At 49.8% G+C, this 57,671-nt stretch carries 57 protein-coding genes and 1 other RNA gene (1 of these 58 running past the window's edge); 31 read left to right on the top strand and 27 right to left on the bottom strand.

The features are described 5' to 3' along the window. The first annotated feature begins 59 nt into the window (after nt 1-59). Both dsbC and recJ read left to right on the top strand, forming a co-directional pair. Nucleotides 60-782 (top strand): bifunctional protein-disulfide isomerase/oxidoreductase DsbC, encoded by a 723-nt coding sequence (gene dsbC / locus CDA54_RS03245; RefSeq protein WP_099033560.1) that lies wholly within the window; start codon nt 60-62, stop codon nt 780-782. 46 nt (nt 783-828) lie between these two features. Continuing rightward, nucleotides 829-2,556, top strand: coding sequence for a single-stranded-DNA-specific exonuclease RecJ (gene recJ / locus CDA54_RS03240; protein WP_099033559.1), 1,728 nt, complete (start codon nt 829-831; stop codon nt 2,554-2,556). Nucleotides 2,557-3,076: 520 nt separating this feature from the next. Here recJ and CDA54_RS03235 read toward each other — a convergent pair. Next, on the bottom strand, nt 3,077-3,595 hold the full coding sequence (locus CDA54_RS03235) for a hypothetical protein (RefSeq protein ID WP_143452250.1): 519 nt from the start codon (nt 3,593-3,595) through the stop codon (nt 3,077-3,079). Nucleotides 3,596-3,685: 90 nt separating this feature from the next. Between CDA54_RS03235 and CDA54_RS03230 the strand changes: the two genes are divergently transcribed. The 8 genes from CDA54_RS03230 to mazG all read left to right on the top strand — a co-directional run bounded on the left by CDA54_RS03230 (nt 3,686) and on the right by mazG (nt 10,937). Further along, on the top strand, nt 3,686-3,967 hold the full coding sequence (locus CDA54_RS03230; protein WP_099033557.1) for a hypothetical protein: 282 nt from the start codon (nt 3,686-3,688) through the stop codon (nt 3,965-3,967). 62 nt (nt 3,968-4,029) lie between these two features. After that, complete coding sequence (gene recO / locus CDA54_RS03225; RefSeq protein ID WP_099033620.1) at nt 4,030-4,746, top strand: DNA repair protein RecO; 717 nt, start codon at nt 4,030-4,032, stop codon at nt 4,744-4,746. After that, a complete protein-coding gene (gene pdxJ, locus CDA54_RS03220; RefSeq protein ID WP_099033556.1) occupies nt 4,743-5,474 on the top strand; it encodes a pyridoxine 5'-phosphate synthase in 732 nt (243 codons plus the stop codon). The genes recO and pdxJ overlap by 4 nt, the downstream gene beginning before the upstream one ends. A gap of 226 nt (nt 5,475-5,700) precedes the next feature. After that, the gene (acpS, locus tag CDA54_RS03210; protein ID WP_099033554.1) at nt 5,701-6,078 is read left to right on the top strand and encodes a holo-ACP synthase; all 378 of its coding nucleotides are present in this window, start codon (nt 5,701-5,703) and stop codon (nt 6,076-6,078) included. Between the two features lie 12 nt (nt 6,079-6,090). Then, on the top strand, nt 6,091-7,431 hold the full coding sequence (gene rlmD, locus CDA54_RS03205) for a 23S rRNA (uracil(1939)-C(5))-methyltransferase RlmD (protein ID WP_099033553.1): 1,341 nt from the start codon (nt 6,091-6,093) through the stop codon (nt 7,429-7,431). A 72-nt stretch (nt 7,432-7,503) separates the two neighbouring features. Beyond that, nucleotides 7,504-9,657 (top strand): GTP diphosphokinase, encoded by a 2,154-nt coding sequence (gene relA, locus CDA54_RS03200; protein ID WP_099033552.1) that lies wholly within the window; start codon nt 7,504-7,506, stop codon nt 9,655-9,657. Between the two features lie 35 nt (nt 9,658-9,692). Beyond that, nucleotides 9,693-10,067 (top strand): GxxExxY protein, encoded by a 375-nt coding sequence (locus CDA54_RS03195; RefSeq protein ID WP_099033551.1) that lies wholly within the window; start codon nt 9,693-9,695, stop codon nt 10,065-10,067. 45 nt (nt 10,068-10,112) lie between these two features. Further along, a complete protein-coding gene (gene mazG / locus CDA54_RS03190) occupies nt 10,113-10,937 on the top strand; it encodes a nucleoside triphosphate pyrophosphohydrolase (protein ID WP_099033550.1) in 825 nt (274 codons plus the stop codon). Between the two features lie 101 nt (nt 10,938-11,038). Here mazG and CDA54_RS03185 read toward each other — a convergent pair whose 3' ends face one another. Continuing rightward, the gene (locus tag CDA54_RS03185; RefSeq protein ID WP_180237100.1) at nt 11,039-11,839 is read right to left on the bottom strand and encodes an NF038132 family protein; all 801 of its coding nucleotides are present in this window, start codon (nt 11,837-11,839) and stop codon (nt 11,039-11,041) included. 265 nt (nt 11,840-12,104) lie between these two features. Here CDA54_RS03185 and CDA54_RS03180 point away from each other — a divergent pair, with 265 nt between their 5' ends. Next, a complete protein-coding gene (locus CDA54_RS03180) occupies nt 12,105-12,533 on the top strand; it encodes a hypothetical protein (protein WP_099033549.1) in 429 nt (142 codons plus the stop codon). Nucleotides 12,534-12,545: 12 nt separating this feature from the next. Here the strand turns inward: CDA54_RS03180 and rpoS are convergent, their stop codons facing one another. From rpoS to CDA54_RS03115, 13 genes are all read right to left on the bottom strand, one after another. Then, on the bottom strand, nt 12,546-13,520 hold the full coding sequence (gene rpoS, locus CDA54_RS03175) for an RNA polymerase sigma factor RpoS (RefSeq protein ID WP_099033548.1): 975 nt from the start codon (nt 13,518-13,520) through the stop codon (nt 12,546-12,548). 70 nt (nt 13,521-13,590) lie between these two features. Beyond that, complete coding sequence (locus CDA54_RS03170; protein WP_099033547.1) at nt 13,591-14,379, bottom strand: peptidoglycan DD-metalloendopeptidase family protein; 789 nt, start codon at nt 14,377-14,379, stop codon at nt 13,591-13,593. A 2-nt stretch (nt 14,380-14,381) separates the two neighbouring features. Further along, the gene (locus tag CDA54_RS03165) at nt 14,382-14,960 is read right to left on the bottom strand and encodes a YqaA family protein (protein ID WP_099033546.1); all 579 of its coding nucleotides are present in this window, start codon (nt 14,958-14,960) and stop codon (nt 14,382-14,384) included. Further along, the gene (locus CDA54_RS03160; protein WP_099033545.1) at nt 14,957-15,607 is read right to left on the bottom strand and encodes a protein-L-isoaspartate(D-aspartate) O-methyltransferase; all 651 of its coding nucleotides are present in this window, start codon (nt 15,605-15,607) and stop codon (nt 14,957-14,959) included. The genes CDA54_RS03165 and CDA54_RS03160 overlap by 4 nt, the downstream gene beginning before the upstream one ends. Before the next feature lie 22 nt (nt 15,608-15,629). Beyond that, the gene (gene surE / locus CDA54_RS03155) at nt 15,630-16,376 is read right to left on the bottom strand and encodes a 5'/3'-nucleotidase SurE (RefSeq protein WP_099033544.1); all 747 of its coding nucleotides are present in this window, start codon (nt 16,374-16,376) and stop codon (nt 15,630-15,632) included. Next, complete coding sequence (truD, locus tag CDA54_RS03150) at nt 16,354-17,412, bottom strand: tRNA pseudouridine(13) synthase TruD (protein WP_229748024.1); 1,059 nt, start codon at nt 17,410-17,412, stop codon at nt 16,354-16,356. Before truD ends, surE begins: the two co-directional genes overlap by 23 nt. Further along, the gene (gene ispF, locus CDA54_RS03145) at nt 17,413-17,895 is read right to left on the bottom strand and encodes a 2-C-methyl-D-erythritol 2,4-cyclodiphosphate synthase (protein ID WP_099033543.1); all 483 of its coding nucleotides are present in this window, start codon (nt 17,893-17,895) and stop codon (nt 17,413-17,415) included. Further along, nucleotides 17,892-18,602: a 2-C-methyl-D-erythritol 4-phosphate cytidylyltransferase gene (gene ispD / locus CDA54_RS03140; RefSeq protein WP_099033542.1), complete on the bottom strand. Its 711-nt coding sequence runs from the start codon at nt 18,600-18,602 to the stop codon at nt 17,892-17,894. The genes ispF and ispD overlap by 4 nt, the downstream gene beginning before the upstream one ends. Nucleotides 18,603-18,608: 6 nt before the next feature. After that, a complete protein-coding gene (gene ftsB, locus CDA54_RS03135) occupies nt 18,609-18,893 on the bottom strand; it encodes a cell division protein FtsB (protein ID WP_099033541.1) in 285 nt (94 codons plus the stop codon). A 66-nt stretch (nt 18,894-18,959) separates the two neighbouring features. Next, nucleotides 18,960-19,913, bottom strand: a complete 954-nt coding sequence (gene corA, locus CDA54_RS03130) for a magnesium/cobalt transporter CorA (protein ID WP_099033540.1) — start codon at nt 19,911-19,913, stop codon at nt 18,960-18,962. Nucleotides 19,914-19,924: 11 nt separating this feature from the next. Beyond that, complete coding sequence (locus CDA54_RS03125) at nt 19,925-20,902, bottom strand: calcium/sodium antiporter (RefSeq protein ID WP_099033539.1); 978 nt, start codon at nt 20,900-20,902, stop codon at nt 19,925-19,927. Between the two features lie 148 nt (nt 20,903-21,050). After that, a complete protein-coding gene (gene putA, locus CDA54_RS03120; protein ID WP_099033538.1) occupies nt 21,051-24,215 on the bottom strand; it encodes a bifunctional proline dehydrogenase/L-glutamate gamma-semialdehyde dehydrogenase PutA in 3,165 nt (1,054 codons plus the stop codon). 325 nt (nt 24,216-24,540) lie between these two features. After that, entirely contained in the window at nt 24,541-25,155 is a 615-nt protein-coding gene (locus tag CDA54_RS03115; protein ID WP_180237099.1) for a TIGR04211 family SH3 domain-containing protein, read from the bottom strand. 157 nt (nt 25,156-25,312) lie between these two features. Between CDA54_RS03115 and CDA54_RS03110 the strand changes: the two genes are divergently transcribed. Both CDA54_RS03110 and CDA54_RS03105 read left to right on the top strand, forming a co-directional pair. Beyond that, a complete protein-coding gene (locus CDA54_RS03110; RefSeq protein ID WP_099033536.1) occupies nt 25,313-26,812 on the top strand; it encodes a CYTH domain-containing protein in 1,500 nt (499 codons plus the stop codon). A 57-nt stretch (nt 26,813-26,869) separates the two neighbouring features. Beyond that, entirely contained in the window at nt 26,870-27,982 is a 1,113-nt protein-coding gene (locus tag CDA54_RS03105; protein ID WP_099033535.1) for a helix-turn-helix transcriptional regulator, read from the top strand. Nucleotides 27,983-28,016: 34 nt separating this feature from the next. Here the strand turns inward: CDA54_RS03105 and ssrS are convergent. After that, nucleotides 28,017-28,200, bottom strand: a non-coding RNA gene (gene ssrS / locus CDA54_RS03100) — 6S RNA. Nucleotides 28,201-28,502: 302 nt separating this feature from the next. On the opposite strand from ssrS, the gene CDA54_RS03095 reads away from it, so the two are divergent. The 12 genes from CDA54_RS03095 (at nt 28,503) to CDA54_RS03040 (ending at nt 42,237) form a co-directional block, all read left to right on the top strand. After that, a complete protein-coding gene (locus CDA54_RS03095) occupies nt 28,503-29,087 on the top strand; it encodes a UPF0149 family protein (RefSeq protein WP_099033534.1) in 585 nt (194 codons plus the stop codon). 4 nt (nt 29,088-29,091) lie between these two features. After that, entirely contained in the window at nt 29,092-30,405 is a 1,314-nt protein-coding gene (gene pepP, locus CDA54_RS03090; RefSeq protein ID WP_099033533.1) for a Xaa-Pro aminopeptidase, read from the top strand. Between the two features lie 27 nt (nt 30,406-30,432). Next, nucleotides 30,433-31,650, top strand: a complete 1,218-nt coding sequence (ubiH, locus tag CDA54_RS03085) for a 2-octaprenyl-6-methoxyphenyl hydroxylase (protein WP_099033532.1) — start codon at nt 30,433-30,435, stop codon at nt 31,648-31,650. Next, a complete protein-coding gene (locus CDA54_RS03080; RefSeq protein ID WP_099033531.1) occupies nt 31,637-32,812 on the top strand; it encodes an FAD-dependent monooxygenase in 1,176 nt (391 codons plus the stop codon). Before ubiH ends, CDA54_RS03080 begins: the two co-directional genes overlap by 14 nt. Nucleotides 32,813-32,938: 126 nt before the next feature. Next, a complete protein-coding gene (locus CDA54_RS03075; RefSeq protein ID WP_099033530.1) occupies nt 32,939-34,249 on the top strand; it encodes a Na+/H+ antiporter NhaC family protein in 1,311 nt (436 codons plus the stop codon). A gap of 60 nt (nt 34,250-34,309) precedes the next feature. After that, a complete protein-coding gene (locus CDA54_RS03070; protein WP_099033529.1) occupies nt 34,310-35,206 on the top strand; it encodes an aldo/keto reductase in 897 nt (298 codons plus the stop codon). Between the two features lie 127 nt (nt 35,207-35,333). Further along, nucleotides 35,334-38,219, top strand: a complete 2,886-nt coding sequence (locus tag CDA54_RS03065; protein ID WP_099033528.1) for a bifunctional diguanylate cyclase/phosphodiesterase — start codon at nt 35,334-35,336, stop codon at nt 38,217-38,219. Nucleotides 38,220-38,360: 141 nt separating this feature from the next. After that, the gene (locus tag CDA54_RS03060) at nt 38,361-39,890 is read left to right on the top strand and encodes a putative bifunctional diguanylate cyclase/phosphodiesterase (protein WP_099033527.1); all 1,530 of its coding nucleotides are present in this window, start codon (nt 38,361-38,363) and stop codon (nt 39,888-39,890) included. Then, the gene (locus tag CDA54_RS03055) at nt 39,887-40,540 is read left to right on the top strand and encodes an NAD-dependent epimerase/dehydratase family protein (RefSeq protein ID WP_099033526.1); all 654 of its coding nucleotides are present in this window, start codon (nt 39,887-39,889) and stop codon (nt 40,538-40,540) included. The genes CDA54_RS03060 and CDA54_RS03055 overlap by 4 nt, the downstream gene beginning before the upstream one ends. Next, a complete protein-coding gene (locus tag CDA54_RS03050) occupies nt 40,533-41,264 on the top strand; it encodes a tRNA1(Val) (adenine(37)-N6)-methyltransferase (RefSeq protein WP_099033525.1) in 732 nt (243 codons plus the stop codon). Before CDA54_RS03055 ends, CDA54_RS03050 begins: the two co-directional genes overlap by 8 nt. A gap of 70 nt (nt 41,265-41,334) precedes the next feature. Beyond that, nucleotides 41,335-41,712 carry a hypothetical protein gene (locus CDA54_RS03045; protein WP_099033524.1) on the top strand — a complete coding sequence of 126 codons (378 nt, stop codon included), beginning with the start codon at nt 41,335-41,337 and terminating at the stop codon, nt 41,710-41,712. A gap of 21 nt (nt 41,713-41,733) precedes the next feature. Continuing rightward, nucleotides 41,734-42,237, top strand: a complete 504-nt coding sequence (locus CDA54_RS03040) for a YgjV family protein (protein ID WP_308427840.1) — start codon at nt 41,734-41,736, stop codon at nt 42,235-42,237. Nucleotides 42,238-42,271: 34 nt separating this feature from the next. Here CDA54_RS03040 and CDA54_RS19535 read toward each other — a convergent pair whose 3' ends face one another. From CDA54_RS19535 to rpsU, 10 genes are all read right to left on the bottom strand, one after another. Next, a complete protein-coding gene (locus CDA54_RS19535) occupies nt 42,272-42,430 on the bottom strand; it encodes a hypothetical protein (protein ID WP_180237098.1) in 159 nt (52 codons plus the stop codon). Then, the gene (locus CDA54_RS03030; protein ID WP_229748023.1) at nt 42,427-44,811 is read right to left on the bottom strand and encodes a bifunctional diguanylate cyclase/phosphodiesterase; all 2,385 of its coding nucleotides are present in this window, start codon (nt 44,809-44,811) and stop codon (nt 42,427-42,429) included. The genes CDA54_RS19535 and CDA54_RS03030 overlap by 4 nt, the downstream gene beginning before the upstream one ends. Before the next feature lie 30 nt (nt 44,812-44,841). Beyond that, a complete protein-coding gene (locus CDA54_RS03025; RefSeq protein ID WP_229748022.1) occupies nt 44,842-45,486 on the bottom strand; it encodes a methylamine utilization protein in 645 nt (214 codons plus the stop codon). Nucleotides 45,487-45,566: 80 nt separating this feature from the next. Beyond that, the gene (gene serA / locus CDA54_RS03020; RefSeq protein WP_099033520.1) at nt 45,567-46,796 is read right to left on the bottom strand and encodes a phosphoglycerate dehydrogenase; all 1,230 of its coding nucleotides are present in this window, start codon (nt 46,794-46,796) and stop codon (nt 45,567-45,569) included. 251 nt (nt 46,797-47,047) lie between these two features. Further along, the gene (rpiA, locus tag CDA54_RS03015) at nt 47,048-47,704 is read right to left on the bottom strand and encodes a ribose-5-phosphate isomerase RpiA (protein ID WP_099033519.1); all 657 of its coding nucleotides are present in this window, start codon (nt 47,702-47,704) and stop codon (nt 47,048-47,050) included. Next, nucleotides 47,685-48,329: a 5-formyltetrahydrofolate cyclo-ligase gene (locus tag CDA54_RS03010; protein ID WP_099033616.1), complete on the bottom strand. Its 645-nt coding sequence runs from the start codon at nt 48,327-48,329 to the stop codon at nt 47,685-47,687. The genes rpiA and CDA54_RS03010 overlap by 20 nt, the downstream gene beginning before the upstream one ends. A 58-nt stretch (nt 48,330-48,387) precedes the next feature. Next, entirely contained in the window at nt 48,388-50,220 is a 1,833-nt protein-coding gene (rpoD, locus tag CDA54_RS03005) for an RNA polymerase sigma factor RpoD (RefSeq protein WP_099033518.1), read from the bottom strand. A 141-nt stretch (nt 50,221-50,361) separates the two neighbouring features. Further along, complete coding sequence (dnaG, locus tag CDA54_RS03000) at nt 50,362-52,128, bottom strand: DNA primase (protein ID WP_099033517.1); 1,767 nt, start codon at nt 52,126-52,128, stop codon at nt 50,362-50,364. Between the two features lie 98 nt (nt 52,129-52,226). Beyond that, nucleotides 52,227-52,670: a GatB/YqeY domain-containing protein gene (locus CDA54_RS02995; RefSeq protein ID WP_099033516.1), complete on the bottom strand. Its 444-nt coding sequence runs from the start codon at nt 52,668-52,670 to the stop codon at nt 52,227-52,229. A 122-nt stretch (nt 52,671-52,792) separates the two neighbouring features. After that, entirely contained in the window at nt 52,793-53,008 is a 216-nt protein-coding gene (rpsU, locus tag CDA54_RS02990; RefSeq protein ID WP_062481949.1) for a 30S ribosomal protein S21, read from the bottom strand. Between the two features lie 215 nt (nt 53,009-53,223). On the opposite strand from rpsU, the gene tsaD reads away from it, so the two are divergent. Then, a complete protein-coding gene (gene tsaD / locus CDA54_RS02985; protein ID WP_099033515.1) occupies nt 53,224-54,237 on the top strand; it encodes a tRNA (adenosine(37)-N6)-threonylcarbamoyltransferase complex transferase subunit TsaD in 1,014 nt (337 codons plus the stop codon). Between the two features lie 112 nt (nt 54,238-54,349). On the opposite strand, the gene plsY is transcribed toward tsaD, so the two are convergent. Continuing rightward, the gene (gene plsY / locus CDA54_RS02980) at nt 54,350-54,952 is read right to left on the bottom strand and encodes a glycerol-3-phosphate 1-O-acyltransferase PlsY (protein ID WP_099033514.1); all 603 of its coding nucleotides are present in this window, start codon (nt 54,950-54,952) and stop codon (nt 54,350-54,352) included. Nucleotides 54,953-55,157: 205 nt separating this feature from the next. On the opposite strand from plsY, the gene folB reads away from it, so the two are divergent. From folB to yaaA, 5 genes are all read left to right on the top strand, one after another. Beyond that, complete coding sequence (gene folB, locus CDA54_RS02975) at nt 55,158-55,511, top strand: dihydroneopterin aldolase (RefSeq protein WP_099033513.1); 354 nt, start codon at nt 55,158-55,160, stop codon at nt 55,509-55,511. Then, nucleotides 55,511-56,005: a 2-amino-4-hydroxy-6-hydroxymethyldihydropteridine diphosphokinase gene (gene folK / locus CDA54_RS02970; RefSeq protein WP_099033512.1), complete on the top strand. Its 495-nt coding sequence runs from the start codon at nt 55,511-55,513 to the stop codon at nt 56,003-56,005. The genes folB and folK overlap by 1 nt, the downstream gene beginning before the upstream one ends. After that, on the top strand, nt 56,002-56,802 hold the full coding sequence (locus CDA54_RS02965; RefSeq protein WP_099033511.1) for an undecaprenyl-diphosphate phosphatase: 801 nt from the start codon (nt 56,002-56,004) through the stop codon (nt 56,800-56,802). Before folK ends, CDA54_RS02965 begins: the two co-directional genes overlap by 4 nt. Before the next feature lie 40 nt (nt 56,803-56,842). Then, nucleotides 56,843-57,208 (top strand): histidine triad nucleotide-binding protein, encoded by a 366-nt coding sequence (locus CDA54_RS02960; protein WP_099033510.1) that lies wholly within the window; start codon nt 56,843-56,845, stop codon nt 57,206-57,208. A gap of 300 nt (nt 57,209-57,508) precedes the next feature. Further along, on the top strand, nt 57,509-57,671 hold the start of the coding sequence (yaaA, locus tag CDA54_RS02955; protein WP_099033509.1) for a peroxide stress protein YaaA. Its footprint extends 611 nt past the window's final position; 163 of the gene's 774 nt are visible here — the first part of the coding sequence; its start codon is at nt 57,509-57,511; the stop codon falls past the right edge of the window.

Here is a 57,671-nt window from a genome sequence, read left to right as displayed (position 1 = left end):
GAAAGAATCTCCTGCTTTGTCAGGTCTGATAATTAATCCACCGCTGTTTCGGATATTTTATGATTAGAACCTTCTCTTTTATTGCCATTTCCGGTCTGCTTGCAGTCTTGTCTTTCACTGCTCAGGCGCAACAGGAGTATGCAGATCTGCGAGCTAAGATCACCGACAGTATCGGGCTGTCTGTTGACAGTATAAAACCGTCACCGGTGCCCGGCTTACTCCAGGCTATGACCAACAGAGGGCTGTTTTACATCAGTGAAGACGGTACCTATCTGTTACATGGCAAAGTCTTTAATCTGGATAAAGGCCTGCAGAATGAAACAGAAGAAGCCTTGTCTGTGGTGCGCTTGCAGGGTTTAGAGCGGTTTTCAGATTCGGTGATTGAATTTAAGGCCCAGAATGAGAAATATGAAGTCACCGTTTTTACCGATACCACCTGTGGCTATTGTCGTAAGCTGCATTCGCAAATTGATAGCTACAACGCGAAGGGGATTACTGTGCGCTATCTGGCATTTCCCCGCGGCGGCGTGAGCAGCGATGGCTTTAAATCCCTGGTTTCAGTCTGGTGTGCTGAGAATCCTCAGCAAGCGATGACTGATGCCAAAGCCGGTCAGGATATCAGCAATAAGAGCTGTAAAAATCAGGTGAGTGCCCATTATAACTTTGGCCAGCAGGTTGGGGTGCAGGGTACACCCGCCATTATTCTGGGTAATGGTAATATGATCCCGGGCTATCAGCCGCCTGCTGAACTGATTAAGATTCTTGACGATATTAATTCCTGAGCCAGTCTTCCCTCCCTGTTTGGGAGGGCATATCAATGATTCTTCTATGACAATTAAGCTTACTCAACGGCCTGCTGGTCAGTGGCGAGATAAACACAGTACATTGCATCCCAGGCTTCAGCATATCTATGCCAGCCGCGGCATCGTCAGTGAATCTGAGTTGCAGCGCCAGACCGCCAATCTTGCCCATTACCGGCAACTCAAAGGCATTGATACTGCCGTTTCCTCTCTGACGCGGGCTTTAGAAAACCAGACCCGGGTAATGATTATCGGAGATTTTGATGCCGATGGGGCTACCAGTACGGCGCTCTGTGTGCTGGCATTAAAAGCGATGGGATTCAGTCAGGTGGATTATCTGGTGCCTAATCGCTTCGATTTTGGTTATGGGCTGAGCCCCGAAATTGTCGAGGTCGCTCATCAGCAAGGGGCGCAACTGTTGCTGACTGTAGATAATGGTATCGCCTGTTTAAACGGCGCAAAACGCGCGCGTGAGCTGGGCATGCAACTGGTGATTACCGATCACCACCTGCCAGCGGAGCAATTGCCTGAAGCCGATGCGATCGTTAATCCCAATCTTTCAGACTGTGGCTTTCCTTCCAAGAACCTGGCGGGCGTGGGGGTGGCTTTCTATCTGATGCTGGCGCTGTGCCGGGAGTTACAACAACAGGGCTGGTTTGAAAAAAGAGGGGAAAAAGCCCCCAATCCCGCCGATTTTCTCGATCTGGTGGCACTGGGAACGGTAGCCGATGTGGTCAAACTGGATGCCAACAACCGAATTCTGGTGTATCAGGGATTGCAGCGGATTCGCAGTGGTCGCTGTCGGCCGGGAATTTCTGCGATGCTCGAAGTGGCAGGGCGAGAACCGGCCCGGATCCAGGCCAGCGATCTCGGTTTTGTTGTTGGGCCCCGATTAAACGCCGCCGGCAGACTGGACGATATGGCCACGGGCATTGAATGTCTGCTGACAGAGGAACAAGGTATCGCGAGGCAGATGGCAGTGCAACTGGATAGCCTGAATCGGGAGCGGCGTGAAATTGAAGCCAGTATGCAGAGTGAGGCTCTCAAAGCCCTTGAGCAGCTGAGTTTTAATCAGCAGCAATTGCCCTTTGGCCTGGTTTTGTACCAGAGTGACTGGCATCAGGGTGTAATTGGCATTCTGGCAGGTCGTATCAAGGAACAATATTTCCGGCCGACGATTGCTTTTGCGCATCAGGATGATGAGATTGTCAAAGGATCTGCCCGCTCGATTCCCGGATTGCATATTCGGGATCTGCTGGAGGAAATCAACAGTCGCTATCCGGGGATTATCGACAAGTTTGGTGGCCATGCCATGGCCGCCGGGCTCTCTCTGAAAGTGGAAAATCTCAAGGCCTTTGAAGCCGTATTCAGTCAGACTGCCGAAGAGTGGTTGCAGGGCCATCCGCTGGAAGGCCAAATCATCAGCGACGGGCGATTGGGCAGTACAGAACTGAATCTGGATTTCGCGCAACAACTCAAAGACGGTGGCCCCTGGGGCCAGGGCTTTGAAGAGCCGTTGTTTGATGGTGAGTTTGAACTTGTTGATCAGCGCCTGGTGGGCAGCAAGCATCTTAAGATGATGGTGCGTGAGCCTGGTGGCAAGCTGATTGATGCGATCGCTTTTAACGTGGATCTGAAGCGATGGCCAAACCCGCAATCCAAAACCGTACAACTGGCTTACCGGCTGGATATTAATTATTTCCGCGGCAAAGTATCGCTGCAACTGATGGTAGAAGCACTGGCCGCCATCGGCTGATGTCTTTATCACGAACCACACGAAAGGCACGAAAAAGAAACTTCACCACAGAGACACAGAGGACACAGAGAGGTAAAAAGGACTAAACCGTTAATACCTCTCTGCACCTATGCATCCGGCTAACAGCAGCTTTCTTCGTGCTCTTCGTGCGCTTCGTGGTCCAAAGGGCTTCAGCCACGAAGGACTCGAAGACGGTAACTGTAGGGTCCAATTTATTGGACTAACTAACAAGTTTTCAGTGATCAGCTGTCAGTTGTCAGAAAAAGTGCGGTAATCTGCCGTCAATCTGGGGGTTGTGTTTTAGTGACTGAAAGCTGATGGCTGCAGACTTATAACTAATTACTCCTCTGCGTCTCAGCGCCTCTGCCAGAGGTCATTACAGGTCCGTGAGTTTAGTGTTTTTTAATCCATCGAGCTTTTGCTGAAAAATCGCAGCATGGTTTCTGTCTTGTAGTATTTTTACCATTTCATCCGTAGCCCGCATGCCAAGCTGAACGACATCTGAGTAGGTTTGTGGCTGCTATTCATGCAGGATTTCTATTACTGTATAGATGTCTTTAAGGCAGCATTTGTAGACCTCTTCGTTGTAAAGCCTCGACAGGCGCCTGATGGACTCGTCTCCCGACACGTTACCTACACCAGATTCAGCGTTACGAATTTTCTGGACTTTTTTACGCAAAACCAGGGTACGGTCCATCAGTTCCCGCATCAGATCCAGTGCATATTCAGCCAGTCGCGGGTTAAATGTAGCCAGTTTATCTTCGAAATCAGAAAAGGACTCAGGTGCCAGTCCAAAAACGTCGGCTTTACGGTATACTTGTCGGGCTTCTATAAAAAGGTGATGAGCCTGAAAGATTTTCTGCAGTTGTTGGCCGGGGGTATCGAGCACTTCGAAGGTGACGGCACGCTGAGCCATTATCAGGTGTTCTTTTGCTTGTTGGTGCACCGAGGCTAGTCGGCGCTGCGATTCCGATTGCTGAGAGGGTTCTGTACAGCCACTCAACAGCCAAAGCATGATAGTGATAAGTAGAATGTGCACGTTGATACCGCTTCCCTGTCTTGATCCGGTCTGTCAGACTAAGCAGAGCAGGGGGCAAAAGCAAGCCACTAAAAGATTCAGGGTAAAAGCATGGCAAAAAAAGACAAAACCAAGCAATTGCTGGAACAGCATCCGGACCTCACACATTCTGAACAGATGAAAGTGGTGTCGCATGTTCAGCGTGAGGACGATGAGTGGCTGATGAATACCCTGATGCTGGAAGGCCATGATGTGCCTTTTCGATTCAAACGCAAGAAACGCTATCGCAGCTTACAGGGTGCACAGGTGAATATCACTTATTATCCGGAAACAGAAATCGTAGCAGGCATGGAATTCGAGTATATGAAAATCGTCAGGATCCGCCAGTCCTGACAGGCTCTGTACCAGATTAACTGATATGATCATTAATATGATTGATTGCCGATGCTGACCCCTTGAACTCAGATTTTCTCTCTGCATATGTATTACATCGCCGCGCATACCGGGAAACCAGTTTTCTGGTGGATATATTTACTCAGGAGCATGGCAGGCAGCGGGTTGTCGCAAAAGGAGTGAGGAATAATAAGCAGGCTAAAAGTAGCCTTTTGCAACCCTTTCTGCCGTTACAAATAGGCGTTACAGGGCGCCATGAACTGAAGAATTTACGCCACGTAGAAGCAATGGGGGCGTCCTTTAAGCTGGATGCAAACTATCTTTATTCGGCCATGTATCTGAATGAGTTGCTGTTACGCCTGTTACCAGCAGATATCCCATCTGATATTCTCTACCGGGCCTATGCAATGAGTTTGCAGGGGCTTGCGGCAAAGGATGCTATTGAGCCCATACTGCGTGAATTTGAACTACTGATACTGCAGCAGTTGGGTTATGGGGTTGAACTGACTCATACCGGTGAATATGGTGAGCCTGTTGAGCCTGACGCTCTGTATCAGTTTTCGCCACAACAGGGAGTGATGGAACAGCGTGGTAGCTATGTGCCTGGAAAAAGCTATAGCGGAAATGTTTTGCTGGATATTTCCCGGGCAGAGTGGCACAGCGAGTCTTTAAAAGCAGCAAAACGTTTGACCCGTCAGGCCCTCAGGCCATTGCTGGGTAATAAACCTCTTAAGAGTCGGGAATTATTTTTACAACCAGTTCAGGAGTCCAGTCGGTGAAAGATATTTTGCTAGGTGTCAATATTGATCATATCGCTACGTTACGTAATGCCAGGGGTACGGCTTACCCGGACCCCGTGCATGGGGCTGAGATAGCAGAGCGGGCGGGTGCCGATGGGATCACGGTGCATCTGCGGGAAGATCGCCGTCATATTAAAGACCGTGATGTGGAACTGTTGAGCCAGACACTGCAAACCAGAATGAACCTGGAGATGGCGGTAACCGATGAAATGCTCGCCATAGCTGAGCGCATCAAACCGCAGTTTTGCTGTCTGGTGCCGGAAAAGCGTGAAGAGCTGACCACCGAGGGCGGCTTGGATGTGGCTGGTGGTATCAACAAAATTAAACCCGCCTGCGAAAGACTTATGGCGGCCGGAGTTGAAGTATCGTTGTTTATCGATGCAGAACACCGGCAAATTGAAGCCAGTGCAGCAACCGGTGCAGCGTATGTGGAAATTCATACCGGGGCTTATGCTGATGCTCAAACGGATGCAGTCCGGGAACAGGAACTGGCCCGAATCGCTAAAGGTGTTAGCTATGCCCACCAACTTGGACTAAAAGTGAATGCCGGCCACGGTCTGAACTATCACAACGTAAAGCCGATTGCCGCTTTAGCGGAAATTATCGAACTGAACATCGGCCATGCGATTATCGGCCGGGCCGCCTTTGATGGGCTGGCCAAAGCCGTGCAGGATATGAAACGCCTGATGCTGGAGGCCAGGCTGTGATGATGTTCACCACAGAGCCACAGAGGGCACAGAGGGCACAGAGAAAAAGACTCTTAACGCTGGCAAGTGGCCGTGCAAATGGCCTAATTTTTTTGCTCACTATTGTGAAAATTCTGAACTCCACTGCATACAGAGTGATAAAACCTGAGGATGGAAGCGCTTCTAGTCCTAACAACTTTAGCTTTTTTAACCTCTGTGTCCTCCGTGCCTCTGTGGTGAATTAACAATGGCTATTATCGGAATTGGCACGGATATCGTTGAAATAGCCCGTATTGAGCGTCAGTTGCAAAAATCCTCGCGACTGGCACAGCGGGTGCTGACCGACACAGAGTTGGCTGAATGGTCAGCCCACCCATTCCCGAATCGTTTTCTGGCCAAGCGCTTTGCCGCCAAAGAGGCTACAGTCAAAGCATTCGGTACAGGTATCGGTCATGGTGTGAGTTTTAAGCAGATGGAAATACGTCACTACGACAGTGGTCAGCCCTATCTGTATTTGTCTGGCTATTTACGCCAACTGACAGAAGAGCGATCAATAACAGGCAGCCATATCAGTATTGCTGATGAAAAGCATTACGCTGTGGCAACGGTGGTATTGGAAAAATAAGGAAGCTGGCAGATGGTTCAGTTATATAAGTCTGCGCGCAAAAAAGCCGCTCCTGCCAAACCGGTCAGCTTGCGCATTGATACTCTTGATCACAGCGGTATCGGTGTATGCCGCAGCCATCAGCCCGTCGTTTTCGTAGAAGGTGCGTTGCCCGGCGAAGAGGTAAAGGCCAGAGTACGGGAGAAAAAAAAGCGGGTCTGGCTGGCGGAAGTGGAAGAAGTGCTCAGGCCCAGTCCTGAACGTATTGAACCTTTTTGTCCTCACTTTAATGAATGTGGTGGCTGTCAACATCAGCATATTGGTCAAAAGCCAATGCTGAATTACAAACAACAGGCCGTTAATCAGCTGCTTCGGAAAATTGCCGGTGTTGAATCACTGAATTGGCAACCACCTCTGGTCGGAGGTTATCAGGGGTACCGGCGTAAGGTGAGACTGGCATTAGATGCTCGCACCGGTAAGGGCAAATCCTCTATGTCTTTGGGGTTTCGTGCCCGAGGCTCAGAAAAGGTGGTGGATATCACGGAGTGTAAGGTGCTGACCCCGCCATTGCAGCACGCTCTGCCTGAGATACGGGCGCTGGTCAAAGGGCTTCAGTCCGTCAGGCATATCGGTCATGTCAGCATGCTGGATGCAGACAACCAGTTACAAATATGTCTGCGCCTTACCAAACCTCTGCCAGAGCATGACAAACAGGCATTGCAGGCATTCGCGCAACGCCATCAATGCACCTTGTTGTTACAAACACAAAAGATGACCTTTGAGCAGCTGGCCGGTGACCATAGTAATGCTCTTTATCAGCCTGTCAGTGAACTCAGTCTCGAATTCAGCCCCACAGATTTTATTCAGGTTAATAAGGAGATTAACCGTGCCATGGTGCTACAGGCCATCAGTTGGATGGACATCCGCGCTGATGACAAGGTGCTGGACCTGTTTTGTGGCGTGGGTAACTTCGCCTTACCCATGGCACAAAAGGGTGCACAGATTACAGGTGTTGAAGGCATTCAGGCGATGGTGTCGCAGGCAGAAACTAATGCGTCGAGAAACGGTTTGCAGGCAGCGTTTCTGCAAACTGATCTTGGCGATGAAGGTAGTCTGGCACAACTGTTCCGTCAGCTTGGACAGGTAGACAAAGTGTTATTGGATCCGGCCCGCGCAGGCGCCGCTGCGGTCATACCATGGCTGAATAAGTTGAATCCGGCGCAAATCTTGTATGTTTCCTGTAATCCCGCCACCTTTGCCAGAGATATGGAGCAATTGGTTGAGAATGGATGGAGGGTGAATAAAATAGGGCTGATGGATATGTTTCCCAACACTGCCCATACTGAATTGATGGCACTGTTCACCCGGAAGTAGTTCAGCGACGATTCTGTTCACACTTGTCCGTGTTCGGATGCAAGTTAACTGGCAACGATATATTGAGATGACATGGTTTCCATTCGAAAGGTACATAAACAGGTAGCAACGCCCTTTCCCGAGTGGCTGCGTTCCATGCAGTTACCCGTTGCTACAGCGGGTAAACTGGGTGAGCTGGCAAATAAATTTGATGTTTCCTTAGCCGGGCGGGAAATGGTTGAGATCCTCCATGAGTTGCATATGGATGATGAAACCTTACAGACCGCTCTGTTACTGCCGATTCTCGAACAACAATGCTGGGACGAAGAGAAAATTACCGATGTTTTCGGGCCTTCTATCTGGTTGCTGGTGCAGGGGGTTCGGCGAATGGATGCCATCCGGGCTCTGCACAACAATAAACAGGCACGCACCGATGAGGTGCAGATTGATAACCTTCGGCGCATGTTGCTGGCCATGGTTGAGGATGTCAGAGCTGTAGTGATTAAACTGGCTGAGCGGATTTGTACCTTAAGAGAGGTCAAAGATACTGACGAAGAGACCAGAGTGCTGGTGGCCAAAGAATGCGCCGGAATTTATGCTCCATTAGCCAACCGTCTTGGCATTGGTCAACTGAAGTGGGAACTGGAAGATCTTTCCTTTCGCTATTTACATCCTAAAACCTATCGCCAGATAGCCGGGCTTCTGGATGAGAAGCGCGAGGATCGTGAACACTATATTGAGGACTTTGTCGCAAACCTGCAGGGACAATTGAATGAGCAGCAGATCCGCGCTCAGGTATACGGCCGCCCAAAACATATCTACAGTATCTGGAAAAAGATGCAGAAAAAACACCTGGGCTTCGAAGAGCTTTTTGATATCCGCGCTGTGCGCATTATCGCTGACCGGCTGCAGGACTGTTACGGCGCCCTGGGGATCGTGCATGCCAACTGGAAGCACATTCCCCGGGAATTTGATGACTATATCGCCACCCCCAAACCCAATGGTTATCAGTCTATTCATACTGTAGTGGTTGGTCCACAAGGCAAGGCGGTGGAGATACAGATCCGTACACAGCAGATGCATCAGGACGCGGAATTGGGTGTGGCAGCACACTGGAAATACAAAGAAGGTAGCCCGGGTGGGCGCAGTGGCTATGAAGACAAGATTAACTGGCTGCGCAAGATCCTGTTGTGGCAGGAAGAAATGGCTGAATCTGGTGATCTGGTGGAAGAACTGCGCAGCCAGGTGTTTGATGACAGGGTCTACGTCTTTACCCCTAAAGGGGATGTGGTGGATCTTCCGCTGGGCTCAACACCGCTGGATTTTGCTTACTACATTCACAGTAATGTGGGCCACCGTTGTATTGGTGCCAAAGTGTTTGGCCGTATTGTGCCTTTTACTTACCAGTTACAGACCGGCGATCAGGTTGAGGTTTTAACCGGGAAACGGCTTAATCCCAGCCGGGACTGGATGAATCCGCAACTGGGTTATGTGCATTCCAGCCGCGCCCGGGCCAAGATCCATACGTGGTTCAAGAAACAGGACAGAGATAAAAACCTGCAGGCCGGTAAGGAAACGCTGGAGAAAGAACTGCAACGCAGCCATATTCCCATTAAAGAGGCGGCACAGGCCTGTGAGAAATTTAATCTCACCAGTCTGGATGACCTCTATGCCGCTATTGGCGGCGGCGATGTGCGTTTGTATCAGGTGGTGCATTACCTGCAACAGCTACATGCACCCGCACCAGACCTGGATCCACGAATTAAAAAGCGCAGTAAGAGTGCCAAAGCCGCCAAAGATGCTGTGGTAGTGGAAGGCGTGGGAAACCTGATGAGCCAGTTGGCGAAATGCTGTCAGCCGTTGCCAGGTGATGCCATTCAGGGTTTTATTACCCAGGGCCGTGGTGTCAGTGTACACCGTGAAGATTGTGAGCAATTACTTCACCTGATGGAAACGCATCCGGAGCGGGCCATAGAGGTTCACTGGGCCAGTGAGCGAAACGGTGCCTTCGAGTCCGAACTGGAAGTACGTTGTGCCGACAGAGATGGTATTTTGCGGGATATCACTACTGTACTGGCCAATGACAAAGTCGGCTTGCTCGGTGTCAACAGCCTCAGCAATAACAAAGATCATACCGCCCGCATTGGTCTTAAACTGGAAGTGCGGGATCTGAACAGTCTTTCAAAAGTGGTCAGCCGCTTAAAACAGGTTAATGGTGTTACCGAAGTGCGTCGCACGGAGTACTAAGTATTCACCACAGAGTCACGGAGGTCACAGAGGATATGGATAATGATTACCTAACAGGGCAGGTGATACACGCGGCAATAAATGTTCATCGGGAACTTGGTCCGGGATTAATGGAATCGGCTTACGAAGTTTGCCTTTGCCACGAACTGAGTTTGTTGGGATTGGAATGTCAACGACAGATTGAATTGCCAATAATCTATAAAGGACGGAGTTTGAATGCTGAATACCGACTGGATCTGCTGGTTGAAAGCAGTGTTATTGTGGAGCTAAAAGCAGTTGAGTCGATTCTGCCAATTCATAAAGCCCAGCTGTTGACCTATCTTAAGCTGAGGAAACTAAGATACGGGCTTTTACTAAATTTTAATGTGACGCAGCTAAGGCATGGGATATGCCGGATGCTGAACGGATAGCAATTAAGATTCTCTGTGTCCTCTGTGACTCTGTGGTGCAAATTTATGACAATTATTAATGATCAGAACTACCCCAATCTCGATAAACTGTTATGGGTGATGGATAAACTTCGTGACCCCGATGGTGGTTGTCCATGGGATTTAAAGCAGAGCTTTAAAACTATCGTGCCTTTTACTCTGGAGGAAGCCTATGAAGTCGCCGATGCTATTGAAACAGGCAGTCCCGAGGAGATTCGCGAAGAACTTGGCGATCTGTTATTTCAGGTGGTGTTCTATGCAAAGCTGGGTAAGGAACAGGCGCTGTTTGATTTTGAAGATATTGCCGGCACGATGGCGGAAAAGTTGATCCGTCGTCATCCCCATGTATTTGGTGAGAAAACCTTTACTGAGCAGGAAGTCAAAGCCAACTGGGAATCTGAAAAGGCCAAAGAAAGAGCGGAGAAATCCACAGGTAAAAGCAGTGTGCTGGATAATATTCCCCAGGCGTTACCGGCTCTGACCCGCGCCGCCAAGATCCAGAAACGCTGCGCCAATGTGGGTTTTGACTGGCCCGATACTCAGGGTGTTTTCGCCAAAATTCAGGAAGAAATACTGGAAGTACAGGAGGAGCTGAATCAACCAACTATCAATCAGCAGGCGCTGGAAGAGGAAATCGGTGATCTGCTGTTTGCCACCGTCAATCTGGCCAGAAAACTGAAAAAAGACCCCGAAACCCTGCTGCGAGCTGCCAATAATAAATTTGAGGGCCGCTTCCGTGCCGTGGAGCAGCATTTCGATGATTCTAAAACACCACTGGAACAGGCCAGTCTGGAGCAGATGGAAGCGGTATGGCAGAAGGTTAAGCAGTCGGGCAAAGCAGGAGGGCAGTAATATGTTCGACATCGCCGGAGAATGTTCCTTACAACTCCGGCACTGGACATAAAAAAGCGCTCTTCCTGAGCGCTTTTTTAATTGGAGAATATAAGGTTGCTTTAGCGGGCGTTACGGCGTGACAGCCACAGGCTGATCAGGCCGAGTCCCAGCAGAGCCAGCGGAGCAGGGGCGGGAACTTCTGTGGGTTCACCAATCACCTGACCGCCAATGGTGGCACCGTCAAAAGCCATGCCGCTGTCGTAGTCGCTGTCAGTCCAGTTTACAACGCCCATTTCCAGACGATAGTTACCGGCAGCACCAATATTATAAGCAGCCTGGATCCAACCCGTATAACCACAACCTGTAGACCAACAACTACCGGAGTCGCTTCCCAGAGCGGACCAGTCCGGACCACCTTCATCATCAGTTATGATGGGGGTACTGCCGGGGGTCAGGCTGGCCACAGGAGCAGGCATACCAAAGCCGGGTACGGTGTCGCCTCCGTCATCACGGGTTCTGGCGGTAAACAGCAGGGCGATTTCATTAGAATCGGCATCCAGCAGTCGTGCCCAGGCATAGTCAGCAAAACCGGCACCGTCTGAGGTTACATAGTTAAAGTAAAACTCCAGAGCATCGCCTGCTTCCGCAGCAAAGATTGGTGAGGTAATTACTGAGCCATCTGTGGCGCTACCTGTGCCACCTACTCCTGGCAAACCCACACCATTAACGCCACCAGCGGTGGTCACATAGCCGTACTGGCTATCACCGAATGGTGACAAGGTCACATCGCCATCGGCGCCTAAGGTTCCTGAGTTACCGACTCCGGTCCAGCCGGTAAGAAGGATGGCTGAGGCCGGTGCGGCTGCCAACATGCTCGCCATGGCGAAAGCCGCGATTTTCAATGTATTTCTTAGTTTCATAAAGATTATTCCCTGAATTCTATGAGGTTGTATGTGGCCTTGAGAATGCTTAAACTGTGCCATAATAAAAAATACAATAAAAACAATAATATAAGTTAAAGATGGAACAAAATGTAAACAGTTTTGTAAATTTTTCCGACAGTGTGAGATGGCAAATTTTATACTCAGGGCATAAAACGTTGGTTTTTTAGTCGTTGTGCAATAGGCTTACAGAATCACTGATATACAAATGTGTATCAGTGGCTTATCGACATAAGGATGCTTTGTGATAGCCCATCGCCATTTTGCCAGCCTCAGGTTGCGTCAGTTTCTGGCTCCGGAATCGGTGGAGGAGTTTGACAGTTGGTTGTTTATGGGGCGTGAATGGTTAGGGGAAGCGTTTGGGGCCACAGAATTTCTGCGTTCAAAATCAGTGCCTGATGATACCCGTCTGATTAGTCTGGATTTGCTTAATCTGCCGCCGCAAAAAGCAGAAATGATCCTTAGCAGCTTAGATATGCCGGTACGCACGGGGATGTCAGAGCAGGAGATTGTGACGTTATTTGGTGAGCCGGCTAAAGTGCATAACTTTCTACCGGACAGAAAAACACTTGATTATCAGCTATTCCAACCAGACCCCTATCAGCTTACCCTGACCCTGTTCAAAGAACAGGGGATAGGTAAGGTGCTGATATTGGTTGAAGATGTAATATAAACTTACGGTCACCTAAAATTCTTTACTGAATACGGACTCCAGATTTAATCCCTGGTGGCCGAGCATATCACGCAGGCGTCGCAATGCTTCCACCTGGATCTGCCGCACCCGCTCTCTGGTGAGACCAATTTCTGCACCCACATCTTCCAGCGTTGAAGGCTCATAACCCATCAGACCAAAGCGTCTGGCCAACACTTCCCGTTGCTTAGGATTGAGTTCATGCAGCCAGTGAATGATACTGCTTTTCATGTCCTTATCCTGCAGCTCTGCTTCAGGCCCGTGGCCTTTCTCATCGGCAATAATATCCAGCAGTGCTTTGTCGTTGTCACTGCCGATTGGAGTATCAACAGAGCTGATACGTTCGTTCAGGCGCAGCATCTTGGTAATGTCTTCCACTGGCCGTTCCAGTGCGTCGGCAATTTCTTCTGCTGTAGGCTCATGGTCCAGTTTTTGTGCCAGTTCTCTGGCTGCACGCAGGTAAACATTCAGTTCTTTTACCACATGGATGGGCAAACGTATGGTGCGGGTCTGATTCATAATCGCCCGTTCAATAGTTTGTCGGATCCACCAGGTTGCATAGGTAGAGAAACGAAAGCCCCGTTCCGGGTCAAACTTTTCTACTGCTCTAATCAGGCCAAGATTACCTTCTTCTATCAGATCCAGCAGGGCCAGACCCCGGTTATTATAGCGACGAGCAATTTTAACGACTAAACGCAGGTTGCTGACTATCATTCGTTTTCTGGAGGCTTCGTCGCCTTTCAGAGCCCGGCGGGCAAAGTAAACTTCTTCTTCGGCACTAAGTAATGGAGAAAAACCGATTTCTCCGAGGTAAAGTTGGGTAGCATCGAGGTTTCTGGGGGTGTCTTCGTGATTAGCGAGAATCTCTTCCATAGGATCGGCATCTTTATCGGCTTTCTCCATTTCAGATTCAATAACGTCTTCAATTTCTTCAGTCAGGTCGACATCTTTCAGTTTTTTTTGACCCATGACATCATCTCCAGCAAGTTGTAGGTTGGTTTATTGCTCTCCTTTCATTTTTTATTATTGTTTATTGTTATTATCTGTCGGGGAGAAACCGCAGTGGATCAACAGATTTGCCTTTATAGCGTACTTCAAAGTGAAGCATAACCTGCGATGAGCCACTGTCTCCCATTGTTGCTATTTTCTGGCCAGCCTCAATCCAGTCCTGTTCGTTAACCAGAATATCCTGATTGTGGGCATAAGCCGTGAGGTAGGCATCTGTGTGTTTAATAATGACCAGATTGCCAAATCCTCTCAGTGCACCGCCAGTGTAGACAACTTTACCTGCTGCTGACGCCAAAACCGGCGTACCACGTACATTGGCAATATCTATTCCCTTGTTCCCAAGTTCTCCCAGGGAAAAGCGTCCTACCAGCTTTCCTGCTGCTGGCCACAACCATCGACTTACCTGTGCACGGAATGTCTGATTGCTGTTCTTTTGAGCACTCTCAGATTCACCATACGCCTGCTTTTTCGGACGGTCAACTGTCTGATTTGCATTTATTTTTGAGGTCTGACCAGTTGGTTGTCCTATCGGTTCAGGCGATTTTTTATCGATTTGTGTGAGATGTAATTGCTGTCCTGGATAGATTCTGTAAGGGGCGCTGAGGTTGTTGAAGCGGGCCAGATCCCGGTAATCATTTCCGGAGTACCAGGCAATGGAAAACAGGGTATCGCCGCGCTGTACGGTATAGACTTTATTGTTGTCAAACTGCCGGAAAGATTTCGGCTGGCTGAGTTCCATCACAGGCGCCGGTGCTGTGCGTGAGCCGCAGGCGCTCAACAGCATCAGTATTAGCAATAATCCGACAGCCCTGCTGTGCATGGCTACCTCAAAAACAGATACAGCATTACAGCCAGTATCACCGTCGCCCAGCCAATAGCCTCTACGTATTGACGTAATTTAGCCTCCATTGGCGCGCCACCCCAGCGCATAAGGGCTGCCACCAGATAAAACCGCATAGCTCTGCCTACAGTGGATGCGACAACAAAAGGCAAAAACGCCATTTGTAAAAATCCGGCGCTGAGGGTAAATACTTTGTAGGGTATCGGGGAAAAGCCGGCAAGAAAGACCACCCAGACGCCATAAAGCTCAAACCATTCCACAGCATGTTCCACTTTATCTGCATAACCCATTTGCTCGATTAAAGGTTGCAGTAAGGAATCGTAAGCCAGCCAACCAAGCAGATAGCCAACAATACCGCCGGCTACCGAAGCCAGGGTAGTGATCAATGCATAAAACCAGGCTTTTTCAGGCCTGGCCAGTGCCATAGGAGCCAGCATCACATCGGGCGGAATTGGAAAAAAAACGGACTCGGCGAATGTCATGCCGCTAAGGTAGGCAGGCGCATGACGGTGTCTGGCCCACAGCATGGCTTTGTCGTAGCAGTATCCGAAAATTTTCACAGGATATTCCCCGGCACCAGAGGTACAAAACGCACGGCCTCGACCTGCTGCTGTTCAAAATCACCACCATGGCGGGTGATGATATAAAGTTGTTGGGTATTGTCACCCACGGGGATAACCAGTCTGCCACCATCAGCGAGCTGTTCCAGCAGCATTTGGGGTACATAGCTGGCTGCGGCGGTGACGATGATAGCGTCAAAAGGCCCTTTACTGGCCCAGCCCTGCCAGCCGTCACCATGTTTCATGGCGATATTATGCAGGTCCAGCGACTGTAAACGCCTTTTGGCCTGATACTGCAAAGCTTTGATACGTTCTACGCTGAACACTTTGCCAAATAACTGGGCCAGAATGGCCGTCTGATACCCTGATCCTGTACCAATTTCGAGGATAGAGTTTGCCTGATTCGGTGCATCCAGCAACAATTCTGTCATTCTGGCGACGATATAAGGTTGTGAGATAGTTTGTCCCTGGCCAATAGGCAAAGCAGTATTCTGATAAGCCTTGTGTTTAAGGGCATCGGGCAGGAATAATTCTCTTGGGGTTGAGGCTATTGCCTGCAAAACCAATGGGTTGCTGATGCTTTCCTGATGAAGCAGACGGGCTAAAGTCTCACCTTTGCGCGAGGAAGTACGTTGTGTATGGCTCATTTCTTCTTTTTCTTGTTATTGATTAAGGTTTTTCAATCCAGCTTTGCATATCATCCAGGCTCTGATAGGCAGTCATATCTACGCTTAAGGGCGTTACAGAACATGAGCCGTTGGCGATGGCGTTAAAATCGGTTCCGGGGCCGGCATCCTGCTCCTGGCCCACTTTACCATACCAGAATATTTCCCGGCCCCAGGGATCCTGTCCTCTCACCATAGATTCAGCACGATGTCGGCGGCCCTGACGGGTAACCTGCACACCCTGCAACTGTTCATAGGGCAGATCAGGCACGTTCACATTGAGTATCTGATCAGCCGGCAGTGGATGAAGTGCCATGCGCTGGATCAGTTCACAAACCACTTTTGCCGCAGTGTCAAAGTGGCCTCCCTGATAATTACACAGAGACACGGCAATCGCGGGCAGGCCCATATAACGACCCTCTGTAGCGGCGGCCACAGTACCGGAATAAATAACATCATCACCCAGGTTGGCGCCATGGTTAATCCCCGAAACCACTAACTCAGGATCCTCTTCAAGAAAACTATTAATACCAAGATGAACGCAATCAGAAGGGGTACCATTGACGGCATAAAAGCCGCTTTTCATCTTCTGGATCCGTAAAGGCTGTTGCAGGGACAACGCATTACTGGAGCCACTGCAATTGCGATCAGGGGCAATAACCGTCACATTATGTTGTTCTGACAGAGCGAGATACAGACTCGCAAGGCCTTCTGCATGTACCCCATCATCATTGCTCAGTAGAATTCGCATGTTCTGCCCCTTTTATTTGTTCCTCTGCTATTAACAACTCTCTCACCACCGCAGTGGCAAATCCCCCTGGTGGTAAGCTGAATGTCAGTTTCAGAGTATCTTCTGTCAGTTGCCAGTCCAGATTCTGAGGGCTCAGACGGATCGGTCGCCTGTCCTGCTTAAGCCCTAAATCTTCAAGCCCCTTGCTGACTAATTCGTATTCTGTGGCGATTTGTTGTTCAAATGTAAGGGCTTCTGCCTGGCTGTCCGGCAGGCCCTGCCCCCAAAGTGGTGCAGACAATAAGATATCACGGCTGGCAAGCCTGTGAAGCAGTTCTTTATCTGCGCTCCCGGCACAGAAATAGCTGTTGGAGCCCGACAACACCATGATATCCCCGGCCAGAATCTTATCAAAGCAGCCGAGCCGAATGCGTTCACTTAGGGTTTGGTTAAACAACCAGGCACGCAGCGCTGAGATGGCCATGGAACGTTTCTGACGATTGCGAATGGTTTCGCCCTGCAACATTCGCAATCCCAGATGAAGATTACCGTTATTGGTTCCAAATCGCTGAGGACCAAAATAATTAGGTACACCCTGGCCGACTTTTGTCAGTCTTTGCTCCAGCGTGTCGGTGTTGGTCAGATCTCGCAGCACCAGTTCAAACTGATTACCCTTATGGATGCCGGTGCGCAGTTTCTTGTTATGTCTTTTACTTTCAATGATGGTGGCGCCGGGCAGGGCAAAATCATCCCACTGTGGCTCGCGTTTACCGGGCAGGTGCACACCGAACCATTGCTCTGTGACCGCATATTTATCTTTACGTCCTGAGAATGTCACGGCTCTGGGATGGACTCCGGCAAATCTCGCTAATTGCTCGGCTACATAGGCCGTATTCAATCCGCATTTTCGCAGCCATACAAAAATGTGTTCACCTTCCCCGCAAGGCTCGAATCCCAGCGTTTCTCTGACGATAAAATCTTCAGGTTGTTGTTTAATCAACCCTTTGGCTTGTGGCTTAGTGTAAAGGTAAGCCCATTGTTGGGTTTCAAGAATCAATTAATCCGCCTTTTCCAGTAATATGACAGCATGGCAGCCAATGCCTTCTTTGCGTCCGGTAAAGCCCAGCTTTTCGGTGGTAGTGGCCTTTGCATTGACCTGTTCGATATGGGCGTCGAGATCTGCGGCGATATTTTCGCGCATGGCATCAATATGAGGAGACATCTTCGGGGATTCTGCAATCAATGTCATATCCAGATTGCCCAGTTTGTAGCCTTTTTGCTTAACCAATGAAAAAACATGGCGCAATAGCACCCGGCTGTCTGCATCAGCATACTCTGCTTCAGTGTCAGGGAAATGCTTACCGATATCACCCAGAGCCAGAGCACCAAGCAATGCATCACAAATGGCATGCAGGGCCACATCGCCATCTGAGTGGGCTAACAACCCCTGTACATAATCAATGGCGACGCCACCGATGATAACGGGGCCGCTGCCGCCAAAGCGATGCACATCGAACCCATGTCCTATACGAATGTTCATATCTTGTTCCCCTGACGTTTCAATATCCGGTGTAAATAAAACTCTGCCAGTGCCAGATCCTCAGGATGCGTGATCTTAATATTACAAGGGTCACCCTTAATCAGTCTGACTTTGCCTCCGCTCCATTCTATGGCAGATGCTTCATCGGTAATGTGAATGTTTTGTGCCAGAGCGCCACTCAGCGCCGCCTTTAATTGCTTACAGGAAAAGAACTGTGGCGTCAGGGCATGCCACAGTTGCTCCCGGGACTCGGTGCGCACGATCAGGCCCTGTTCATCGGCACGTTTCATTGTGTCACGCACGGGGCTGGCGAGAATGCCTCCCTGATGTCCCTCAGTCAGTGCCAGCAGTTTATCGATGTCGGCATGAGGCAGGCAGGGCCGGGCGGCATCATGCACCATTACCCATTCGCCTTCCGGCACTATCTGTAGCCCATTGAGTACCGAATCGGCACGCTCATGACCGCCTTCGATAACTGTCAGCCAGGGAGCATTAGCGATATCAAGCTTTTCGAACCAGGGATCCTGTGGATGTAATGGCAGAATAATGTGTTGAATACGAGGATGAGCAATAAGGTTGAGCAAGCAATGTTCAAGGATGGTTTTACCGGCCAGGGATAAATACTGTTTGGGAATATCGGACTGCATCCGTTTTCCGATTCCGGCGGCGGGAACCACTGCGTAAAACACGTTTCTACTTGGAGGCATAGGTTCCTAGGGTTGTTGCTCAGGAGGTAAAATTCGATAGAAGGTTTCGCCTTCTTTTATCATGCCCAACTCATTGCGGGCACGCTCTTCAATGGCATCCATTCCCACCTTGAGATCTTCAATATCAGCTTTGAGGAGATTATTGCGCTGTGCAAGGTTAGCGTTTTGCTTCTGCATCTGCTGCGCTTCCTGTTTCATCTGCCAATAATCAGGGATGCTGTTTTTACCAAACCAAAGGCGGTACTGCAGCAGACACAGCAGTGTGATCAACACCAGGCTTATCCATTTCATCTGCCACCACCTTTGCTTCATTCTCTTATTGCAATTATGCCGTCTGCAGGATTTGCCGCAATGTTTTTATAGCCAGCCCTTGTATTTAAACAGCAGGTAAGGTGTTATGCCAGAGACCAGCATCAGGCCCAGTGCCCACGGGTAACCTAACATCCACTGTAATTCCGGCATATTGACGAAGTTCATGCCGTACATGCTGGCTACCAACGTCGGGGGCAGGAAAACAACGGCGGCAATAGAAAAAATCTTAATGATCTGATTCTGCTCAATATTGATAAAACCCTGAGTGGAATCCATTAAGAAGTTAATTTTGTCGAATAAAAACGTAGTGTGAGACATCAGGGTGTCAATGTCGCGCATGATCTCTCTGCAGGACTCCTGCAACTCAGGATAGGCACGTAAATGACGTAGCAGGAACGAAATGGCTCGCTGAGTATCCATCAGGCAAAGGCGTATTTTTCCGTTACTGTCTTCGGATTTGGCTAATTGTGCTATTGCTTCTTCGAGATCGGAGTTTTCCTCTTCGAGCACCAGGTAGCTGGTATTTTCCAGATTGCGATGGATATCCTCCAGATTATCTGCCAGGTTTTCCACCTTTTGCTCCAGCAGTGTTACCAGCAATTCAGCGGGGGAGTGGCTCTCGACCTGGCCCCGGCGAGCGCGCATACGCAGCAGACGAAAATCGGCCAGCTCTGTATCACGAATGGTGATCAGCCGGTTTGGTTGCAGAATACAGGCCACAGAGCTGGTGGTGTGGCGGCCTTCACTCTGGGTCAGAAACATTGAATGTACATGTATACCGGCCTGATCCACGAAATAGCGGGCCGATGCTTCAATTTCTTCCATCTCATCAGAGATGGGTAAATCCAGTCTCATCAGATTTTGCAATCCTTCCCGCTCTGGTTTCTCAGGCTCCTGAGCATCCACCCAATGTGCCTGACCAAGAGCATGATTGAGTTTGCCATCCTCCGCGGAAATCTCTGTGATGATACCCTTTTCAAATCTGAACAGTTTTAGCATGCCACCCCCAGTTAGAGTTGTGGGAAAATAACGGTGTATCCCAGATATCCCGTATAGCCGAAATAGACCAGTAACAGCAGCAAGCCTTCAAACCGGTTTATACGACCCTGGCCTTTAAGGCCAAGCCCCATAATCAGCAATCCTACCGTCAGCCCGAGCATCAGTAACCAGTCCCGATTTAATACATCCGGCTCCACCTGAAGGGGCTGGATGCCGGCTGCGATGCCCACGACAGCAAGGGTATTAAACAGATTTGAGCCAATAATATTACCCAGGGCCAAATCATGCTCGCCCTTTTTGGCGGCCATTACCGAAGAGGCAAGTTCCGGTAGGGACGTGCCAATAGCAACAATGGTCAGACCGATGATCAGATCACTGACGCCGAGACTCTGCGCGATGCTCACGGCTCCCCAAACCAGGATGCGGGAACTGATCACCAGCAGAACCAGACCGACCACCAGCCAAAGCAACGCGCTTTTAAGTGGCATAGGGTGCACCGCCAGCTCGCTGTCCACTTCAGCAGACAAAATGTCCTTACGCTGAGACAAGCCTTGCTTCACTGACCAGCCCATAAGGGCAAATAGCACGAGCAGTAATACCACTGCGTCGATCGCTGATAAATATCCGTCGTATAATTGCCACCCGGCCAGAAGCGTCACGCCCAGTAACAGAGGCAGTTCTTTGCGGATGATTTGAGATTGTACCGCTATAGGCGAGATCAACGCCGTGACACCGATTATCAGCGCAATATTAGTAATGTTCGAGCCATAAGCATTACCCAGCGCCAGGCTGGGGTTACCGTCAATTGCTGCCATGGCTGATACCACCATCTCCGGCGCTGAAGTACCAAAGCCGATGATAACTATGCCAATAAGTAATGATGGCATGCCCGCATGTTTTGCCGTTGCTGAAGCACCCTCTACAAATTTGTCAGCACTGTAAACCAGTAACACTAAGCCAAAAAGTAAGGCGAGCAGGGGCAATAACATCAGTGAGTCCTCTGGTAGGTATAAGATTTGCGGCGTCTTTTTATCCTAACCTGAGTGACAGGTAAATACATCAATCATATTTATTTGTGTTTTAGACTACATGAGCAAGAAACAAAGGCCATGGCAGACTTTGCCATGGCCTTTTCTATCAGTCTCCCAGACTCAACAGACTGGCATTACCGCCAATAGCGGTAATATTATTGGTACGGGTTTTTTCAGTAATAAAACGATACAGGTAATGAGGGCCGCCGGCTTTGGGCCCCGTGCCCGAACGGCCTTGCCCCCCAAACGGTTGCACGCCCACAACGGCGCCAATCTGATTACGGTTGATGTAAACGTTGCCGACGTTGACCATATCGGCAATATAAGCCGCCATAGATTCATTGCGGCTGTGAATACCCAGCGTAAGGCCAAAACCGGTGCCGTTAATGTCATTAATCACCTGGTTGAGATCCTCGGCTTTGTATTTCACTACATGTAATACCGGCCCGAAATGTTCCTTGTCAAGCTCATTGATATTGCTGATTTCAACGGCAATGGGTTGCACAAAGCTGCCTTTTTGAGTGGCTTGTGGCATGGGTGATTTACCCAGCACGTTATTCTTTTCACTGATTGATGCGATATGTTCATTCAGCTCTTTCTCAGCTTTTTCGTCAATAACCGGTCCCACATCAGTCTGGTAATGGATAGGATCACCAACGGTTAACTCCTGCATGGCACCTTCGAGTAACTCCAGTACCCGCTCTGCATTATCTTCCTGAAGGTACAACACTCGCAGGGCACTGCAACGCTGCCCGGCACTGGTAAAGGCAGAATGAATGACATCCGTAACGACCTGTTCCGGCAGTGCGGTGCTGTCCACAATCATGGCATTCTGGCCGCCGGTCTCTGCGATCAGCGTGGCAATCGCGCCTTTGCGTTCTGCCAGGTCACGATTGATAGCTTTGGCTGTCATGGTACTACCGGTAAAACAGATACCGCAGATACGTTCGTCACTGGATAGCTTGCCACCGACTTCGGCCCCCGTGCCGGGCAACAGCTGAATCACATCACCGGGAATACCGGCTTCGAGCATAAGTTGCACTGCACGATAAGCTACCAGGCTGGTCTGTTCTGCCGGTTTAGCTACCACTGTGTTGCCCGTCACCAACGCCGCAGCGATTTGGCCGGTGAAGATGGCCAGGGGGAAGTTCCATGGGCTGACGCAGGCAAATACCCCCCTTGCCTGAACAAAGAGTTCGTTCAGCTCGCCGGTGGGACCCATCAGCGGCCCCTCGTAGGCAAAGAGTTTTCTGGCTTCAACAGCATAATAACGACAGAAATCTACCGCTTCACGTACTTCATCAATGCCATCCTGTAGCAGTTTTCCGGCTTCCAGAGTACACAGCGTGATTAACTCATGGCGATGTTCTTCCAGTAAATCGGCAAACTCTTCTAACGCGCTGGCGCGCATCTCTACTGAGGTGCGGCTCCAGTTCGGGAAAGCTCCATGGGCAGTGGCAATGGCCTTTTCTATGCCCTGTTCATCGGCCCAGTAGACATGCCCCACCTGGTGCGAAAGATCCTGCGGCGACACCACCTTATTCACCTGACCAGTAGTCAGTGTTTCACCATTGACAACCGGTCCTGCGTGCCACTGATGATCTTTAAACGAGGTGACTTTTTCCATAAAGGACTGGTACTGAGATCCTATATTCAGGTTCAGGCCTCTGGAGTTTTCCCGGTTGAGATAAATGTTTCCGGGTGAGGGGATCTGATCATTGGACAGTGTGGGTAAATGCTTCAGATAATCCAGTGGATCATTTACCAGTGATTCGACGGGGGTGTCCGGATCCAGAAGTTTATGTACGAAAGAGCTGTTTGCGCCGTTTTCCAACAGGCGCCTGACCAGATAAGGGAGTAAATCTTTATGGGCACCAACCGGGGCATAAATGCGCACATTGATATTAGAGGTGTCATCCAGAATACAGTCATACAGTTCTTCACCCATGCCATGCAGACGCTGAAACTCAAAATCCCGGCCTGCGGCCATGCGCTTAATCGCGATAACGGTATGAGCGTTGTGCGTGGCAAACTGCGGATAGATAGCGCCCTGTGTGTATTCACTGAGCAAAAAGCGGGCACAGGCAAGATAGCTTACGTCTGTACCGGCCTTGCGGGTAAATACCGGATAGCCGTCAGTACCCATCTGCTGGCAGAGTTTAATTTCTGTATCCCAGTATGCCCCTTTGACCAGTCGCACAGGGATAAGATCACCCTGCTCTGTGGCCAGCTGTGAAATCCACATCAGTACCGGCAATGCACCTTTTGAATAGGTTTGCACCACCAGCCCAAGATTCCCCCAGCCTTTTGCAGCCTGACTGCGATAAACTTTCTCGAAGACTTTCAGCGATAACTCCAGGCGGTCTGCCTCTTCCGCATCGATACTGACACCCACACTTTTGCTGCGGGCCAACTCAACCAGTTTACCTAAAGACTCTGCCAACTCTGTCATGACCCGCTCTTCATTGGCGGCTTCATAGCGAGGATGCAGAGCTGATAACTTTATAGAAATGGTTGGTGGGGCGGGGTGCCGGGTGTCGAACTCCTCCTCACCGATTGACTCAATCGCGTCTGCGTAGGCATCGAAATATTTGTTTGCATCAGTGCGCGTTATGGCGGCTTCACCGAGCATGTCGTAGGAGTGGGTATAGCCTTCTTCACGTTGTTTGCGACTGAATTTGAGCGCTTCGGAGATATCTTTACCCTGCACAAACTGGCGACCCATAATACTCATGGCGGTATACATGGCCTTGCGCACAACAGGCTCACCAAGGCGCGCCACCATCTTGTCCAGTACCTTGTCGCTATTGGCATCACCTCTGTTATCAAGGTGAAAGAGTTTACCGGTGAGCATTAGTCCCCAGGTGGAAGCGTTGACCAGTAAAGACTCACTCTGTTTGAGATGACTGCGCCAGTCCGCACCGGAAAGTTTGTCTTTGATAAGCGCGTCGGCGGTCGCGGCATCAGGAATGCGTAACAATGCCTCCGCGAGGCACATAAGAATCACCCCTTCATGAGTGTCGAGACTGTATTCCTGTAGGAAAGCATCGATACTGTCGCCGCTGGAGGCCTCTTTGCGCACTTGTTCTACCAATTGAGCGGCTTCCTGCTCAATTTTATCCCGGGTCAGTTGGTCCTGAGGAATAAGACTGATCAATTCCTTCAGGTACACATTCTCATCGACCATATAATTGTCTGTGATAATGGTCTGTAATTCACTCAATGAAGGAAGTTGATAATTATCGTCTAGTATTTCGCTGGCTTTAAACATGCTCAAACCTATTAATGCGGGCCGGGCCCTGATCAATCAGATGCTGGTATAGCGCGCCAACACCACCCAATTCCAAGGAGTCTGTCAGTCCCCAAAGGACTGTATCCAAAATACAACTCCTTTTCTACCGTACTCAACGCAAGGTTTTTATTACCTTGAAATCTTGCCACTACAAGTAACAGCTAATAGTCACGAGTAGCCTGATTTACCGACGTTCCGATTTGATATGGGGATGAAAAAAGCCCGGTAAAGACCGGGCCGGAGAGAAGTGCATGGCAACTGTTAACCCATCTTTACAATGCTAGGGTTAACAGACTGGTCGGCGTCACATCCAGTTGTCGTTTCGACGGCGCTTTCTGGGGATCAACATCAGGATTACACCGAGAATAATTCCCCCCAGGCCGATAATACCACCTCGGGTAAGCCATTCGATCTGTACTTTATTATCGATACTGGCCAACTCTTGCTGCACATCTGAGTGTTGTTGCTGAATTTCCTGTAGTCTGCTTTGCAGTTGTTCATTGCGGGAGCTGAGGTCGAGGATCTGTTGGTTGAGCAAATCGTTTTGCTCTCGGGTCTGAGCAACATCGCTCTGAGCTTGTTGCAGAGCCTCTTCGAGTTGTGGAACGGACTCACGCACTGAAGGGGTTGCACTGATAAATCTGTTATCTACCCATCCGGTGCGCTCTTTATCATCGATAATCTCAACAAAACCTTCCTCATCATTACGTTGCAACAAGGTGACCGGTGTGCCGGCAACCACTGAACCTATAATGCGGTAATTACGGCCAGGACCGGCGTGAATAAAAGTATAAAGATCATCGGAAATATATACGGTCTGCTCATTCCCTGGTGCCTGAACATCCTGGGCACTGGCCTGATTGATTAGTAGCCCGAACAACAGGCCCAGGCCCATAATCTGAAGAAAAAATTTTGTCATGGGTGCAACTGGTCTCGAATATTTTTTTAGATGGTATGGCGAGCGGCGTGGAAAGGCAAGTGATACAAACCCTCTGAACATATTGTGATAGGAGGGAATTGCCAAGAGCAGAGCTTAGGGTTAATGTTTGTGGCCTGTCAGACAGGCCAGATAAAAAATGGAAACCGAATTAAAACTGCTGGTATGCGGTGAAGTTGATGTGGCAGCGATTATCGAAAAGTCAGTACTGCCGGAGTTAAAAGGCCGTTGTGATCTCTCGCAGGTATCTCTGTTTAATCAGTATTATGATACCCCGGACAAGGCGTTTCGCTCTATGGGTATGGGATTAAGAGTGCGTGGTCAGGATGGCAAGTATGAACAAACCATAAAAACTGCGGGTGCAAGGCGGGGCAGTTTGCAGCAACGTCCGGAACATAACGTCGTTCTTGCGCAGCCACAACCTGATCTGAGTTTGTTTGATGAGCAGATCTGGCCACAGAACGCAAAAGTGCCTTCCCTGCAGCAACAGCTGGATGTGATCTTTACCACACATTTTCAACGCAGAATTTTTCATCTTGTTTTAGACCAGGATACTGAAATTGAGCTGGTCTACGATCAGGGGGAAATCAGCGCAGACGGGCATCAGAGTGAGATCAGCGAAATTGAAATCGAGCTCAAGTCCGGTGAGGTCAATGCGCTATTCGATGTGGCTGAGCGCCTTGTTGCTGTGCTGCCATTACGAGCGGGTGTCATGAGTAAAGCTGCACGAGGCTATCTGCTGGCATCGGGACAGGAACTGGAATCTGAACCGCTGCCCGGTTTTGTTAGTCTGGAGCCTGACTGCTCAGTCGAACAGGCTTTTTGTCGGGCTTTGGATATGGGGTTGAACTACTGGCAATGGCATGAACAGTGCTATCTGGCAACCCAGAAGCCTAAAGCCCTGAAAGGGATCCGCACAGGTATTCACCTGGTTTCACAGGCTCTGAATCTTTATCTGCCGATGTTGCAATGCCCTGAGCTGATGGCGCTGCAGAAACGACTGATGACCTGGCTTGATGACTGGTATTGGGTCGATGCATTGCTTGAAATTAAAGCGCTGCGCTCTCGTAAAGGGCCGTTCCGAAAACGCTTAATGAAGCATCAGGATTTTCTCAGTTATTTACAGGGCCGTTATGAGGGAATGTTACGCCAGTTTCGCCCCGCTGACCTGATCTGTACTAAAGAAAACACCAGTTTGCAGCTGGCGTTAACGGCGTTGGCAGTGCGGACCCCTTGGAGAGAGCATGATACCGCCTGGAAATTACCGGTGATAGAACATGCCAAAGGGTGGCTGGCGCAGAGTTGGTTTCATATCAGTCAGAGCATGCCCCGGGATAAGGTATTTAATCTTCAGCATTATTTGTCGGCGGAATCGAGTCTGGATCAGGCACTGTTCAACAGTTTATTTCTGGCCGATCTTTTTGGTGAGGAGAAACGCGAGCAGCACCGTGCGCCATGGCTGGATATACTCGATGGTATCGATGAACTAAAACTGCTTAATCTGCTTATGTGTGAACTCAAACAGGCCGATGTTGAACATAAGGACAGTCTGAAAGCCTGGTGTGAGGATAAGATTTCACGCCTCGTGCAGGTAATGGAACAAAGCCGCCAGCTTTCACAGCAGAGAGAGCCTGCCTGAAAAAGAATATCGTGATAATCGTTCCCGTATTACAAACCTGGGTGCCAAGGTATATTCATGATCAGTATGACTCCTTATCAGATACTGGTGATCGCCGCTTTAATTCTGTGGCTGGTGCCTTTGATGCTTATATGGGCGCGCTTTGACCGACTCCCTCATGGCCGTGAAATGTTGCTGGTAGTGCTGTTGAGCCCTGCATTGCTGATTGAAACATCTTTGTGCGCCTTTGAAATGAGTACCAGTTGGCATTTTCTGGTAGCCGTGTTTTCGGCTTTGCCCGCGCTACTCACTTCGCTTTTATGCCTTGCTGTTACCCGCCTGTTACTCGATAAAACACGTTATTCCGCCAGGCTGATGGTATTACCGGGCATCTTGGCGGTATTGCTCAGTGTTCCTTTGTTGTTTTTTTCATCAGAATACAAATCGGCTGTGCTGACAGAGGGAGTGAACGGACAATTAGCACAGCATTGGTATGTGTATGGCTACACGCTGTTATGTCAGTTGAGCGTCTTATGGCAAGCCTTTGCGGCAGAAAACCGGCTCAGGGAGTATCAGTTTTTTCTCAGTGATCAGGTGGTGGATACGCATTTATACCGTTTTTCTATTTCCATCAAAGTTTTTGGAAGCCTGATTACACTGGCGTTTTGCGTGGCGGTGGCGATCATACTTGTTGCCGTTACCTGGCTGCCCTTGAGCCAGTGGTTGCAGATCATGCAGGTGTGTTATTTTCTGATATTTATTGTTCTGAGTCTGGTGTTAATGGAAAAACGTCGTTATTCCCCCTCTCCATTGGATTATGCCAGATTGCAGCAGCCGGACTACCCGGAAGAACAGTTGCGTGACGCTCTGACCCAGGCCGAACAGGCTATGCTCAAACACAAAGCGTACAAGAAAATTGGTTTGCGACTTAAGGATTTCTCCAGAGCAACACACGTGGATCCCACGTTACTGGCAGCTGCAATGAGAACCTTACTTAAACGCAACTTTCGCGCTTTTGTTTACCATTACCGACTGGAGTATGCGAAGAGGATATTGATGCGCAGCGACGTCAGAGTGTCGGATGTCGCCAGACGGCTGGGTTTTGATTCTGAGCGGTTTTTGAGTGAGCTGTTTGTTAAATATGTACACAAGATGGCCCGGGATGAAGACTCCCGCGGGCACGATAGTTAAGCAGCCCTGGTGCAGGGCGCTTAAACATAAAAGGGTGTCTCCCAAAATGCCGCTGCTCAGATTGAGCCCTAGAACCGAAAAGTTCAGGGCGGGGGCTTCATCATTGCCGCAGGCTTCTCGGTCAGTGCCGAGCTTGCACAATAGCAATGTAATTCAACCCCCTTGGAGATTAGCATCGGCCAGGGACATTACTGAACTGGCGTACATCCCAGGAGACATTGATTGTAACAGACCCTGCTCAATCACAGGAATCTTGCTGTGTAGTTTATGTGAGATAGTGGCTATATCAGCCAGCATGCAGGCCGGAAAGGCCTTGTTGTGATTATTTTCTGCAGCTTTTGATCATCTCAAAGCGCTTAGTATCATTTGCTGACTAACATTATAGGCATGTCCCCTGGCTGAAAACCAGTTCTATCTGCAAGTCGGTGTTCAAGTGCCTGAATAGTACCCATATTGTATCGGGTGGATAAGGCTTTGAGGTTACCTGATGATAGGGTTACCATACGCTCATTGACCGCCTATGAGTAACCGTGTTTTGGCCGATATCAGTAAAATGTTCGAACAGCTTAGCAGCGCGCTGCAGCAAACCGCTATTAGCAGTGATGCTGCGGAAATTCAGGGGATTCTGACAGGCATGCTGGCTGGCGGCATGCCCGTTCAGAGCGAAGATTGGCTGGACGCGTTGGCAGATTTTATTAACCAGGGTGATAAGCTGCCAGATGAAATCAAACGCCAGACACAGCAATTGTTTCAGCAAACCCGTGAGCAGTTAATGGCTGCTGATTTCACTCTGGTTCTGTGCTTACCTGACGATGCGGCACCTATCAATGATAGGGGCATGGCGCTGGTAAAGTGGGTTCAGGGGTTTTTACTGGGCTTTGGATTGCATCAGAATGATCTTACCGGTTGTTCCGAAGACGTTAAGGAAGCGCTGGAGGACTTTGCTGAGATAAGTCGTATGGACGAGAAAATGTCCGAGGGCGAAGACTCAGAGCAGGCGCTGATTGAAGTAATGGAATATGTGCGTGTATCGGCCATGTTATGTTTTAACGAACAGGGTCGCACGGCCAGCCGCGCCGCTACGCCCTCTAAAACTCTGCATTGATATTATGATCGAACTCAGTGAATACCAGTCAAGACGTCGGGCTCTTGGGGAACATATGCAGGATAACTCGTTGTGCCTGGTTCCGGCTGCCCGTGAAGTCACCCGTAGCCGCGATACCCAATACCCATTCCGCCAGGACAGCGATTTTTCTTATCTCACCGGTTTCAGTGAGCCCGATGCCGTATTATTGATAAGCAAACAACAGGGGCACGTGGAATCCACCTTGTTTTGTCTGGCAAAAGATCCTCAGGCAGAAATTTGGCATGGCAGGCGAATGGGACCAGAACAGGCCCGGATCAGCCTTGACATAGACAAATGCATTGAACTGGAGCAATTACCGGTACTACTGCCCTCTTACCTTGCTCAGTGCAATCAGTTTTATTTTGCTCAGGGAACCTATGAACACATTGACGGGCTGGTTTTTAGCTGCTTTGAACAGTTGCGTAAAGGCGGTAAAAAAGGTCAGCGTCCTCCTGGCGTGGTGATTGATATCCGTGATTATGTGCATGAAAAGCGGTTGATCAAATCTGACGCTGAAATAAGTCTGATGCGCCGGGCTGCCAGGATTTCAGTGGATGCCCATAAGCGCGCCATGGCGTTTGCCCGCCCCGGCCGCTACGAATACCAGCTGGAAGCTGAACTGCATCACGAGTTCGCGCTTCAGGGGGCCAGATACCCGGCCTATGGTACGATCGTGGGTAGCGGCGATAACGCCTGTATTTTGCACTACACAGAGAACCAGGATGAACTCAAAGCGGGTAATCTGGTATTGATTGACGCCGGGGCGGAACTGATGGGCTACGCAGCGGATATCACCCGTACATTTCCGGTCAGTGGTGCGTTTAGTGAACCCCAGGCACTGTTGTATCAATTGGTGCTGGATGCGCAACTGGCGGCTTTTGAACAGATAAAGCCTGGTAGTACGCTGATCTGCGCGATGGAAGAAGCGGTATTAGTGATTACCCGGGGGCTGCTGAAACTGGGCGTTTTACAGGGCAGTCTGGAGGCTAATCTGGCCGAGAAAACCTATCGGCAGTATTTTATGCACGGACTGGGTCATTGGCTGGGACTGGATGTCCATGATGTAGGCGAATACAGAGTAGAAGGGGAGGATCGGCCATTGCAACCCGGCATGGTGCTGACCGTTGAACCGGGCATCTACATTCCCGTCGGAGCTGATGTGGAGCGCAAGTGGCAGGGCATCGGCATACGTATTGAAGATAATCTGTTGGTCACGGCCACCGGCCATGAAAACCTGACCGCCGGAGCACCGAAGGCAATTCATGGGATAGAGCAGTTAATGGCCGGGAGTGTTTAGGCATTTTTACTCTCAACAGAGACGAATATGAAGGATAAACAGGTCCTGGAATTTGATCTGATTATTGCCGGTGGCGGCGCGGTTGGGTGCTTGCTGGCACTGTCGCTCAGATCCTGCGGGTTAAAAATTGCCATTGTGGAGGCCAGCGCCTATGCCTGCGACTCTCAGCAATCTTTGCACCCGGGGTTTGATGCCCGCTCTATTGCCTTGTCCCATCAATCCGCCTCATACCTGCAACAACTTGGCCTGCAGTCTTCGCTGTTGGAAAACTGCGTACCTATAAAACAAATAAAGGTGTCGGATCAGGGCCATTTGGGCCAGTGTTGGCTGGATCATCGTCAGCAAAGGGTTGAGGCCCTCGGTTATGTCACGTCCCAGCAACAGCTTGGCACTATGCTTTATGAATCAGTTAAAGATGCCGATGATATTGATTGGTTTTGTCCCGATAGTGTCAGTGATGTGAAACAGCATCAGCAGCATATTGATGTGATACTGAGTTCCGCAAAGAGATTGTCCGCATCCTTGCTGGTGGTGGCTGAAGGTGGTAGTTCGCCTACGGCGACAAAACTGGGGTTTCAATCACAAGTACAGGACTATCAACAGGTAGCCCTGGTGGCGAATGTGAAAACCGACCATCCCCATGAATTCAGAGCCTATGAGCGTTTTACTGCCCAGGGGCCGCTGGCTTTGCTGCCAAATGCGGATAGCAGTTTCGGTTTAGTCTGGAGTCTGGCCGCTGAGCATCGGGATACCTTTTTGCACATGCAGAACAGCGAATTTTTACAACAACTACAACAGGCATTTGGTTACAGTGTCGGGCGCTTTGTTGCGCTGAGTCAGCGTAACAGCTATCCGCTGGCGCTGGCCCGGCTTGCAAGAACAGTGGCACACCGGTCGGTGGTAATAGGTAATGCCGCCCATACCCTGCACCCCATTGCAGGGCAGGGCTTCAATCTTGGATTGCGCGATGCTCAGTGCCTCAGTACATTGCTGCGAAACACGGTGAAGCAAGATGGCGATCCCGGCGCTGCGCCAGTGCTGCAGGTGTATTCTCAGCAACGCCATCAGGATCAGTCACTGGTGGTTAACAGTACCGATGCTCTGGTACGGTTTTTCAGTAATAATCACGGGCCACTGGTGGCGGGTCGCAATCTGGGGCTGGGGTTGCTCGATCTGTGCGGGCCACTGAAACTGAAACTGGGCAGAGCCGCCATGGGGTACGGGGGACAGAATGCAGCAAGCTGATGTTGTAATTGTAGGTGGCGGCCTGGCGGGACTGTCACTGGCTGTTTCGCTGGCTGACAGTTCTGTGAAGGTGGTGGTGGTAGATGAGAAGATGCCCTATCAGGCGGTCAGTCAGACGCCCGGTGTCCGGGTCAGTGCCATCAATCAGGCCAGTGAGGAATTGTTTCGGGAATTAGGGATCTGGCAGCATCTGGATGAAAAACGGGTGCAACCCTATACCCATATGCAGGTTTGGGAACAGGACAGCTTTGCGTCAATTGAGTTCGATCATCAGAGTGTCTGTCAATCTCATCTGGGGCATATTATCGAAAATCAGTTGTTGATTAATGCCCTGTGGGAAAAACTACTGGAGGCGTCAAATATTCAGATTGAAGTCTCCTCTGCCATTGAAGCACTGAAAGTTGAAGATGAGCGGGCCCTGGTGAGGCTGGCAAATGGCCAGCAACTGGCCGCTAAACTGGTGGTCGGAGCGGATGGGATTCATTCGAAGATCAGAACACTGTCAGCCATGCCTCTGAGCTTTTCCGATTATCAGCAAAGTGCAATCGTTGCCAATGTGCAGACTGAACTGGTGCATCAGCAGTGCGCGCGGCAAGTGTTTACACCGTATGGGCCACTGGCGTTTTTACCCATGACGGATCCCCATCTGTGTTCTATTGTCTGGTCTGTGGAAAATAAACAGGCTGACGAACTGATGGTGCAATCTCCCGGGCAGTTTGCCAAAGCGCTTTACCGGGCTTTTGATGGCAAGCTGGGGCTGTGTGAGCTTGTCAGTGAACGAAAGATGTTCCCCCTGACCATGCGTTATGCCCGGCAGTGGCTTAAGCATAGGGTGGTGCTGGCCGGTGATGCTGCTCACAGTATTCACCCTTTGGCGGGGCAGGGCGCTAACCTTGGCCTGATGGATGTCAGATTATTGTCTGAAGTGCTGCTGGATTTGACTGAAGCCGGTAAGGATATTGGAACGGTGTCATCGTTGCGCGTCTATGAGCGCACCCGCAAGGCTGAGGCGGTTAAGATGATTGCTGCAATGCAGGGGTTCAGAAGTTTGTTTGCAGGCAGCAACCCGATGAAAAAAGCCCTGCGCGGAATGGGCCTGAGCCTGGCCAATAAGATGCCACTTGCAAAGCGCCGGATGATGTTACAGGCGGCGGGATTGTAAACCTGAATAACGGTTGTAGAGTTCAGCCCGATCGTGATTTAAGGTGCGGGCGTCAAAAACAAAACTTGTTCAGATGTACTCCTGCAGGTAAGATTTTGGACGTCTAAACGTCTTTTTGGTGGTCACGTGTCAAATCCTGCACTTTCCCGCGGTAAATATGCCCTGCTTCCTCTGGTGGTTTTTCTGATTTTATTTCTTGGCTCCGGTTTTTATTACCAGAGTCAGCAGGTCGAATACGCCTTTTATCAGCTTCCGGCACCAGTAGCAGTACTACCAGCCATTTTGCTGGCGGTGTGGCTCTCCCGTGAATCCCTGAACCATACCATTGAGGGGTTTGTGCAAGGTGTTGGGCACCCTAATATCATAACCATGTGCCTGATCTATCTGTTGGCCGGGGCGTTCTCCTCTGTTGCCAGTGTTACAGGGGGAGTGGACGCCACTGTCGCGCTCGGCCTGAGTGTGATCCCTGCACAATTATTATTACCCGGGTTGTTTATTTTGGGCGCGTTTGTGTCTACCGCAATGGGCACCTCTATGGGCACTCTGGCGGCGATGGCACCCATTGGCCTGGGCATGGCCGATGCCACTGGCATTGAACCGGCGATGATGGCCGGGGTTTTAATGAGTGGTGCCATATTTGGTGACAACTTATCGATTATTTCCGATACCACTATTGCTGCTACCCGAACACAGGGCTGTCAGATGCGTGATAAGTTTCTGGAGAACCTGCGTCTGGCTCTGCCCGCGGCCATTGTGACTCTGGTGATACTGGCATTTTACACGCCGCTAACCAGTGCCTTGCCCGAGACAGAGGGTAACGGCTGGCTGGCCATTCCGTATTTGTTGATTCTGGGTCTGGCGGTGGCTGGCCTTAACGTTTTTGCGGTGCTTAGCATAGGAATCGTCAGCAGCGCATTAATGGGTTTCTGGCAGGCAGACTATGCAATCAGTGGGCTGGCCCAGGATATCTATACAGGTTTTGGGCAGATGCAGGAGATTTTTATCCTGTCACTGCTAATCGGCGGGCTCTCAGAACTGATGCGCCGCCAGGGAGGTCTGGAATATCTGGTTGGCCGGATTACAGCTCTTGCACAAAAGCTTTCACCCGATGATAAGGCCAGTCACAGTTTTGCTATCGCCCTGCTCAGTAGCCTGACTAATCTGTGTGTCGCTAATAATACCGTATCCATCATTGTCGCCGGTGAAGCCGCCAGGCAACTGGCCAGCCACGCCGATATTCCACCGAAGCGCAGCGCCAGCCTGCTGGATATCTTCTCCTGTATTGTACAGGGACTGATCCCTTATGGTGCTCAGGCTCTGCTACTCGGTGCCAGTTTTGCTATCTCGCCGGTGGCACTGATACCCTATGTCTTCTACTGCTATATATTGGCCTTAGTGGCCGTATCTGTTGTGGGCTGGAAGCTGGTCAGGCCCTGAGTCTGGTGGCTATGGGTTATATCGGGTCTGCGCGTATTGGCATAATTAACAGGATAAGTAATGCAACGTATTCAACTGGTAAAAGACGAATTAAGTTTTTCACGCTGTATTCAGGGTTACTGGCGGTTAAATGAGTGGCAGATGTCGGTGGCTGAACTTCAGGCATTCGTTGAGCACGGACTGGAACGGGGCATTACGACTACGGATCATGCCGATGTTTATGGGGCTTTTACCGAGGAAGGGCTGTTCGGTCGTATGCTGAAACAGGCCCCGCATCTTCGCGAACAAATTGAGATGGTATCCAAGTGCGGTATTCTGTTTCCCTGTGAGGCACAACCAGACGTCACAGGAGTGCACTATAACAGTGGGGGGGATTATATTATCCGTGCCGCAGAGCGCTCATTGCGGGAATTAAACACCGATTATCTCGATCTGCTGCTGATCCACCGGCCTGATCCGTTAATGGATGCCGACGAAGTGGCACAGGCTTTCAATACCCTGAAAGCATCAGGCAAAGTGCGTCACTTTGGCGTATCTAATTTTAGTGTGGCGCAATTTGCTCTGTTGCAATCCCGCCTGGATGAGCCGCTGATCACAAATCAGCTGGAGATTAGCCTCATTCACAGTGAGCCTTTGTTTGATGGCAGTCTGGATTATCTGCAACAACACAGAATTAATCCTATGGCCTGGTCTTGTCTTGGGGGCGGTAAAGTATTCCATGATTTTCAGTATAAAGCTCTGCGCGAAGCGGCCATGGACATTGCACAGCACTATAACGCCGAGCTGGATCAGATTCTGCTGGCCTTTGTGCTGGCATTGCCCTGCAATGCAATGCCAATATTGGGTAGTGGTAACACACAGCGTATTGCCAGGCAGGTTGATGCTACTAAATTACAGCTCGAACGCCAGCACTGGTTTGCGTTGCTCGAGGCTGCCCGGGGGATGCCTGTTCCTTAGCTATAGCCTGGCATAACGACATTATTCCGATTTTTGTACCGCAGAGCCCGGATTTTTCCAACAGGTAACATTCCTGTCATCTGCAGGTAGTAAAGTTATCAGTCCTGAGCGGTAACAGGCTGTAATAATGTGGTTCAAAGCTCCGGGTAAAGTTAACGCTCTGCCTCTGATTCTTTTTTTAGTGTTGAGTCTGCTGTTTGCACTGGTAAGCCTGTATCTGGAAAGTCAGGAACGACAGCGTATGGCCTCAAAGGCGAGGGTGGTCGCTCATCAGGTCAGTAACAGCATCGAAGTGTTTTCTGCTGATCGACTAAGGGCACTCGAAGATCTGATGATTACCTGGCCGGAAAATTACCCTAATGTAACCGATTGGTTCAATGCCCGAGCACAGACTACCCGCCATATTCTGCCTGGTTTTGATGACATTCTGTGGCTGAATCAACATCTCAGTATACAATGGAGTAGCAAACATCAGCGTTCTGGCGCGCCGATTCAAAAGGCTCTGTCAGAGCTTGCTGATCCATTGTCCGATCCGCCTGCGAAAACCTTTATCAGTCATCTGCATCAGGCCGGCCCCGACAGTTACTTTGCTCTGATTCTTCGTCCTGTTAATCCCTATGATCTGCACTACGGCTATATCGTGGCCAGTTTTGATATTAAGGCTACCCTGGCCGTTATGATCGGTGAACTGGTGGGCTCAGATTTCAATTTTCAGCTTTATGACGGCGACCAGGTTCTGATGGTTAACGGAGAACTGAATTCAAGTGAGACCGTGATCAATCAACCGGTAGCCTTTGCCGGGCGACAGTGGCAACTCAAATTACAGAGCAACAGAGGCAGCCTGCATATTGGCTATGTGGTGTTAGCGATTGGCCTGATGATGTCTCTTATTATCAGTATTTTTGTGCAGCGTCAGTTACGCAGTGCGTTCAAGCTGAATCAGTCGCAGCAGCGTTATAAGGCCGCCAGTGAGGCGTCCCTGGATGCAATTCTGGTGTTTAACGCGGAACGGAAAAAGGGCAAAATCTGCGACTTCATCCTTGGTGAAGCCAATCATATGGCGCAACGGATATTTGTCACTGAGGATAAACAGCTGCAAAGCCCGAGACTGAGCGAACAACTGATGGCACTGAGAGCCAGCACTCTGTTGCGGATTTGTATCCGGGTTTATCACAGCGGCCGTGCTCATGAGCAGTATCTTGCTTCAGGCAGCAGATTGGTAAGGGCGCAGTGGCTGAAAATTCAAGTTGTCAAAGCCGGTGACGGTATTGCCGTTACGGTTCGCGATATTACTGCCAGGCGATTGAGTGAGCAGGCCCTGAAAGACAGCGAGGAAAAATTCCGGCGGCTGGTGGAGGGCCTGAACGGACATTTTATTTACTCTCACGATCCTGGCGGTAAGGTGAATTTTGTCAGCCACAGTGTGCGGGATATCCTTGGTTATAGTGCCGAGTATTTTCGCCATAACTATCAGCATTGTGTAAAACGAGGGCCAGATAATGACGCGCAGATACGTCAACAACTGGCCGCCGGGAAGCGCCCTGAGCCCTATGTAGTGGATTATTTTACCGCAAAGGGTGAGGTGAGGCAGATCGAGTACCGGGATTCACCGGTGTTTGATGCACAAGGCAAACTGATAGCGGTAGAGGGGATCGGCCGGGATGTCACCGCGGATCTGGCGTTGCAACAGCAAGTGTATTATCAGGCAAACCATGATCAGTTGACCGGGCTGTATAACCGCTATGCGTTTGACCGAAAGCTCAACCAGGTGTTGGAACAGATCAAGCAGCATAAGGCCAGCGCGACCCTGTGCTACATCGATATGGATCAGTTTAAGTTGGTCAATGATTCCTGTGGACATCAGGCCGGTGATGAGTTGCTCAGACAAGTTGCCAGTTTGCTGGCAGGGGGAATTGGCGAAGACGATATTCTGGCGCGTGTGGGTGGTGATGAGTTTTGCCTGGTGTTCGCCAGCTTGTCAGTGGAGCAGGTTAAACCCAGGCTGGCGGAAATGCTTCAGGCTATTCGCGGTTTCCGTTTTACCTGGGGAGATAAGCTTTTTCATATCGGAGCCAGTATCGGCGTAGTAGAGATTCGTGCTGATATGGCAAACAGTGTCGAACTCATTAAAGCCGCGGATCACGCCTGTTACAGTGCTAAGAATAGCGGGCGTAATCGCTACCATGTTTTTGATGCCAGTGACCAGCAGCTCAACTATCAGAAAAATGAGCTGGAGTGGGTCAATGCCATTCAGAAGGCGTTGCAGCACAATAGTTTTGTGCTCTTCTGCCAGCCGATAACACCCTTTAATCAGGTTGCACAGGGAAGGCATTACGAAATACTGGTACGTATGCAGAATGCCCGGGGGGAAATGCTCAATCCCGGCATTTTTATCCCGATTGCTGAGCGTTACGGGCTGATGAATAAAATTGATGAGTGGGTGTTTACTAACACCATCGATTTTCTCGAGCAGAATCCGCAGCATCTTGATGCACTTGGCAAATGTGCGATCAACCTATCGGGGATGACATTGGGCAATGAGGAATTTCTGGACAAGATAGTCAGCCGTTTACGTTATGCAAATATTCCACCGGAGAAAATCTGTTTTGAAATTACAGAGACTGCGGCGGTGACCAATCTGGGCTCCGCCAGTCGCTTTATCGATACCCTGCGGGATATGGGATGCCGTTTCGCTCTGGATGATTTCGGCGCCGGGATGAGTTCTTTTACTTATCTGAAAAATATGGCGGTGGATTACGTTAAAATAGACGGATCCTTTGTCCGCAATATGTGCCGGGACCGCAGTGATTACGCCACAGTCAAAGCTATTCACGAGATAGCCAGCAGTATGGGCAAGCTGACAATTGCGGAATTTGTTTCCGATCAGGAGTGCTGTCAGGCATTGACGGCTCTGGGCGTTGACTATGGTCAGGGCTTTGCGCTGGGCAAACCTGTGCCACTGGCCTCCGTTGTTGAATCGGCCAGGAGCCTCCCATCCCCGGTATATGGCTGACTCAGTATCCGGGCTTTATCTGCTTAGTGACACGGGTATTGTTGTCACCCTTTATATTCATATAGACCTTTTTATTAAAAACCTTTAGCGTATTGTGCTGTAGGGCGGTGCGCTAAAAGCTGTCCTGAACAAGGATATACAATGAAAAGATCTACTCGTCTCGCTTCTGTGATAGCAATCATCTACATGGCAATAGGTGCTGCCTGGATCCTGCTTTCCGACTTAGCTTTGGAGCGTACGATCACGGATCCTGAGTTGATTAACACATTGCAGACCTTTAAGGGCTGGTTTTATGTGGGGTTGACGGGTTTATTGTTATTTGTGCTGATTGCCAGATCACTCTCTTATATCGAACAGCTCAACCAGCGCGATCCTCTTACCGGGTTGTTCCGTCCCTTTCTCTTTACCCGTTACCTGCATGACCTGCTGAGCAGTTGCCACAAGAACGAGAGACAAGTGATGCTGGTTTGTCTGGATATTGATAGTTTTAAAGATGCCAATCGTCGCCTGGGGTATGCGGGTGGCGATGCGATGTTGCGCCGGCTGGCGGCAAGATTAAAAGGCCATTATCACGCTGAAGATCTTATTGCCCGGTTGGGTACTGATCAGTTTGCGGTGGCTATATTAGTGACCCGCTCGCAACCGGATATCGAGCAACAGGCCGTGAAACTGAACCAGTTGTTCGCCGATGTTGTAAGGGAGTTTGGACTGAAGCTCAGTTGCAGTGTGGGTATGGCAATATTTCCTCGTGACGGAAAAAGTGCTCAGGAATTGCTGTTTGCGGCTCAAAGTGCGCTTAAGGAAGCGAAGCGAAATGGTCAGGGCATGATTCGCCAGTTTAATCAGGCATTGTCACAGTCTGAACAGGAGCGCCAGGCTTTGCTTAAGGATTTGCGCGATGCGATTGTTCATGAAAAGCTCTCTCTGGTTTATCAGCCCCAGTTTTCGGTGTTGGATGGGGGCCTTACCGGCTGCGAGGTGCTGGTGCGCTGGCAATGTCCAAAGCGTGGCTTCATTGGGCCTGATGTATTTATCCCCCTGGCCGAACGTAATAATCTGATTTCCGGTATCACCGCTTTTGTTGTCCGCCAGGCTAATAAAGAGCTGTCAGAGTCGGGGTTCCTGGGTAAGAGTATTAAGCGTGTATCAGTCAATATCTCCGCCCAGGAATTTAATAGTGAAAAGCTGATGGCCGATTTACTGACGTTGCTTCACCAGTCACCTCAGCTCTACCCCTATTTACAGCTGGAAATCACAGAAACGGCGGCGTTATCTGATTTATCTGCCAGTGTGCGGCTGCTGACCAGACTGAGAGAGCAGGGGCTTAAGTTTTCTATTGATGATTTCGGTACCGGATACTCTTCACTCGCTATGCTGAAGAATTTACCTATTGACGAAATAAAAATCGACCGGGATTTTGTTAATGATTTGCTCGAACAGCCGCGTGTCCGGGCTATCGTCGAGGCGGTTACGACCATGGCCAGAGTCCTTGATATTAGCGTGGTTGCCGAAGGTGTCGAAACCCAGGCTCAGCTCGATCAGATTAAATTATGTGGTTGTCATGAAGTTCAGGGATATTTGACCGCCAGACCGATGAAAATCGACCAGCTTGCCGAGTTTGTGCACGTGCAATGGTCTTCTGTTTCCGTACAACCATCGGTCAGGCAATGAGCAAACAGAGTATCGCCAGTAAGGTGCCTTCAGACTCTGGGGGATATTCTGCTCTGATTCTCGGTGCCAGTGGACTGGTGGGGCAGACACTGACCACCAGGTTGCTCAATGACCCGCGTTATACCAGTGTGACCTGCCTGGTTCGCAGGCCGATGGCAAGTTGCAGCAGTAAGCATCATCCCGTGGTCATTGAGTTTGATAATCTGCAGGCCTATGAGGGGTATTTTCGGGTTGATCACCTGTATATCTGTCTCGGCACTACGCTGAAATCTGCCGGCAGTAAAGAGGCGTTTCGCAAGGTGGATTTTGAATATGTGCATATTGCAGCCCAGCTTGCCCGTAGTCAGCAGGTAACAAGTCTGGTGTGGATATCTTCTGTGGGTGCGGATGCCAGAAGTCGCAGCTTTTATTTACGTACAAAAGGTGAGCTGGAAAATGCCATATTCCGTATCCCTGGTATCAAAGGCGCCTCTGCAGTAAGGCCATCATTGTTATTGGGAAACAGGAAAAGCTCGCGACCTGCGGAGCAATGGGGCATTCGTCTGATGCGATGGTTATCGCCTTTGTTAATCGGGCGCTGGAGCAAATATCGTCCTGTTTCAGCCACTGAGGTTGCAAAGCGGATGATGGAGTTGCAACAGTTTGATTAAATCACCTGCCCCCGGCCGTGCACAGGGCTTTCAACTCAAACAGTTTTATGTGGGTCATGACCGCTGCGGGATGAAAGTGGGAACTGACAGCATCATGCTAGGTAGTTGGGTGAATCCCGGGCCGGCTTTACGAATTCTGGATATAGGCACTGGCAGTGGTCTGCTGGCGCTGATGATGGCTCAAAGCAGTGCGCCGCAGAGCAATATACTGGGTATTGACGTGGATCCACAGGCGATATCTCAGGCCCGGGAAAATGCACGAAACGGTCCCTGGCCTGATAAAATCAGTTTTCGGAGAGTCGCATTACAGGAGTTAACGCGAAAGCCGGAATATGATCTGATTATCAGTAATCCTCCCTATTTTCCGCACCAGCACAGCATGGATCCTGCCCGACAGGCAGCCAGGCTGACAACAGATTTGTCTCACCACATCCTGGCTACCGTTACGGCTCAGTTGCTGGCGGATAATGGACGTTTCTGCTGTATTCTTCCGCAACAGGCAGTGGCTGCCTTTGTGACTGAAGCTGAAAATGCCGGGTTACATTTGCACAGGCGCATGGAGGTGCGCACGCAAACTGATAAATCCGTGAGCAGAGTGATGCTCGAGTTAGCCTTAACGGCTTGTTCACAGGTTAAAAATGAGACAATAGTTATTCAGCAACAGGCCGGACACTACACACAGGCCTATCAGAAGCTGTGTCAGGCGTTTTATGTTAATTTCTGAATGTCAGTGTTGGGTAAACATCCCGGCGCGTTAACTGCTATAGTCAAGGTTAACCGAAGGGAGAAATACTATGCCGACAACCCGTTTGCCTGAAGTTATTGCTCCGCTGGTTGATACGTTGCAGCTGGTTGAATTTGAGTGGCGTGGACGATGTGTGCAGGTCCCCAGATTTGCAGTGTATGCCATTCTCTGCCAGCCCGTATTCTCCCGTGACTATTATCATCAGGGGCGACGCATAGGTATTATTCAGATCGATCCTTACGAGATCCCGGTACTGGATCCTTTTCCGGGTAAATCACAACAAGCGCCGCAATATGCGGTAATCATCAGTCATAGCACCGGTAACAAGTTTGGTCTTTTTGGATACCCGGCCGATGTGGTCAGAGACAATCTGCATCTTTGTGGCGAGCACGCGGCTGTGGAACATATCGTTAAAGCCTTCTGCTGAATCATGTTCTCAGAATCGCTGGTGGCTGAAGCATTCGGGGCACTTGCACTGATTATAAACTTTATCGGATATCGCCAGAACCGGGTCAACCATTACCGGCTTATCTCCGCACTGGGGCTGGCGTGTCTGAGTACGCATTTCTTTTTGCTTGGCGCAATGGCAGCGGGTGTTGGTTGCTCACTCGCATCATTGCGAAATATTATTGCCCTGTGGCATCGTTCACTGATGCTGGTGGTTGTTTTTGTTGTCATACATCTGTTGTTTTTTGCCTATGAATGGTGGGTATTGCAGCATGACTGGAGAATCATACTGGCTTACGCTTCGGCGATTATCTTTGTTTTGGGTTCGATCTTACTGCAGAGGACGCATCATATCCGGCAGTGGTTTATTCTGGCTGAAGGCCTGGGACTGGCTTATGCCGTATCGGTAGGCAGTGTATTTGGGAGTATTTTTAATATCAGCAATCTGACCAGTATCAGCATTAAGTTATATCAGGATCGGGCTAATGACAAAAGCCGGATCTGATCGGGTTCCATCTGAACTCAAGCACCGCCAGGCTTTACTGCTGGTCGTACCTGAGAATGCCGGTACCTTGCTGTTGCCAGCTGGGTTGATTATCAGCATGAATGGCATTGACCTGAATCAGACCGGATATCTCAGCGCTATAGCCTGCAATGCTGTACAAGCCGCTTAGTAGTACCAACAAAAAAATAATCATGAAGACGACTCTGGATAGTTTTTTAGCCACATATCAAAATCTGCTGCGGGCAGTGGTTTGCTCATATAAAAACCCTGTGCTTTATGACAACCAGCCCGCTTCAGAAACGCCAGACTACTGGCATCTTCTACCCCTTCGGCTACGGTTTTAAGGCCAAGGTGTCTTGCCAGACCAAGCAGTGTATTAACCATAATCTGGTCTTCACTGTTGGTGGCCAGATCGAGCACAAAGGCTTTGTCGATCTTAAGTTCATGTACGGGCATTTTCTTCAGTTGAGCCATTGAAGAATAACCGGTACCAAAATCGTCAATGGACAGGATAACGCCCATAGATTTCAGTTTCTCCAATGCCCGGATAGCCATATCCGGATCACTCATTACCGCACTTTCTGTGACTTCCAGGGTTAACCCTCCCTGATTGCCATTGTACTGAGAAAACAGGTCGGCAACGATGTCGGGTAACTGCATATCCACCAGATCCAGTGGTGAGATATTGACCGCCATATTCAGACTCAGTCCGGCCTGAGACCATTTTTGCTGCTGATGCATTGCCTCTTTCAGGGCCCAGCGCGTTACATCACGTATGGCGCCCGTTTGCTCGGCCAGAGGAATAAACTGGTCCGGTGGAATAAAACCGTGTACCGGGTGGATCCAGCGTATCAGGCATTCGGCACCGCTGACCTGACCATCAGCCAACATCAGTTTTGGCTGATAATAGAGCTTTAATTGCCCCTCAGCTAACGCAGAACGTAATTCGGACATCAGGCTCAGTCGCTGCAGGGAATACTTGTTCAGTTCCGGTCGGTATATAGCAAAGGCGCGATGATGACCTTTACAACTGTACATCGCGATATCTGCACACTGAATCAGAGTGCTGGGGTTATCACCGTGATCAGGATAGATGGCTACGCCGATACTGAGATCGAGATCCAGCCGCAACTGCTCTATATCAAAGGGTGTTTTAAATACATCAACCACCTGACTGGCCAGTCTTTTGGGCGTGCTGGAATTGTCACCAAACCAAATCAGGCCAAACTCATCACCGCCCAGCCTGGCCACGAATAAATTATCCACTTCAATATCTGACAGCCTCGAGGCAATTTTCACCAGTAACTGGTCGCCAATACCATGTCCCAGGGTGTCATTAATGTCCTTGAACCTGTCTACATCCATCATCAGGACTACAACGGGGCGATGTTGTGTCAGGGCTTGCTGTAACTGGTTGTTAAACTGATTGCGGTTGGGCAGACCGGTGAGGGCATCAAAGTACGCCATTTGCTGTATTTCCAGCTCCCGCTGTTTAATCCCCTGTTGCATTTCGTCAATGGCTGTTGATAAGGAAGAGATTTCCAGGGTTGTGGATTTGGGAACCTCTTCGACGTACTGTCCCTTGCGGATTTTATTGGTGACATTGACCAGCCGGGTTAGTGGCCGGGTAATGCCATTGGATATTATTACCGCAGCGGTGAGAGCCAGTAAGGCCGCAATAACAAGGATCAGTATCAGCTGTCCGATCAGGCTGTTATAAGACAGATATGCTTTGTCGGCAATGGTGGCAAACAACAACTTCAGTGGCCCATCAGGACTGTTACCAATGTCGGCCGAGGCATAAATATACTCGCGGCTCTGGCCTTCTGCAGGCAGCCAGATTTGTTGCAGCTCTTCTGTCCAGGTCAACGGACCTTTTTGCAAAACATTCGCAACGGGCGAAGCAAACGTTGACGCAATCAGTTTGCCTTCGGGAGCAGGTGAGAAAATGCTGACCTGCATATCCGTTAATGTGATCAGCTCTTGTGTGATTAGTCTCTGCACGTCAACCGCAGCGATGAGCCAGGCATTAACCTTAGGGGAAGACTCGACAAATCTGACGGGCACGGCTTCGAGAAGATAATAACGGCCAGCGATGTCCTGCCAGGTTATCCCGGTTTTTTTTGGAAAATCGATTTCCGGCATTGGTGTAGAGATATTTGTTGTGACAGTAAGCAGCTGATGGTTCTCGTCCAGTACCCAACTGAGATCGGCGTCGATTCTGCGTTGATGGTTCTTGAGGGCTGACAGGAGAGATTCCTGATCCTGTCTGCCGCCCGCGATAAGTTGTTTAGTATTAAAGTCCTTGGCCAGCGTTGCCAGAGCCGAGGCTAACTGATTTGAGCGATTACGGATTTTATCTTTGACAACAATCGCCGAGGTTTTGGCGTGGTCTCTTACCTGACCGGTGCTATGCTGATACGTAGCTTTTTGCACAGTAACCAGTGTCACCACAACAATTAGCGCCAACAACAACAGGAATACCATCAGCATGCGACTGCGTAAAGAGCGGCTGGAGAGCTTCGAGAGCAGAGAGTGTGTCATGGTTTCCACGTTAGCAGGGGATGGCGACAATCAGGTGGCCTGTATGAGATCACTGGCGTACTACTCATAGCCAATAAATTCATCAGTATCTTCTTCAAAGTCTTCCAGTCCCGGCAACAGAGGTTGTTCCAGGCGGACGACGAGGTTTTGAGCAGCAGACACAGTCACTTCTGTGTCCAGCTTATCGGGCTGATCCTGAATTCTGGGGTGACGAATATGCAGCTTGTAGTTGCCGGCCGGCACATTCAGAGCCAGTAGCCCCCGTTTGTCGGTCTGCCCGAAGTAGGGCGTATCCACCACATAAATATAGCCCAACATCCAGTCATGCACGTTACAGCCCAGCTCCACTTTGCCTGTTCCGTCGAAAGGCAGAGGGTCCGGGTTATTGTCTTTATATAACTGCAACTGGAAAGTTTTGGCGGGAGAAAACGAGTAAACATGATGCTGTATGGAGTCAGAATTAGGAAAACTAATCTGGGTACCTTTTTGTACTACCAGGATATGCGGAGAGAATTGTTTATTGATCTGATCCATCTCTGCCACCGCGCCTTCGTTCACCTGCGGCAGCGGCTGCTCTGAGGTGAGATATGCGACGGCACCGGGCACGGGCCTGGCATCATCGGTCTGCACCGACACCCGGACTTCCATTCCCTGCACAGGCAGGCAGAGCAGACAGCAGACAAAAACAGCATAGCGAAGAATCATTGCATTACCGATAGCACAGTCAGACCTCTACTATACCGGTATTGTCGGATCGGTAAAGGGGCCAGAGGCCCCTTGGGCGATCAATGCAGGATGCGGGTCTTAATGGTTCCGTCAATGCTTAGCAAACGCTGGAAGGCTTCATCAGCATCTTCTGAGTCAACATCAATGACCACATAGCCAATCTCAGTTGAGGTTTGCAGATACTGCGCGGCAATATTAATGTGCATTTCTGCAAATGCCTGGTTAATCTGGGTCAGCACGCCGGGTATGTTACGGTGAATATGCAGCAGCCTGGAGCGCCCGTACTGTTCTGGCAGAGAAACTTCAGGGAAATTGACGGCAGACAAGGTGGAGCCATTATCGCTGTATTTTGCCAGTTTACCTGCCACCTCAATTCCTATGTTCTCCTGGGCCTCCTGAGTACTGCCACCCACATGCGGGGTCAGCAGAACATTGTCAAATTCCCGTAGTGGCGAAACAAACTCTTCATCATTGGACTTCGGTTCGACCGGGAATACGTCGATGGCGGCACCGGACAGTTTTTTACTGCCAATATTTTCTGCCAGAGCATCAATGTCGACCACCGTGCCGCGTGACGCATTGATCAAAATGGCGCCATGTTTCATCGTATCCAGCTCAGCATGGCCAATCATATTCGTCGTCTGTGGGGTTTCCGGTACATGCAGGGTGATGACATCTGAGGTCTTCAACAATTGGTTGAGGCTCTTAATCTGTCTGGCATTACCCAATACCAGTTTATCTTCAATATCGTAAAACTGTACCTGCATGCCAAGATGCTCTGCGAGAATGCCCAGTTGGGTACCAATGTGGCCATAGCCGATAATACCCAGGGTTTTGCCCCGGGCCTCGTAAGACCCTGACGCACTCTTGTCCCACTCACCGCGGTGTGCTCTGGCATTTTTCTGAGGAATTCCGCGTAGCAGCAACAGGATTTCACCCAGCACCAGCTCGGCTACCGAGCGGGTATTGGAAAAGGGCGCATTGAAAACCGGAATACCGCGCAATCGGGTGGCGCCTAAATCTACCTGATTAGTACCAATACAGAAACACCCGATGGCCACCAGTTTTTGAGCAGCTTCAACGACACTGGCTGTAATCTGAGTACGTGAACGCACACCAACAAAATGCACGTCCCGAATCTTTTCGATCAATTCTGGTTCGGGTAGTGAGGTCTTCAGGTACTCAATATTGGTATAACCATTGGCTTTAAGGGTTTCCAGCGCACTCTGGTGAACCCCTTCCAGCAGCAGGATGCGGATCTTGTCTTTTGGCAGTGACACTTTGCTCATGAATGTTTCCGTATGGCAATTGACAGGGATAATACCCGTATCTATATATGGGCGTCTGGACGTCTAAATTACCAGATTTAGTATAAGGGTAAAAGCTTTATTTGATCAGTACATCTCGCTGACTATGAAAGTCACGAAAAAGCTTTCTCACCGCGGAGTCGCAAAGGTCGCTGAGAATACAAAGGGTTAAACCTCCGCGCTCTTTGCGTCTCTGCGGTAAATTTTTGCTTTCGTATAATTGGTAAAAAACCTTATTCGCTGATCTGCGGACCCTGCTCGGTGCCTGTTATCACCACATCGGCTCCGCGCTGTGCAAATAAGCCATTACACACCACTCCGGCTATTTGATTGATCTGACGTTCCAGTTCACAGGGGTTAAGGATCTTCAGGTTGTGGACATCCAGAATAAGGTTGCCGTTATCGGTGACCAGTCCTTCACGCCAGACTGGCTGGCCACCAAGTCTGACCAACTCCCTTGCCACATAGGAACGTGCCATGGGAATGACTTCTACCGGCAATGGAAACGCCCCCAGTATGTCTACCTGCTTAGTCTCATCTATGATGCAGATAAATTTACTGGCCACGGCAGCAATAATTTTTTCCCGGGTCAGGGCGCCACCACCGCCTTTGATCATATGACGATGAGACGTAATTTCATCGGCACCGTCTACATAGATATCAAGTTGATTCACCGCATTCAGATCGAACACCTCAATGCCTGCAGCTTTTAGCTTGGCGCTAGAATCTTCAGAGCTGGACACTGCTCCACGGATACGGTTCCGCATCGGCGCCAGACCCTGAATAAAAAAGGCTACCGTTGAGCCGGTACCAACACCGACAATGCTGTCTTGCTGAACATAATCTAACGCAGCCATGGCTGCAGCTTGCTTAAGGGTGTTCTGATCCATGCTTGATCCTCTGAGGTGGTTGTTCCGGAGTATAAACTGCAGATGGTGTAATAATCTTTTGCATCGGCAAATCCCAGGCCTGAGCGGTCAGCTTTTCAGCCTGCTGGCAATCATGCGCCAGACCAATAACCGATACCTTTTTGTGCTGTTGCTCAGGACTGTTCCGGTATAAAGGGGCCAGGGTGCGATCGTAAAAGCCTCCGCCCATACCCATTCGATGACCCAGGCTATCGAAGGCCACCAACGGCGTAAAAATAATATCCAGGTCTGACAGCGGTACGATGCGGGCACATTCGAGTTGCGGCTCTGAAATATTAAAGCGATTCGGGATCATCAGCGTGTTGGACTCATAGCGTACAAACAACAGATGGCCTTTACAAAAGGGGTGCAGAACTGGCAGACACAAATGTTTTTTCTGTTGCCAGCAATAGTCGATAATGGGGGTTGGATCCAACTCACCGTCTTCCGCAAGATAACAGGCAATATTCCCGGCCAGACTGAACTCCGGTAGCTGGTGGCAATGTTCCAGCACTGCAGTACTGGCTTGTTGCTGTTCCAGGTGGCTGAGCTGGCGGCGCCGTTGGCGAAAATGCTGCCGTAGTTCTTGTGGGGTACTGTACTGCATTACTCGGATCGTTTTTTCATAAAGTAAAGGCGCCAACAGGCGCCTTCAGGAGTATTAATTATTGCTCATCCAGGAAGCTGCGTAATTGCTCCGAACGGCTGGGGTGGCGTAATTTGCGCAGCGCCTTGGCTTCAATCTGACGAATCCGTTCACGGGTTACATCAAACTGCTTACCTACTTCTTCCAGCGTGTGATCGGTATTCATGTCGATACCGAAACGCATTCTCAGCACTTTTGCTTCACGGGCTGTGAGTCCTGCCAGTACTTCCTGAGTGGCATTTTTCAGGTTACCCGATGTCGCAGAGTCCAGAGGCTGAATAATCGTACCGTCTTCAATAAAGTCACCCAGGTGAGAATCTTCATCATCACCGATAGGGGTCTCCATTGAAATCGGCTCTTTGGCGATTTTGAGCACTTTGCGGATTTTGTCTTCGGGCATCAACATACGCTCTGCCAGTTCTTCAGGTAAGGGTTCGCGACCCATCTCCTGGAGCATCTGACGAGAGATCCGGTTAAGCTTATTGATTGTTTCAATCATATGCACCGGGATCCGTATGGTACGGGCCTGATCCGCGATTGAGCGGGTGATCGCCTGTCGGATCCACCAGGTAGCATAAGTTGAGAACTTATAACCGCGGCGGTATTCGAACTTGTCCACGGCTTTCATCAGACCGATGTTGCCTTCCTGGATTAAGTCGAGGAATTGCAGACCCCGGTTGGTGTACTTTTTGGCGATGGAAATTACCAGACGCAGGTTAGCTTCCACCATTTCTTTCTTGGCACGGCGTGCCTTGGCTTCACCGATGCTCATGCGCCGGTTGATATCTTTTATATCAACAATGCTCAGGCCTGTTTCGTCTTCCACCTGATTCATTTTGCCGATGCTGCGCTCCAGTTCCTCTTTATATTCGAGTAACTTGGGTACATAAGGCTTACTGGACGCCAGTGCTTTTTCCAGCCAGGTGTTGTCTGTTTCGTTACCGGCGAAGGCACGAATAAAGTCCTTTTTGGGCATCTTGGCATGCATTACACAGTGCTTCATGATGATGCGTTCCTGCACCCGCACTCTGTCCATCATGCCACGCATATTCTTAACCATACGGTCGAATTGTTTGGGTACCAGACGGAACTCTTTAAAAATGTCGCTTAAGTTCGTAATTTCGCCTTTGGCTACCTTGTGTGCCCGGCCTTTGCTGGCAATGGCATCCCGGGTCTTGTAATACTGTTCTCTGAGTGCGGTAAAACGTTCACGGGCCAGTTCCGGATCGACCCCGGTATCGGTTTCTTCGTCGTCTTCATCGTCCTCATCATCGTCTTCATCTTTGAGTTCTTCTTCAGACAACTCTGAACCGACATGAGTGGCCGTAGGGGCGACATCCGTTTCGTTGGGATCGATAAAGCCGAGAACAATATCACTAAGGCGAATTTCTTCGGCTTCATACTGGTCCCATTGATCCAGCAGGTAGGTGATCGCTTCAGGATATTCGGCCACAGAGCACTGAACCTGATTAATGCCTTCTTCGATACGCTTGGCAATATCGATTTCGCCTTCACGGGTCAATAATTCCACCGTACCCATTTCACGCATGTACATGCGTACCGGATCTGTCGTCCGGCCGATCTCGCTCTCAACCGTTGCCAATGCCTGTGCAGCAGCTTCAGCTGCATCTTCATCGGCAGTGGTTTCCTGCATCAGTAATTCATCGGAATCCGGGGCCGCCTCGAACACCTGAATTCCCATATCATTGATCATGCGGATAATGTCTTCGATTTGATCCGAGTCGACAATATCCTGTGGGAGGTGGTCATTGACTTCAGAGAAGGTCAGGTAACCTTGCTCTTTACCTTTTGCGATGAGGAGTTTAATCTGAGACTGCTTGTTCGACGCCATATACCTTCCACTTCTCAAATAAGGGTTTAAATCTGCTCTGAACCGACGCGCAGAGAATTAGCCAGTATAGCAGAACCACCGTAGTGGCCGCTAGCCCGATTATTAGTCAATAACCAGAGTATGGAACCTGATGAGGTCGATTCAGGTTGATTTCATGAGGTTATTAAGTTCCAATTTCTCTTCCCGCGTCAGGGTGCCAAGCCGTGATTTCGATAACAAAGCCTCTATGCGATCATGGCAATACCAATCTAACAATTTAGTAAAACTGTCCTGATAGAGTTTTATCCTGTTTTCTTCATCCACCGGATAATCCAGCACCAGCACCTTTGACAGACTGAGTGCCTGAGGATGCTGACGGAAATATTCCAGCACTTGCATAGTTTGTTTATGGGGATGGTTCAGGCAATATTCAAACACTTCATTAAGCAATGTCAGCCCCGGTATCTCGAGTCCATCCAGCAATTGTGGGTTTACGTCACCACACTGTTTCGCCATAGCCGGTTGTTCAAGTAGCAATCTGAGCATAATACGCACAGGGGAAAGTTTACTTTTCCCCGGAGAACGATAGTCTGATTGGTGAACCCTTTTTTCCTGATTGGCCAGGTTTATATCAGTACGGCGCTGATGCTGAGTCTGTTCACCGGTGAACCGGCTCAGTTCCTGTTCAAGCATGGCGCGCTGATGTTCACCGGCAATTTTCTCAATAAGCGGCATGGCTTCGGCCTTCAGAGCAGCCTTGCCCTCGGTGCTCGAAACATGGTGTCGGGAGAGCAGGTTGTCAAAGAAAAACTTCGACAGCGGTACCGCCTGATCAAGCTGTTGCTCAAAGGCTTCTTTGCCCTGAGCACGCACCATGGAATCCGGATCTTCACCGTCTGGCAAGAACAGAAAACGCATTTCCACACCATCCTTGAGATGCCCCAGTGCATTCTCCAGTGCCCGCCAGGCCGCATCACGGCCGGCACGATCACCGTCGTAACAGCAGATAATCTGTGGTGCAGCACGAAACAGCAGCTGAACCTGTTCTTCGGTCGTGGCGGTACCCAACGCAGCGACAGCATAGTCGATACCGTATTGCGCCAGGGCCACCACATCCATATAGCCTTCCACCACCATCAGCCTGTCTAACCGGCGATGGGCCTGTCGTGCCTGATAATAACCGTATAGTTCACTGCCTTTATGGTAGATACGTGTTTCCGGTGAGTTCAGATACTTGGGGGTGCCATCACCTAATACCCGGCCACCGAAACCCACAACGCGTCCGCGGCGGTCACGAATGGGAAAGATAATACGATCGCGGAAAAAGTCGTAGGTGCGGCCCTGCTCATTGTCGTTGAGTACGCGCAGATCCAGCATCTGCTTGCGCCGCTGTGGGGTGTTACCAAACTGGCTGAGTAAGCTGTCCCAGCTGTCGGGGGCGTAGCCGATACCGAATGATTTGACCACCTCTCCTGAGAGCCCCCGTCGTTTCAGATATTCCACAGCTTTAGGCCCGTCGTCATGATGCTTAAGCTGGTGGCAGAAAAAACGTGAAATTTTTTCCATCAATTCATAATCGTCTTCTTTTTGCTGACGATTTTGCTGGCTCTGCTGAGGGTTCGGGCTTTGTTCTCTTGGCACTTCCACGCCCTGATAGCGGGCCAGTTCTTCGATGGCATCAGGAAATTCGAGACGGTCATATTCCATTAAAAAGGAAATGGCATTGCCATGAGCACCACAGCCGAAACAATGATAAAACTGTTTGTCCTGGCTGACCGTAAAGGAAGGGGTTTTTTCGTTGTGAAAGGGACAACAGGCCTGATAGTTACGCCCGGTTTTTTTCAACCTTACGCGGCTGTCTACCAGTTCCACGATATCCGTGCGGGCCAGCAGATCGTCGATAAAATCACGGGGGATCAATCCTGCCATCCATTACTCCGCTTTATCGAAAAGAGATTAATAAACTTTATATGGAGTATGTCATAGCCAGCACTGGCTGGCTATTAACCACAATGATGCAGATATTCTCACGTCAGCCGGGATTTGATAAGACCACTTAACTGACCCATATCGGTGCGCCCCTGAACTTTGGGCTTTAGCCAGCCCATGACTTTGCCCATATCCTGCATACCTGTCGCGCCGGTCTCAGTCAGAGCTTGTGCAATAAAATCGTCCAACTCTTTTTCTGACAAAGGCTGTGGCAAGAAGTCCTGCAAAATGACTATTTCAGCAGCTTCTTTCTCAGCGAGGTCCTGACGTCCCGCCTGTTCAAACTGTTGCTGAGCGTCTTTGCGTTGCTTGACCATTTTAGTCAGGATTGCAATCACCTCAGCCTCGTTTAATTCGGTCTGACCGTCTATTTCCCGTTGTTTAACTTCAGCCAGAGCCATGCGGATCGTACCAAGGCGCAATTTGTCCTTGTCTCGCATAGCTTGTTTCTGATGCTCTTTAAGGGTGTCGACTAAACTCATTGCAAAGGATTCACTTGTTTTCACCACACTGCCAACATATTTGGCTAACTACGCTCAGTATGTTGACAGCGGATTATCACAGGGCAGAAAAAAGGCGCGATGCCGCGCCCTTTTGTGAGATCTTAGTAAAGCTTGATGCGACGTGCGTTTTCGCGAGCCAGTTTCTTCAGGTGACGCTTTTTAGCTGCAGCTTTCTTGCGCTTGCGTTCCCAGGTAGGCTTCTCGAAAAATTCACGACGACGAACCTCTGACAATACCCCTGCCTTTTCACATGAACGCTTGAAACGACGCAGAGCAACATCAAACGGCTCGTTTTCTTTAACTTTAACAATTGGCATTAAAATCTCACCTCAAAAATAAATGCTTATTACCAGCTCGAAAATTAACCGGCATGGTTAAAAATGGTGCGGAATTTTAATCATATCCGTGGCACTTGTAAAGCCCCGGCGGGTTTTAATTGTTCGGGTGATGGAGAAATTTCTCTGTCGGGGGTAAGATCCGGCCATCTTGAACTAGTCATAATTAAGTGGAAAGAGCACTTGGGGTAAAGCGCATGCGAATACTGGGGATTGAAACATCCTGTGATGAAACCGGCATCGCCATATACGATGACAGACAGGGCTTATTATCACATGAATTGTACAGCCAGGTAAAACTTCATGCCGATTATGGCGGCGTGGTACCAGAGCTGGCATCACGGGATCATGTTCGCAAAGTGATTCCACTGATAGTTAAAGCCATGCAGGATGCTGATACCCGTGCCAGTGATATAGATGGTGTTGCGTTTACTCAGGGACCAGGATTGGTGGGGGCGCTGTTAGTTGGCTCTTCTGTCGGACGTAGTCTGGCATATGCCTGGGAAGTGCCTGCCGTCGGTGTACATCATATGGAGGGGCACTTACTGGCACCGATGCTGGATGATCCCGCACCGACGTTTCCATTCGTGGCGTTGCTGGTCTCAGGTGGCCATACGATGCTGGTAAAAGTGGCAGGAATCGGGCGCTATGAAATGCTTGGTGAGTCGGTGGATGACGCAGCCGGAGAAGCTTTCGATAAGACCGCCAAGTTGCTGGGGCTGGATTACCCGGGAGGCCCTTTACTGGCAAAATTGGCGCAGCAAGGTACGCCCGACAGATTTCGGTTTCCGCGGCCGATGACAGACCGGCCAGGGCTGGATTTCAGCTTCAGTGGCCTGAAAACCTTTGCTGCCAATACCATTCGCGAACAGGGTGACGATAACCAGACCAAAGCTGACATTGCGCTGGCATTTGAAACGGCGGTCGTCGAAACCCTGGCGATAAAGTGTCGCCGGGCACTGGAACAGACAGGGCTGAATCGTCTGGTGATCGCCGGTGGCGTGAGTGCCAACATATCGCTACGACAAAAATTGGAGTCAATGATGAAAAAATCAAAGGGAGAGGTCTTTTACCCCCGGGCAGAGTTCTGCACCGACAATGGTGCCATGATTGCCTACGCCGGAATGCAAAGGCTGCTTGCGGGGCAGCACGAAGGACTGGATGCACGGGCCAAACCACGCTGGCCACTGGAATCCCTGCCCGCGGTTTAAATTCCAATGACCTTTAAGACAATAAAATGAACCACAGAGGCACGGAGGGCACAGAGAAGTTTAAGGGCCAGACCCTTTGTACCCTCTGTGATCTCTGTGGTTAATCCTGTTTTTATTCGTTGGCTTTGCCTTTATCCCATATGCGGCTTTCTTTGCCCTTTATCAGACGGATAATATTGCTCCGGTGACGAAGGATAATCAACACTGACAACATGGCCACTGCTAACGTGTATTGAGGTTTGATAAACCAGGTATACAGAGGAGCCAGCGTAACGGTAATCAGAGCAGCAAGGGATGAGAACCCGCTGATAAATACGGTAACGACCCAGGTGATAACAAGCAGGCCTGACAGATCCAGACCAATAGGAAGCATAGCACCCAATGCTGTTGATACTCCTTTACCGCCCCTGAACCCAAAATAAAGCGGGAAAATATGGCCAAGACAGGCGGCAATGGCCACCAGGCCGAGGAATATGGCTTCAATACCCAGAAAGTAGCTAAGCCAGACAGGTATTGTACCTTTCAATACGTCCAGCAGCAGAGTCAGAATAGCCGCAATGCGTCCACCCAGGCGGTACACATTGGTTGCCCCGGGGTTGCCGGAGCCTTGGGTACGGGGATCCGGCAAACCAAAAAGCTGGCTTACCAGTACGGCACTGGATATTGAGCCTGCAAGGTAGGCGAGAACTATCATTAAAAGCGTCAGAGCTGTCATTATTACTATTCCATGAATACCAATTAGGCATAAAAACGCAGTGGCTACGGTTTCCCTTTATTGCCGCATAGCTTAGAATTTGCCGCGTTATGCTTTGCTGCTCATAATACCTCATTCCCATGATGAGGGGGAGAATGTCAGCATACCTGAGATAAAAAATACAGGCTGAACATAGGCTGGTGTCATTGGAATTTATGAGTATTAAATGGATAAAGTAATAATAGAAGGATTGCAGGTTCAGTCTCTCATTGGTGTTTACGATTGGGAGAGAACAGCCCGACGCCCTCTGTTGGTGGATGTGACATTAGAGGTGGATCTGGCTGCTGCGGCCGCCACTGATGACGTCCGTGACACGATCGATTATGCCAGCGTTGCTGATACATTGGAGCGGGTCGCGCTAAAAAGTCAGTTCTTCTTATTGGAGGCTCTTGCCGGAGCAATGCTCGAAGCACTTTTTACAGATTTTGCCGTGCAGGGGGCGACAGTTAAACTGAGTAAACCCGATATTCTCCCAAATGCCGCGAATGTGGCGATTCAGCTCAGCAGACGAAAACACTGATGGCACAGATATATATCAGTCTTGGCAGTAATATTGATAGAGAACAACATACTCGTGCAGGTTTACAGGCTTTGTCTGATGCGTTTGGTCAGCTAAAACTTTCCAGCTTGTTCGAAAGCGAAGCGGTAGGGTTTGACGGTAGCGCTTTTTATAACATGGTTGTTGGCGCCATAACCACCAGAAGCATTCCCGAAGTGGCACACTTGCTGAAAAAAATAGAGACCGACAACGGCAGGGTGCGAGGGGGGAAAAAGTTTTCACCCCGTACCCTTGACCTGGATTTGTTGCTCTATGACCAGCTCATCACTGATGAGCTGGTGCAATTGCCCCGCGGTGAGATTCTTTATAACGCCTTTGTACTCTGGCCCTTAGCTGAGGTTGCCGGAGAATCAGAGCATCCTGTCGTGCATAAAACCTATGCACAGTTGTGGCGGGAATTTGATAAAAACAAACAACAACTGTGGAAAATCCCTTTTAACTGGAGGCCTCAATGAGCCTGATTGAAATCATTATTCTGGCCCTGATTCAGGGCATCACCGAGTTTTTACCTATTTCGAGCTCTGCTCACCTGATTTTGCCCTCGGCCTTGCTGGGGTGGAAGAATCAGGGGCTGGCTTTTGATGTGGCTGTGCATCTGGGCAGTTTGCTGGCAGTGGTGATTTATTTCCGGCGTGATATTGCATCAATGCTCGTCGCCTGGACTGGGTCTCTGATCAGTGGCCAGCAAACCGACAATAGTCGCCTCGCCTGGTGGGTGATTATGGCCACCATCCCGGCAGTGATCGCCGGCTTTCTGGCCAAGGGGCTGATAGAGACGTATGCCCGCTCGGCGCTGGTTATTGCGATTACGACTCTGGTCTTTGGTTTATTGCTCTGGTACGCCGATGTCAAGGCTAAACAGAATAAGCATATTTATCAATTGAGCTGGAAAAGCGCGTTATTTGTCGGTCTGGCGCAGGCATTGGCGATTGTTCCCGGTACGTCGCGTTCAGGGATCACCATGACAGCGGGGTTAATGGCCGGCCTCGACAGACAAAGTGCTGCCCGTTTCTCATTTCTGTTGTCTATTCCGACCATATTGGGTGCGGGTTTATTGGTTACCCTGGATTTACTGGAAGCTCAGACGCGGGTGGATTGGAGCGCCATGTTTTACGGAGTGGTATTTTCGTTTTTCAGCGCCTACATCTGTATCAGCTTATTTCTGACCTGGATAGGGCGTTTGGGCATGTTGCCTTTTGTCATTTACCGTTTAGTGCTGGGTCTGGTATTACTGGGCTTTGTGTTACTCTGATTTTAAGATGATTTTATTGTAAGAATGAGAGGGGATTGGGATGAGCGACACCTTATTCAGCAAGATTATTAACAGGGAAATTCCGGCAGATATTCTTTACGAAGATGATCAGGCACTGGCTTTTTCCGATATCAACCCGCAGGCACCGGTACATTTTCTGGTGATTCCGAAAAAGCCAATTGCGACGATCAATGATATCGAGCCAGAGGACCGGGAAGTGATAGGCCACTTATATTTAGTCGCTGCGAAACTGGCAAAAGAAATGGGTTTTGCAGAAGAGGGCTACAGGGCCGTGATGAATTGTAATCCTTATGGCGGTCAGACTGTTTATCATATTCATTTGCACGTTCTGGCCGGTAAACCTATGGGCTGGCCGCCTTATCAGGAAACTCTGAAAACCCCCTAGTGTATTGTATGGGGGCATGCCAGTTGTTTTGACACTATGCAGTGAACAAGTCTGAAAGGTTAGTCTCGGGTGATTTTTGCGTATTAAGCGTTGTCAGCTTCTGCCTGCGGACTCTGCGAAAAGATTTCCACGTACCACAGAGAGTTGAAGGTTTTAACGCTTCAGGAGTTCAGTCTGTGGATAGCGCAGCGGATTGTAAGGGCTATGTTTTTTACTATCCCCTCAATCGGCTAAATTGATTTGAGCCAGGGACGTCATCTGGCTATAGTAGCGGTCTTTTACAGCGAGGCCTAAGCGACTATGTTGATTGTTCTCTCCCCGGCGAAAAATCTCGATTATGACACTCCAGCCCCCATCAATACTCACAGCCAGCCAGAGATGCTGGACGATGCATCTGAGCTGATTCAGGTATGCCGTGGCTTATCGCCACAACAGGTCAGCAGCCTGATGAAAATCAGTGACA

The organism is Lacimicrobium alkaliphilum (assembly GCF_002591895.1).
Lineage (GTDB): Bacteria > Pseudomonadota > Gammaproteobacteria > Enterobacterales > Alteromonadaceae > Lacimicrobium > Lacimicrobium alkaliphilum.
This window is presented reverse-complemented; position numbering and strand designations above follow the sequence as displayed.

Coding starts and splice junctions, on each gene's coding strand:
- dsbC (WP_099033560.1), top strand. CDS start 60: ATGATTAGAACCTTCTCTTTTATTGCCATTTCCGGTCTGCTTGCAGTC.
- recJ (WP_099033559.1), top strand. CDS start 829: ATGACAATTAAGCTTACTCAACGGCCTGCTGGTCAGTGGCGAGATAAA.
- CDA54_RS03230 (WP_099033557.1), top strand. CDS start 3,686: ATGGCAAAAAAAGACAAAACCAAGCAATTGCTGGAACAGCATCCGGAC.
- acpS (WP_099033554.1), top strand. CDS start 5,701: ATGGCTATTATCGGAATTGGCACGGATATCGTTGAAATAGCCCGTATT.
- rlmD (WP_099033553.1), top strand. CDS start 6,091: ATGGTTCAGTTATATAAGTCTGCGCGCAAAAAAGCCGCTCCTGCCAAA.
- relA (WP_099033552.1), top strand. CDS start 7,504: ATGGTTTCCATTCGAAAGGTACATAAACAGGTAGCAACGCCCTTTCCC.
- CDA54_RS03195 (WP_099033551.1), top strand. CDS start 9,693: ATGGATAATGATTACCTAACAGGGCAGGTGATACACGCGGCAATAAAT.
- mazG (WP_099033550.1), top strand. CDS start 10,113: ATGACAATTATTAATGATCAGAACTACCCCAATCTCGATAAACTGTTA.
- CDA54_RS03185 (WP_180237100.1), bottom strand. CDS start 11,839: ATGAAACTAAGAAATACATTGAAAATCGCGGCTTTCGCCATGGCGAGC.
- rpoS (WP_099033548.1), bottom strand. CDS start 13,520: ATGGGTCAAAAAAAACTGAAAGATGTCGACCTGACTGAAGAAATTGAA.
- CDA54_RS03170 (WP_099033547.1), bottom strand. CDS start 14,379: ATGCACAGCAGGGCTGTCGGATTATTGCTAATACTGATGCTGTTGAGC.
- CDA54_RS03160 (WP_099033545.1), bottom strand. CDS start 15,607: ATGAGCCATACACAACGTACTTCCTCGCGCAAAGGTGAGACTTTAGCC.
- surE (WP_099033544.1), bottom strand. CDS start 16,376: ATGCGAATTCTACTGAGCAATGATGATGGGGTACATGCAGAAGGCCTT.
- ispF (WP_099033543.1), bottom strand. CDS start 17,895: ATGAACATTCGTATAGGACATGGGTTCGATGTGCATCGCTTTGGCGGC.
- ispD (WP_099033542.1), bottom strand. CDS start 18,602: ATGCCTCCAAGTAGAAACGTGTTTTACGCAGTGGTTCCCGCCGCCGGA.
- ftsB (WP_099033541.1), bottom strand. CDS start 18,893: ATGAAATGGATAAGCCTGGTGTTGATCACACTGCTGTGTCTGCTGCAG.
- corA (WP_099033540.1), bottom strand. CDS start 19,913: ATGCTAAAACTGTTCAGATTTGAAAAGGGTATCATCACAGAGATTTCC.
- CDA54_RS03125 (WP_099033539.1), bottom strand. CDS start 20,902: ATGTTATTGCCCCTGCTCGCCTTACTTTTTGGCTTAGTGTTACTGGTT.
- putA (WP_099033538.1), bottom strand. CDS start 24,215: ATGTTTAAAGCCAGCGAAATACTAGACGATAATTATCAACTTCCTTCA.
- CDA54_RS03115 (WP_180237099.1), bottom strand. CDS start 25,155: ATGACAAAATTTTTTCTTCAGATTATGGGCCTGGGCCTGTTGTTCGGG.
- CDA54_RS03110 (WP_099033536.1), top strand. CDS start 25,313: ATGGAAACCGAATTAAAACTGCTGGTATGCGGTGAAGTTGATGTGGCA.
- CDA54_RS03105 (WP_099033535.1), top strand. CDS start 26,870: ATGATCAGTATGACTCCTTATCAGATACTGGTGATCGCCGCTTTAATT.
- CDA54_RS03095 (WP_099033534.1), top strand. CDS start 28,503: ATGAGTAACCGTGTTTTGGCCGATATCAGTAAAATGTTCGAACAGCTT.
- pepP (WP_099033533.1), top strand. CDS start 29,092: ATGATCGAACTCAGTGAATACCAGTCAAGACGTCGGGCTCTTGGGGAA.
- ubiH (WP_099033532.1), top strand. CDS start 30,433: ATGAAGGATAAACAGGTCCTGGAATTTGATCTGATTATTGCCGGTGGC.
- CDA54_RS03080 (WP_099033531.1), top strand. CDS start 31,637: ATGCAGCAAGCTGATGTTGTAATTGTAGGTGGCGGCCTGGCGGGACTG.
- CDA54_RS03070 (WP_099033529.1), top strand. CDS start 34,310: ATGCAACGTATTCAACTGGTAAAAGACGAATTAAGTTTTTCACGCTGT.
- CDA54_RS03065 (WP_099033528.1), top strand. CDS start 35,334: ATGTGGTTCAAAGCTCCGGGTAAAGTTAACGCTCTGCCTCTGATTCTT.
- CDA54_RS03060 (WP_099033527.1), top strand. CDS start 38,361: ATGAAAAGATCTACTCGTCTCGCTTCTGTGATAGCAATCATCTACATG.
- CDA54_RS03055 (WP_099033526.1), top strand. CDS start 39,887: ATGAGCAAACAGAGTATCGCCAGTAAGGTGCCTTCAGACTCTGGGGGA.
- CDA54_RS03045 (WP_099033524.1), top strand. CDS start 41,335: ATGCCGACAACCCGTTTGCCTGAAGTTATTGCTCCGCTGGTTGATACG.
- CDA54_RS19535 (WP_180237098.1), bottom strand. CDS start 42,430: ATGATTATTTTTTTGTTGGTACTACTAAGCGGCTTGTACAGCATTGCA.
- CDA54_RS03025 (WP_229748022.1), bottom strand. CDS start 45,486: ATGATTCTTCGCTATGCTGTTTTTGTCTGCTGTCTGCTCTGCCTGCCT.
- serA (WP_099033520.1), bottom strand. CDS start 46,796: ATGAGCAAAGTGTCACTGCCAAAAGACAAGATCCGCATCCTGCTGCTG.
- rpiA (WP_099033519.1), bottom strand. CDS start 47,704: ATGGATCAGAACACCCTTAAGCAAGCTGCAGCCATGGCTGCGTTAGAT.
- CDA54_RS03010 (WP_099033616.1), bottom strand. CDS start 48,329: ATGCAGTACAGTACCCCACAAGAACTACGGCAGCATTTTCGCCAACGG.
- rpoD (WP_099033518.1), bottom strand. CDS start 50,220: ATGGCGTCGAACAAGCAGTCTCAGATTAAACTCCTCATCGCAAAAGGT.
- dnaG (WP_099033517.1), bottom strand. CDS start 52,128: ATGGCAGGATTGATCCCCCGTGATTTTATCGACGATCTGCTGGCCCGC.
- CDA54_RS02995 (WP_099033516.1), bottom strand. CDS start 52,670: ATGAGTTTAGTCGACACCCTTAAAGAGCATCAGAAACAAGCTATGCGA.
- rpsU (WP_062481949.1), bottom strand. CDS start 53,008: ATGCCAATTGTTAAAGTTAAAGAAAACGAGCCGTTTGATGTTGCTCTG.
- tsaD (WP_099033515.1), top strand. CDS start 53,224: ATGCGAATACTGGGGATTGAAACATCCTGTGATGAAACCGGCATCGCC.
- plsY (WP_099033514.1), bottom strand. CDS start 54,952: ATGACAGCTCTGACGCTTTTAATGATAGTTCTCGCCTACCTTGCAGGC.
- folB (WP_099033513.1), top strand. CDS start 55,158: ATGGATAAAGTAATAATAGAAGGATTGCAGGTTCAGTCTCTCATTGGT.
- folK (WP_099033512.1), top strand. CDS start 55,511: ATGGCACAGATATATATCAGTCTTGGCAGTAATATTGATAGAGAACAA.
- CDA54_RS02965 (WP_099033511.1), top strand. CDS start 56,002: ATGAGCCTGATTGAAATCATTATTCTGGCCCTGATTCAGGGCATCACC.
- CDA54_RS02960 (WP_099033510.1), top strand. CDS start 56,843: ATGAGCGACACCTTATTCAGCAAGATTATTAACAGGGAAATTCCGGCA.